A 53,795-nucleotide genomic window follows, 5' to 3' on the forward strand; every position below is an offset into this window, starting at 1 on the left:
TGGATGAGCTGCTCGACCTCGAGATGGCAAGACTCAATGCTGCCAAGGCCAGGGGCACCGCCAGCAAAGAAGAGGCCGACCTGATCCAGAAGAACATCGACCTCATCAAGAAGCAGCGTGAGCTGACCGAGCAGCAGAAATCGCAGCAGACAACCATCTATGGCGTATGGAAGCGAAGCCTCGAGGACATGAAGGACGGTATCAACGAGAAGCTCGGGGCGACATTCGAGGGAGTGTTTGACGCATTCGCGGCCGGCATTGTGGAGGGCAAGGACAGCTTCAAAGACATGATGGACTCGCTCACCAAAGACTTGGAAAAGTTCCTGGTCAAGATGGCGATGATGCAGATGTTCGAGTCCACTCTCGGCGGCTTCTTCGGTGGCGGCGGTGGTGGTAAGGGAGGCAAGGGCGGTGGAATTTTTAGCTTCGCCAATGGCGGGATCATGTCTGAGCTAGGCAGCGTCCCCCTGCGCAAGTACGCAAAAGGTGGTGTAGCAACCAGCCCGCAGCTGGCTCTGTTTGGCGAAGGCTCCATGAACGAGGCTTACGTCCCCCTGCCTGACGGCAGAACCATCCCAGTGACGATGACGGGGCCGCAGGCTGGTGCTGCACCCACCGTCCATTTCAACCTGATCAACCAGAGCGGCATGCCTGTCGAGGCCGAGAACAGAGGGCAGAAGTTCGACGGCGAGAAGTACATCATCGATGTCGTGCTGAACGCCATGTCTCGCCCGGGCAGGCTCAGAACAGCAATGCAAGGAGTTAAGTGATGCCTGTTTCATCCATCTTCCCACCAGAGGGGGTCCGAGAGGACTCCCGCTTCTTCAAGAAGAGCCTTAAGGACAATACCGTCGAGAACAAGACTGAGGGCGGGTACGCCTACACTCGCCCCCGAAGCGCCAGACCTCCAAGAAGGGTGTTCAAAACGGGCTTCTCCAACCTCGACCCTGCCCAGGAGAACTCCTTGATGCGCTTCTTCTCCGAAGTCGGCCGGCACACGATTTTTACCTATCGGGTCCCGACATCGGGCGAAATGGTTTCAGTCAGGCTGACCGGATCCCTCCCCTCATCGAATTACGTTGGCGTTGGCGGAACACATCGTTACGACATTACTGACGTGGAAATGACAGAGGTGTAAAATCAGTCAATATTTACTTATGGGGGCGCAATGAACAACCTGAGTATCGCAAGTGTCCTTGAGAAGAACCGGATCAGCTCTGAAAACGCCATGACGATGGCTCTGGACATCGAGCTGGTCGATCCGGTGTCTGGAAACTACGTGATGACGCTTCGAATCGCCAACTACGACACCGATTTGACCATCGACGGCAATCTTTACACCAAGATCGGGTTCGACCTGTCCCTGCAGGACGACACGAATGAGCTCCAGAACGTCAACCTGACCATCCAGGATCAGGTCGGCCTGATCCGCCCCTATCTGCAGACTTACAGAGGGGCGGTTGGCAGTCGAGTCACCATGATGATCGTCACCGTTGACCCGACAGATAAAACAACCCTGATCGACTTCTCTGAGATGTTCGAGATCGTCAGCAGTTCGTCCCCTGACTACGCCGTCAGCATCGAGCTGGGTGCAGAGAACCCCCTGATGAGGATGTTTCCTGGAAGAACGCAGATGCGCGACAGATGCAGCTTCCGGTACAAGTCCGCCTGTTGCGGGTATACCGGAGCACTTCCATCTTGCGACCTGACGCTTACTGGCGATAACGGGTGCCGAGCTCATCAGAACGAAAGCCGATTCGGTGGGGCTCCTTCTATCACGGTCGCGGTGCTGTCGTGATCTCTTGCGGAGACCTGATCGGCGTCCCCTTCAGGTATGGCGGCCGAGACCCTGGAGAGGCCCTCGACTGCTATGGATTGTTGATGGAGCTCTATCGCCGCGCTTACCAGATAGAGCTCCCCGATTACACCTCTCCGACAAGCGCGGCCGAGATCTCCGCGCTTATGCGTGGCCAACTTCATCTCTGGCAACCGGTAGACGATGTCGAGCCGGGGGTCGTTTTGTTTATGCGCCTTGGGCGCTTTACTCACGTCGCCATGTACCTCGGCGACGATGAGTTTATTCATACCAGCGAAATTACGGGTGGGGTCTGCAGAGAGCGCCTTTCGAATTGGATCAATCGCATCGAGGGGCTGTATCGCTATGCCGCACAATACTCCACAGACCATTCGGTTTGTGATCATCAGGAACCCGCTCGTCCCTGATGTAAAACACATTGAAGAGCGAGTGCTGAGCCCCGGCAAGCCGCTTTCCGAGTACATCGGAGAGCTGTCCGGGGTTTACGCATTTTCCGTGAACGGGCGAGTCGTTCCCCAGAGCGACCTATGCCTCGAAATCCCCCAAGCCGGTGATGTCATCGCTATCGCCCCCGTTCCGATGGGTGGTGGGGGCGGTGGCGGCAAGAGCATCGTGCGACTGGTCGCCGTTGTTGCGCTTACCTATTTCACCATGGGCACTGGCGCCTATACGCTCGGCGGACTGACAGGTCTTACCGCTGGTTCGGCTGGTATGGTGGCAGCGAGTGCGGCCGTAATGATCGGCGGCACCATGATGATCAACGCGCTGCTTCCGTACTCGAAAATGAATGCGCGTGGCGCACGAGACAGCGGTAGCGACTCTCGGACATACGGCGTCGATGGCGCCAAAAACACATCGGAAGAGGGACTCCCAATTCCGGTCGTGTACGGCCGGCACCGTCAGGCCGGTAACATCATTGGCAACTACACAACGCTGTCTGGCCAGACCCAGTATCTTCACCTGCTGATCAACGCGGGTGAGGGTGTCACAGCCGGCATCGCGCCTGGCAGTATCCAGCTGAACGATCAGCCGATCGACTCCCTCACCGACGTGGAGTACCGCTTCTTCCACGGCAACGACGGCCAGGAGACGACCGGCGTGTTTGATCGGCAAATCACCCCTAATCAGGTGACGATCAACCGCGAGATGAAGAAGTCCAATGTTTGGACGGAGTTCACCACTAGCGTCAACAAAGAGGTTGAAGGCGTCCGCCTGGACTTTCTCGCCAGCCTGTACCGGATGGACGACAGCGGGAATGAGCAGCCTCACAGCGTTGACGTCATCGCCGAGATCAAGCCTTTTGGAGCACCGGACACCGAGTTTCGCCCTCTAACTACTGGCGTTTCCCGCGCTCACTCTGCGCGTGGCTGGCAAATCGACATGGCTGGCGCTCGACTCATCAACGGCGAGATCAAAGAGGTCAAGAAGGGCTCCCAGTTCATCGATAAGACCCGGCCCAACATCTTCGACAAGGCCTCCGGTCTATACCGCAACCACTACGTCAAATCGGGTACCAAATTCGTACTGGTAGGTGAAGCGGTAACGCCGAACGGCGCCAAGAACACCACCTACTACGGCCGGCCATACGGTCACAGCCGCCCAGAGAACACCGTCGCCCCTAGAGAGCTGCCAAGCGCCTCTGGGTTGACCGAGTACGATTACGGCGAGCTGGTAAGCAACGGCAAGGTCATCGGCACCTATCACAAGTTCCATGCCGCCAACATCATGGTCAGTGGCTACAACGCCGACTCAGTCACTACCTACACCCAAAACGACGCCACGCTGCGCCTCACCGGTCGCGACGCGAGTGCCACAATGCGCTTCTCTTTCGAGTCTCCAAGGCTGCCGGAAGGGCGCTATGTTGTGCGGGCTCGAAGAACCACTGATGACTCGACTGACGAGAAGATCGGCGACACCGTGGTGCTCAATGAGGTGTCCGAGATCGTCTATTCGGACATCGCCTATAACCACACCGCGCTGCTGTATGTGAAGGTCAAGATCAGCGACCAGATCAGCTCTATCCCGAAAGTCACCTTCGAGAACCTTGGCCGTGTGATTCGCGTGTGGGATGAGACCCAGCGGAAGTGGGTGGCCAGTGCCGATTCTGGTTACTTCAAATTCCCGATCAGCAGCAAAGAGGCCGCTGACTTCCCGCCTCTCACCGCAGAGCAGCACAAGGAGACGTTGAAGCGACTGGGCACCATCACACCCAACGTCCGCGCCCTCTCAATGCCCGCTCACATGCTGCCAAAGGCATCGGCCGGCAAGTACGTTGGCGGCGTCTACGACCATGACAACCCGGCTTGGATCGCCTGGGACATGTTCACCGACACCCGATTCGGCGGAGGCATCGACCCCAGTCGCCTGGACTTCTGGGCGTTTAAGAAGTGGGCCGACTACTGCCGAGCCAAGGGCTTGCACTTCCGAGCCATTATCGACGGCAAGGAGACGCTGTGGGATGCCCTGGCATCGGTATTCCGAGTCGGTCGCGCCGTGCCCGTTCGGACCGGCACCAGATACACCGTCTCTATCGAGATGCCGAAGGAAAAAGTCATGTCCTTTGGCGTGGACAACATCGTTGAAGGGTCCTTCTCTATCAACTGGATGGGGGTGAATGACCGAGCCAACGAGATCGAGCTCACCTATTACGATGAGGAGTACGACTACAAGCAGCGCGTCATCAAGGTCTACGACAAGCAGGCTGCAGCGAGAGGAGCTAAGCCGGTCTCGACATCGACCAAGCTGGTTGGCGTAGTTACCAACGAGCAGGCGGTTCGTGAGGCCAACTTCATGCTGAACACGAACAAGCTGGTCGAGACAGTGACTTTTACCGCACCGGTAGAGGCGCTCGCTTGCACAATCGGCAGCGTGATCGAGGTTCAGCACAACATGATGACCTGGGGCGAAGCCGGTAAGTTGGCTGGCGTCAGCAAGGTCGCGGCTGGCGTTTATGACCTCGTCCTTGACCACGAGATCAGCTTCGAGAAGGGCAAGGCGTGGAAGATCAACCTTCAGACCAGCGTTGTTGATCGAGGCTCGTTCAAGGTTGAATCAGTCCTCGGCGGCTACGTGATCCTGACCGGCTTTGACCCGGACAAGGTTGGCCGCGTCTCAAGGGCCAAGGTCGCCAACGTCGAGACCCCCGTTTTCGACACCTTCGTCGATTCGAACGGCAAGAAAGGGATCGTGGTTCGCGACTTTGACGCATTTGCCGCTGGCGCATCGGTAAGGCTTTTCGATACCGATGTCATCGTCTCCGCCGCTGTTACGCCGCCTGTTTACGGATCACCGGTAGACCGAGTTCGCGTGTCCGGCCTGACCGTTGAGCCTCAGAAGTTCGATCACTTCATGGTTGGCTTCCCTGAGTTCCAGGCTCGGCTCTTCACCGTTCGCAGCATTGGTCTGACCGGCGATGACATGACTCGCCAAATCACCGCGCTGGAATATGACGAGCGCGTGTTTGATGACAGCGACACGGACTTCATCGTCACCGATAACGCCTACGAGCGGGCTCTGACAGCTGTTGAGAACGTGGAGATCACCGAGAGCGCGGTGTTCGATGGCGCAGGGATGAGTGTGCGGGCGACCATCACCTGGACTCATCCATCGACCAACTACAAAAACGCAGAGGTGTCAGTCACCGTCAACAACGGCCAGATCCAGCGACTTGGCCGCCAGACCACTCACGCATCTGTCTTGGTTAAGCCGGGCGACCGCATCGATGTAACCATCATCCCCTATGCGATCAGCGGCAAGGCTGGCGCAGTGCTCAAGACGGGAGTTGTGCTCACCGGTATCCCGCAAAACTCCAACGATATGCCCGTCACCGGAGGCGCGGTCGCCGCAACGAACGGCGGGCTGGTGCTGTCCGGCCTCCAGTTTGACCCCTACAGAGTCAAGCAGGTTGAGATCTGGGCTATCCGTCAGGGCACGGTAATTGGCGCAGGCTACGGCCAGGGTATCGTCGGCGACAAGACAAAGATCGAGGACTTGAAGGACCCCTCTGTCGTCACGGCGGAAGGCATTGAGCTGTTCGGCAAGCAGATCGGCTATGCCGATCAGTTCGGCCGGTTCAGCCACATCATCACTGACCGCAATGATGAAAAGGTTCGGTTCTTCTATTGGGCCAGAACGATCGACATGGTTGATGCCAAGGGCCCAATGGGGTTCGTCGGCAGTGGCAGAGCTATTCGCTCCGCAGCCTTCAACGATGTTTCTGTCTACACCTATGCCGTCAAGGCGCCGGCCAGGCCGACTGGCGGCAGCTATGACTCCCCTCGCCCTGTGGAGTCGATCTGGAAGCCGACCCCTGACAGAACCGGAGTCACCAACAAAGACGCCGCGCTGTTCATCTCTTCTCGCCGCTTCTGCAGCGTAGACGAGCTCAGCGACACTTCATGGTCCATGCCGGCCGCCATCTACGACCCGAAAGAGGCGGAGGCGGTTGAGCCGTCCATCAAGCCGACCGGTGTCAATGTGACCGCGGCTTTTGGCGCAATCCGCGTCTCCTGGGACAAGCCGGTCTATGAAGGGCATGGCAAGACTCAGGTGTTCGTCCAGCGAGTCCTTGTGAACGCCTCCGGCGCCCCCTTGTCAGCTGCCAAGCTCGATATGAATACGATGCTCGCCGCCGAGGAAACCTCCACGATGGTCAGCATCGCAGCGGCCGCAGGCTACGGGTACTACGTCTGGGTTCGCCACATCAACAAGGCTGGTATTGAGGGGCCGGTCCATACGGACGGCGGCGCTTTCGTTCTTGTGCGCCTGACCCCGGAGGAGATGAGCAAGCTGCTGGACAAGCAGATCAAGTTCGACTTCCTCGATACCGATGTCGCCGACACCCTGAAAAAGGCCGGTGAGGACGCAAAGAAGGCGTTCGACTCTCTTACCACCATCGACAAGAAGGCATCGGAGTCTCTGGCGCTTTCCCAAACCACGGCAGAGGTTGGCCTGCGCCTGTTGATGCAGCAAGAGACCAACGAGACCGAGCGCCGGATCGAGTGGTACGGCCCGGATGGCGTGAGAGGGATGGTCGATAAGCTGCGAGAGAACGTGCTCGGCAAGGGCGGCGCGATCGAGAAGGTCGAGCAGATGATCGGCGTTGTCCAGGGCGGTGCTGCTTCAGGCTTGAAAGAACTGAGCGAATCAGTCGCCTCTCTCGACTCCAGCATGGCCAACAAGGTCAGTGAGATCTACGCCAAGTTCCGCGATGTCGATGTCTCCTCCATGGCGAACATCAACGAGGTGAAGACCTCTATCGCTGACGCGAAAAAGGCGCTTTCTGACCTGACAACGACCGTTGCCGCGAACAAGAAGCTCGCCTCTGATCAGCTGACCTCTGAGGTCAACGCTCGCAAGCAGGCCATCACAGACGAGTCAGGCGCCCGGGCTGCCGACATCAACGGGGTGAAAGCCTCTCTGGACACGGTCGGCCAAAAGGTTGCCGCAGAGACCCTGGAGCGCTCGAACGCCATCACGACCCTCAACAAGTCGCTGGCCACCCTTGAGACAAAGCTAAGCGCCACAATCTCCACCCTGGACAAGGCTGTATCGACCGAGATCGCCGAGAGAAAGGCGTCGGTTGCCGACGTCAGCAAGGCTCTGTCAGAAACCGAAAGCCGTCTATCTGGGGCGGTATCTGGCGTGGATGGAAAGGTCGAAACCGAGATCACAGAGCGAAAATCGGCCGTTACTGCCCTGAACACCTCCATCACGGAGATGAACAGCAGGCTCACCGGCTCGCTCAACACGCTGACAGGCAAGATCAACACCGAGATCTCGGAGCGGAAGGCGGCAACCACGGCTACCGACAAGGCTTTGGCGGAGCAATCTACCGCTTTGCAGACAAAGATCGACGGCGTTGATGCAAAGGTCGCGACCGAAGTCTCCGACCGGAAAACCGCTGTCTCGACTGTGGCCAGCTCTGTCACGGCTCTGGATACCAAGCTGTCCGGGTCCATCTCCAGCGTGGACAAGAAGGTCGCTACCGAGATTGCCGACCGGAAGACCGCTGTTACAGGTGTCAACGAGTCCATCGCTGCGCTGGATAGCAAGCTGTCCGGCTCAATCACTGGGGTGGACAAGAAAGTCACTACAGAGATTGCAGATCGAAAGACGGCCATCACTAGCGTCAACGAGTCAATTGCCGCGATCGACACCAAGCTGTCAGGCGCCGTTGACGGTGTCAGCGGTAAGCTCAACGCCGAGATTGCAGAGCGGAAAGCGGCCGATGTCACCCTGACCAACTCAGTTACCGCTGTTGAGACTCGCCTTAGCGGCAGCATCGACTCTGTAGACAAGAAGGTCACGACAGAGATTTCCGACCGGAAGTCGGCCATCACCTCTGTCAACTCTGCGCTGACCAGCCTTGAGTCAACCCTGAAGTCGCTGATCTCCACAGAGGCCGGCAAGATCGCCACCGAGATCAGCGACCGCAAGGCCGCAATCGCCACCGAACAGAAGGCGAGAGCTGACCTGCAGACCTCGCTCACATCCTCAATCAACGGTGTTTCTGCCAGCGTATCGACCCTCAGCTCGACCGTGGCCGGCATCGATGGCAAGTACAACTCCCAGTGGGGTGTAAAGACCAAGGTTGGCGATTTGCAGGGCGGCATTGGCTTCTTCAATGACGGTAAAGAGACCAGTTTCCTCATCGAGGCTGACAACCTGGGGCTTATCTCCCGGGATGCCGCCGGCACCGTGCTTCGCACCTCGCCATTCAAGGTGGTAAACGGGAAGGCGTTCCTGTCCGATGCCTACATCGACAACGCCGTGATCGAAAATATCGTGGCGAAGAAGATCACGGCGGATTACATCAACGCCCTGAGCGTCGTGGCTCGCTCTATCGTGGCGGGCGCCTCACTCAGCGCTCCGGTGATCAGCGGCGGCCGCATCTCGATTGGCTCGCGGTTTAGCGTTGATGAAGGCGGGAACATGGTCGCAAACAACGCGAACATCAACGGCATCTTCAACGCATCGACATTCCGAGGTGGCAATATCGAAGGTGCGGTTATTCGAGGCGGCGCGATCCGAGGCACAAACATCCAAGCCTCTCGGTTCGTGGTTGACGCCGGCCTCCAGGTGCTCTCGTGGGCCAACCAGGAGACATACGGAACAATGGACCTGCCAACCATCGTTGGGGTTCACGGCCAGAATGCTCCGTTCGTTTGTAACCTGGACGGGGTGGCCGCAGATGTCTCCTCAAAAGTCTCTTTGGGGTGGGATCAGTTCTACCGTGGCGGCACCTACAGGGCGAACCTTTCATACCCGATCGTGAGCTACAACCACTCTGATCGCTCAAGGGCGTTCCGCTACTCAAGGAAGCTCATCTCCCCGAAGGTGACGGTAAGAGTGTGGGCGGACGGCAGTCAAAGAGCTATCGACGCCAACATGGCGCTGACCTTCATCATGTACGCGGGCGGCACCGCTATTTGGTCTTGGCAAGCCCCTGCAGTGTCACAAGACGGATCTGACGGCCAGCGCCCGGGCGGCGGTATCTCTTGGGCAATGCCGAACGGGACATGCACCTGCTCCTTCTCGGCTTATGACCCGCCAAACCCTAACCATTACTCTTGGGTGCCCGGGTCGTTCGGGTTCTATGAGTTTGTCCTGCAATTCAACGATCTGCCCTACTGGTCGGATGGCACTCTCGATGTAGGCATCACCGTTCGAGATCTGCATGACAGGTTCAACGACGGCACCAACGAGTTGACCTTCCGAATCGAAGATACGGCCAACAACGCAACCCAACCCAACGGCCCTGGCCCGGGCTAAGGAGAAGAAATGGCGAAAATCGTAGAGGTGCCCCTGGCGGGCGCCTCAATCACCGGAGACGTGGCTGTGGTCAGCTTGGATGACTTTGTCGGCTCGACTGACATGGCTTACTCGATTGCTCTGTCAGTGAGAAAGGCTGGTAAAAGGGTCGCTCTGCTGACGGAGGTGGACATCTCATATCTGCTCGACTGGCAGGATGACCCGGATCCGGAAGTTCGGGTCTATGACAACGCGACCAGTGTTTACGACAACATGACCGTGATCGTCATCAATAGCGGCCCTATCACGAGGGAAATGCTGAATATCCCGTCCGCGCAGGCCGTCATCGGAGTAACAGCCGATAGCCTCAAGCTGACTCTTGATGCCTTCCGTCTGGAGCAGAGCGACAGGATGTTGCTCGACGAGCTGGAGAAGCTGCTGCCGCCGGACTCGCAGGTCAGAAAGCTACGGGATGAACTACGCAGGAGGATCTACAAATGAAGCCAGTGGTTTTCTACTTTTCGGACGGTAACGACCGGGACTACCTCATCGCCTCCATTCGTTCGCTTCTTGAGAACGGAGAGGCCGGAGAACCTATCGTTTTCAGCTATGAACCTCTCGAGCTGCCAGTACCTCATCGCATGATCACCTTGCCTCCCCTGGAGCTCTGTGAGTTTCAGCTTGGCAAGTACCGTCGGGATGTGTGCATCTCTATGTGCATGAGGGTCGCCGCGATTGACTGGCTGGCTCAAGAAGGAGTTGAGAAGGCTATTTACCTGGATACCGACACCGTGGTTTTGCGACCCCTCACCGAGATCGTCAGGTTTTTGGACGGCGGAGGGGTTTTCGGCGGTGTTCTCGATGTCGATGAGGAAGACTCCGGCCAAAGCTCTGGCTGGGCTGGCCGCGCAGCGCCGGTCGTTGACGTTAACCCCTATGTGAACAGCGGAGTGCTCGCGCTCAACGTTCTGGCCCTGTGCAAGAGCGGTCCGCTGACTCCCAAGCTGCAGACGTTCTTCGAGCATCATCGGCGGGCTGTTTACCCAGACCAAGACTTTCTCAACTTCATCGCGCACGACTTGGGGGTCATGAGTGTTCTGCCCAAGAAGTTCAATGCGATGATGAGTAGGCTGGCGGCTATGACTGACACTGTCACCTATGCGAGGAGGATCGATTTTATTCTCAACGAGGCGGTTGTTGCTCATTACGCATGGTTGAAACCCGCAATGCGGCAAACGAAGTCGGCTCTTTTCTACCGGCTGATTCTGCCCTATCTGCCAGAGGGCAACCTGAAAAACAGCGTCCTGAAGAACCTGGATTTTCTCCACCCCCTAGCAAAATAGCGGTACGCAAGATCAGTAAACGCTTACTGATCTTGCATGGTTTAAATATAATGCCTCCAATGTTGAATTGGAGGCTTTATGACCACACCGACCATTACTGAGCTATATGCCCAGATCGGCGACATGATGGCGAATTGGCAGCGGTTCCTTGACCAGCAAATGAACTGGCAAGCTGGGCCTTCAGCTGCGAATGACCTTGCCCCGCCGGATAACAACCCTGAGAAAAAAGGCTATCGAGTCATGACTGATGCTGCCGGCAACAAGCGGCAAATCATGACTCCGGCGCAGATGGAGAAAATCGTTTCTGACGCCGTACAGCAGATTACCGACCTGAAGCCTGCAGAGCTCGCACCTCAAATGGCTGACGTTCGTCGCCAGCTGAATGAGGTTTCGGCCAAGATGACTTCTACCCGAGCCGAGCTGGTCGGGTTCAGAGACGCCGCCGCCTCGTCTCAGTCAGCTGCCGCCTCCTCTGCCTCCGCTGCAGATACCTCCAAAAAGAACGCCGCGACTAGCGAAGCCAACGCGCTGGCCAGCAAGAACGCTGCCGCCAGTAGCGCCTCTGACGCTCAAAAATGGGCATCCAACCCGGAGAACTCCGCCGTAACACCAGGAAAGTTCTCCTCGATGCACCATGCCATCAAGGCAGAGCAGTCAGCGTCCGTCTCATCGGCAAAATCCCAAGCCGCGACCGAATCTGCAGCGCTTGCATCGGCCAAAGCAGCTGACGCGAGTGCAGCCTCCGGCGTGGCCGCTGCGAAAGCCGGCGAGGCTTCAGCTTCCGCAAACATCTCTCAGACAAAGGCTGAAGAGGCTGCATCCAGCGCGAGCGTGGCTGTTGAGATGTCAAAGTCGGCAAAAGCCAGCTCTGACGCTGCATCTGCGAGCGCAGCCTCCGCCAAGACCAGCGAGACTACTGCAACCACGAGAGCGAATGCGGCATCCCAAAGCGCCACTACCGCTCAGAAGTGGGCCGCTAACCCAGTAGACACCGCTGTCTCTCCTGGGCAATTCTCCGCGTTGCACCACGCGACAAAGGCCGATGCCTCCGCTTCTGCGGCAGCTGCAAGCGCAGCGACCTCCACGCAGAAGGCCGAAGATGCAAGCAACAGCGCCACCGTCGCTTCTGACAAGGCCGCCCTGGCGACCACGAAAGCTACTGAAGCGGCAGCAAGCGCCAAGTCTGCGCTGGACAACAAGAACGCGGCGGGCACCTCCGCTTCGTCTGCGAGCGCCTCCGCGACCACGGCTACCCAGAAGGCCGGCGAGGCTAACCAGTCTGCGGCTGCTGCGGCCAAGTCTGCTTCCGATTCCGCAGCCTCGGCGGCTACATCCCGGGCTCAGGCTGATGCTGCTGCCGAGTCGGCTAAAATCGCTCAGGACGCCGCTGCAGTTGCAACTGGCGGCCTGGTCGAGGCTGGCGAAGTCAGCATGGCGTCCGGCGACTACCCTCCCCCGCTCAAGAGCAAGTCGGGCTCCAATATTGCCTGCTTCTGGAAAGTCACCACGGCAGGGATCTCTAAAGTCGGCGGGATCGACTATGAGGTCGGGGACACCCTCGTCTACTCCAGCGCGACAAACAGCTACTACAAGATCGACAACACTGATGCAGTCGCAAGCGTGAACAACAAGAAAGGCGCTGTTGTGCTCACTGCTGCTGACGTTGGGGCGCTTGCCGCGACTGCTGCTGCTGTCGCAGCTGCAAAACTCTCAACGGGTCGGTCAATCTCTATCTCTGGCCACGGATCCGGTTCTGTCACATTTGACGGCTCCGCAAACGTGGCCATCCCCTTGGTTGTGAAGGATGACAGCCATAAACACACCTTCGCCAACCTTAAGGACATCCCCTCTACCCTGGCGGGCTACGGCATCACAGACGCGGCCCCGCTGACTCACACTCACGCCGACTTGTTCTCAGCCTCGGGCGGCCCCATTACCGGTCAGACGCTCATCAACATCGCGAGCGGGCCTACCATCGGTGGCACAACGTTCGGCAACGGCTGGCTTCGGATTGGCAGCGCCAGCGGCGGAATCGCGTTTGATCCGAACGAGATTGCGATTGCCGGCAACGACCTCTCGTTCGGTACGCTCACAAACAACATTGTCAGCTTGGTAGTGAACAAAACTCGCATCGGCGAGATGAGAGCTGACGGTCTCTATTCCATGGGCTCCAAAGTGCTGACGGCTGCGGCCGGCGTAGCCGTGTCTGCCTCTAAGCTCGAATCCGCCCGCACTCTGTCCCTGTCTGGGGACGCAACAGGCTCGATGTCTTTTGACGGCTCAGCCAACGCATCGATGGCGGTGACACTGTCGAACAGTGGTGTCGCCGCTGGGACCTACACCAAAGTCACTGTGGACGCCAAAGGCCGTGTCACAGCTGCCTCTGGTCAAACCGCGGCCGACATTCCCAACCTGGACTGGGCGAAGATCACCTCCGGCAAGCCGACTAACCTGGCTGGCTACGGGGTGTCCAGCGCAACACTGCGGGCCATCGAGAGCCTGACTATGGCCGCTGATAGCGTCCCTTACTTCACTGCAGCCAATGCCGCTGCTTCGATGAAGGTTACGGCTGCCGCCAGATCGCTTCTGGATGATGCAGATGTTGCCGCCATGCGGGCGACGCTGGGTGTTCCAGACACCAGCGCCGCGTCTGCATCGCGAGCGGGTTTGATGACTGCAGAAGACAAGGCAAAGCTCGACTCGATCTCGGCTGGTGCCAACAAGTACGAGCATCCAGACGGGGACGGCAATCTTCATGTTCCAGAAACCGGCACCTCCAATGCCGGCAAGGTGCTGAAGGCCGGAGCCACTGCAGGGGCGATCATGTGGGCCTCGTTGGCCGCCGCTGACGTGGGTCTCGACAACCTCAAAAACTGGGAGGCTTCGGCCTCGATCACTGATCCTTCCGATCAGAAGTACGCGACAGCCGGGGCGGTCAAGCGAGCGGCTGACATTGCCAATGCGGCGCTGGCCAAGTCGGGCGGCAACCTGACCGGCAACGTCACCTTCACCAACGATTCGGTCATTCAGTGGAGCAGAAACACCGACTACGCCTCCATTGGCTTTAAAAACAGTGGAGACTCCGACACCGACTCGTTCATGTGGTTCAAGGTGGGCGATAACGTCAACGAGTATTTCAAATGGCAGATTGTCGGCGGCTCTACGACTACGGAGGTGATGAGCCTTAAGTCCGATAACCTTCGGGTGAAGGGGTTCCAGGTGTACCACCAGGGCTTCAAACCCACCAAGGCAGACATTGGCCTTGATCTACTCAACAACTGGGCCGCAACGTCCTCTCTCACGGACGGCAGTGAGACCAAGTTTGCTACGGCATCGGGCCTCAAGCAGGCGGCTACTCTGCTCAAAGGCACACGGAAGGAGTTTACGGTCAACGGCGACCCGAACACTTATTACATGGTTGTTGTTGCCCCGATGACCTCGGACTTTGGCGATACCCGGGTCATGATCAGCCGCGCCTATAACTGGCCGGCGCCGAATACCTGGAACAACGCCACTCATCGAGGCGGCTTGACGCTTTCTATCCGATGGAGCGGGGATAGTGCTTGGGGTGGCAACTCCAAGAACTGGATTGTGGATCACTTCTCCGAGACCTACTCGACCATGGTTGCTCGCGCTACGCTCCTCAAGAACGGCATGGCCTTCTGGCTCAGAGGAGGCGGAGCGAAGTATTGCTTGCAGAGTGACTACGGCGTCGATACGGCTTTCAGCGTCATCGAGGGCGACTACACAGACGCCGACAAGACTGTCTATACCCCAATGACAGCTATCGATCGTGGCGAGCTTATGAAGCGATACGGGCTGCGAGACGGGCAAGTATTTGACCTCGACAGTCGAGTCTACAGTCGCAACAACAAGCCGACCCCGAACGAGATTGGCGCGTTGGCCCTCGACGATCCCTACAAGAGCGCCGCTGATGTAGCCACCACCGCAAACCTGGCTGCCAACTATGCGAACGGATCTTCGGGGGTCGGGGCAACCTTGACCGCAACTGCCTCCGGCGCTCTGTCCATCGATGGGGTCAGCTGTGCGGTGGGATTCAGGGTGCTTGTGAAGAACCAGACAAGCTCGGCCCATAACGGCATCTACTCGGTTACAGATGCGGGCTCCGCTACCACCCCCTGGCTCATGACCCGGGTTTCCGACGCGGACACCACTGCCAGATTGGCCGGTGCCGTTGTGACAGTAGATCAGGGCACTGCCAACGGCTCCCTGCTGTTTACCAACGACTGGAAGAAAACCAGCGTGGTAGGCACGAACGGGATGAACTGGCGGGTGGTTGTGGACAGCGGCAACATCTCGTCCTATCACCATGGCTCGGGCGTTCCGGCTGGCACATATCGATCTGTCACCGTCAATACTCAGGGGCATGTCACTGGAGGCACCAACCCAACAACCCTGTCCGGTTACGGCATCACTGACGCCGCTCCAAGCTCACACGTTGGCGCGGGCGGTTCTGCTCACGCCGTAGCAACCGGATCTGCTGACGGCTTCATGAGTGCGGCCGACAAGAAGAAGCTGGACGGTATCGCAGCCGGCGCAAACAGCTATTCGCACCCGGGCGGCGATGGGAACCTGCATGTGCCCGCCACTGGCACCGGTAACAATGGCAAGTTCCTGATGGCCGGGGCCACTGCCGGCGCTCTCCAGTGGAAGGATATCGGTCCCGCCGATGTTGGAGCTCTGTCGATCGAGGGTGGCACCATCACTGGGGCATTGACGGTCAACAGCGAACTCCGCTCGTTGTCTGCCAACTCCATGCGAATGGTCCAGGGCAACTACGGGACGTTCTGGCGAAATGACGGCTCCAACTTGTACCTGATGTTTACCAACGCCAGCGATCAATACGGCAGCTACAACGGCCTTCGTCCGATGTACGCGAACCTCGCCACTGGCAACGTGAACTTCGGGCACAACGTCGATATTAACGGTCAGGCGTACATCAACACCGGCAGCACCTCTTGGATCGATATGCGGTCGTCCAACGCCATTCAGGGGCGCTCAGCCGTCTCTAACGCTGCCGCTTCCGCAATTGTCCGTCAGGAGCATGCTGACCGTCACTTTATCCTTGGCGGCCTCGGTAATTCGCAGTTCGGCATCTACATGATCAACAAGAGCCGGACCGCGAACGGCACAGATGCAGCGGCTTACCTGAGCGCCGACGGCACCTGGTACTGCAACGGCAACGCCTCGGTGAACGACGTCCAGATCCGTTCTGACATCCGGCTCAAGTCCGACTTCAAGGAGATCGCCGACCCTTGGGACTTCTGGAAGCTGCTGCGCATCTCCGAATACACCAAGGCGGGCGCCCGCGAGCTTGGTTTTGTGGCGCAGGACTTTGTCGAGAAGTTCTCGGCGGTAGTAACCGAGTCGCCAGATGACAAGCACCTGAGTCTTCGCCCGATGGGTGTGCTGGCGCTGGCCGGCAAGGTTATTCAGGAAATGCAGAAGCGCATCGAGCAACTGGAGGCCGCAAATGCCGGTACCAAATAAGCCGTTCTGGCTCTCTCAGGCAAACACGGAGTTTGGGGGCAATGGATGGGCCTCCAACATCTTGTCCAAGGCCGGCTTAGCTCTCCCCCGCATGGCGGGGGATCTCGCTGGCATGAGTGCTTTCGCCATCTTGAATGACCCAGGCTCGCCCTACGGAAACCCAGGGGACGGGGTGCTCCAATTCTGGCGGTCTGGGAATGACATCTGGAGCGGAGGGTCGAACATTCCCGACGTTCAACTAACCAAAGGCGTGTGCCAGATCAGGATCCGGCACACGGGAGGGGATGGCTCGGTCTATTTCTCTGGCGCGAGCAACAACGTCGCCTTTACCCCGGACGGGACCAGGAGAGGTGTGGCCTGTAGCTCCCCTGGCTTCCCAGGATACGAAACCATCACGGCAGCCATTGACTTCATTCTGAACGGAGCGGTCGTGAAGACCGTAAACGTCAGCTGTGAAGGCTCTACATTCCGATAGGAGAAACTATGAGTAATGCAGTAACCAGATATTTTTTCCGTGTGGCCATCTCTATCGACCAGCTGGGCAACACCCTGCTCGGCGGTCGGCCTGACGAGACCATCTCTGGCAATGTTGGGTACAACGCTATGCAGGGTAAGCGGTGGGCGCTGAGGCTGGAGAAGATCATCAACTTCATCATGATGAGCCCGACCCACTGCAGGGACAGCATTGAGTATGACGAGCGGAAAAAGCCACTCCGCAACTCCTGGTAAAAGGGGCCTTCGGGCCTCTTATTGTTCAGTGGATACTGAAAAAGAGGGTGGTTATAATCCTGAAAATTTCACCTTATAGGATAAGGATATGCCCAACTGGCTTAACGATGTCAACAAGGTGGTGACCGGATTGCTGACAACCTCAATTGTCGCTCTGGCCAGCTTTGTCTTTGATGCAAACACCCGAATCGCAGTCCTCGAGTCACACGCCGCTTCTCAGAATGCTGTTGCAAACGAGAACCGCGAAAACTTCCGCAAGCTGAACGAGTCCATTGCCCGCCTCAATACCGTTTTGACGGTGCTCAACGACCGGCTGGCCAGAGATGGCAAATCGGTCGCAATGCCAAGCTCGGTCGTCTCCGAGTAAGGCGCCGGCCCTGATCGATCAGGTGTACCGGTCAGGGCCTTTCCTTCCGACGCAAAATTCAAATTCCGCGGTGTTCCTATAATCACTTTTGATCGCTTCTTCTAATATAAGTAAACTCAAAAACAAGTAATTATTTATTGAATAGCGAGCCTAAAGTTATGATGCTGGATGATTTCGTCGGTTCCTCGCTGTCCGATCTTGAATGTGAGCTCATCGCCCTGGAGAGGATCAGCCTCTCGGTCTTAAAAGAGGAGTGCGAGCTCTACAAGACGGCATGGTTTGACTACCGAGCTATGCACCCTACCAAGCGCACATATCTGTTCGCGCATTACTACGAAGAGGCCTTCCGCCACATGATCCGGCTTCATGTCGATTATGAGCAGGTAGAGGGGCCATCCCCGAGATCTTATCTGCCGAGGAAAGACCCTCTTGGCAAACCAAGCAGTGTCATCGCCAAAGAGGCAAAGACGGGCAAGTCCTCTCCTTTCAGAAACACGACCTGTATCTGGAAGGCGCGTCAGAAAGCTGACCTGCTCGGTATTCCCTACGATGTGTTCTGTATGTCAGGGATGAAAGCTGCGATAGGGCGAATCTGGCAGCGTATACCAACGCCAGGGCAGCTCTACAGTGTCAACATACTTGAGCAGATCATCGATCGCTGGGAAGCGCTTCTGAGCGAGCGTATCTACGCTGCGGAATCCGACTTCTACACCCTCCCGAAGTGGCAAGGCCACCCATCTCAGCTGGAGCACTCTGCCTGGCTCTGCCGGTTGATTGCGTCAAGATCTAGGCCTGAGTTCTCGTTGATGGAGTACGGCTTCAAGCGCCACATGATCCACCCCCAAGATATGCGAGTGCATTTCTCTCCGGAGGTGATTTCTGCTGCTCGCTCGATAAGTAAAAGCTTACTGTAGATGACTTCTGAACACCTATGTATGATTGCCGCGTCAACTGTCTCGGAGGCTTTATGAAGAAGCATTTCACCGTCAAATTCACCGATGCTTACGGCATCCCCCACCCTGCAGCTGTGTTTGAGCTCAGCTATGCGCAGAAGACCGTCAACCGCGTTGAGCTGTTCGGCGCCGAACAACCTCAAGAGCAGTCCGTGTCTGTTATCTACCAGTTCAAATACTGGCACGATCGCGAAGCGCTAGAAGCCGGCAAGCCCCCGCTACTGCTGTCCAATAACGATGGGGCCACGATGTTCTCCAGGATCAAGCATGGCGAGGCGGAAGTGAGCGACCTTGAGGGGTTCTGCATTGAACACCTCTTCAGCGAGGTCATGCCGGCCATCGACCCTAGCTTTGAGGCGGTCAAAAAAGCCTGATCTCTGTCTGGGGCTGGTAGTAGTGTCAGCCCCATTATTAAGTAAGTGTTTACTGTAGAAAGTCCATTAGATAGCAAGTAAGATGCTTACATTAACGAATTGCTGAACAACATGGAGTAGCAAATGCACGAACAAAACCACCAAGCCCACCGTCGTTTCTCTGCCGACGCCGGTCGCCCGTCTCTTCGCCCGCGCCCGCGCCCCGAGACCCAAAACAAGAAGCCTGCCCGCCGTCAGCTGGACGCTCACGAGCATGTGCTGCTTAACAGCAAACGCAGCGCGTCTTCTGTGACCGTAACCCTGATGTCAGGCAAGGAAGTAGAGGGGGTCGTTATCGACTTCGACCGCTACTCCTTCTCGATCAAGCAGAGCGATGGCGTAGACCTGCACCTCTTCAAGCATGCCGTTGCGATGTTCAGCCCGGTCGCAAGCCGCGCTTGAGGTGAGCCATGACAGTCGTTGCTGAGATGGAAGTTGAGACTCCGGAAATCAAGTTCGTTGATTTTGACGAGTCGTTTCAGGAAAGACTGGTCGCCTTGCAGGTAAGGGATGAGACCTTCGCCAGAAGAACCGAGGGTCTTATCAAGCCTGAATACTTTGAGAGCCGCGCAGATGCGGCTCTCGTCAGTTTGGCGATCAGCTATTACGACCGCTACAAGAGGCCGCCCAAAGATGTGGCCAACGTAGTTGCCCTGCTGAAAGACGCCATTCGTCGAGGCGTTATCCGCTCGGACATGGTCGAGGAGATTAAAGACAAGATCCGAGTCATCTTCGATGCCGGCATGGATATTGTTTCCTGCCGTGATTTCGCTGTTGATCAGGTCGGCGAGTTCGCCCGCCACCAGGCTATTACCTCCGCAATGCTTGTCGCTTTTGATCAGCTTGAGAAGCACAACACGGTCAAGGTGCAGGAGATCCTGGAGAAGGCCTTCAAGGTAGGGCCACGCCCGAACTCTACCCCATACAGCTATTGGAAAGAGGCTGAAACCCGAACAGAGGTTCGCCGCGCAATGAAGATGGGGGAGATCAAGCCACGCGGCATCAGTACCGGTATCCCTGGCATCGACAAGCTGCTCTTTCACAAGGGCTTCGGCATCAAGGAGCTCACTGTCTTCATGGCCGGCGCCAAGAAGGGTAAGTCGTTCACGATCTGGGACTTTGCAAAGCTGATTTCACTGCAGGGTTACAACGTGCTTGGCATCACCCTCGAGGTGAGCACGGAGGTGCTTTCCACTCGTCTTGACGCATCCGTCTCGGATACCCCGATTGACGAGATTGAAGGGTCAATCTTTGCCGTGATGGAGGCCATCCGCGCCACCCGAGACCGCAAGCTGCCTGGCGAGCTCATTCTCCACGAATACCCGTCTGGCTCGTTCCGACCGATGGATTTGCAGGACTTGATCGACCGGTACAAAGCCGACGGCATCAAGTTCGACGCCATCGTCATCGACTACCTGGACATCATGGCCCCGAACCGCTGGGTGCAGAGCGAGACAGAGAACAGTCGGACCATCTGGGTTGATTGCCGAGGCATCGCGCAGACGGAGGAGGTCGCCATGATCTCCGCTACCCAGACCAACCGTGAAGGCCATAAGTCGGTGACGGCCAAGGCCGAGCATGCGGCAGAGGACTTCAACAAGATTCGGACTGCTGACTTGGTTATCTCCATCAACGCGACAGAGGAGGAGATGGCCAAGGGCGAGGCTCGAATGTTCTTCGCAGCGTCTCGTAACCAGAAGGGTGAGTTCGCGATCCGGATTAAGCGCGATCTGTCACGGGGTCACGCAATCAAAGAGGTGATTGGCTTTGAGTAAGGAGATGGGTATGCCCACAAATAAAGACCGTTCCGCCTGGGCTGAAACTGCCCTGGAGGCTTTCATGAGTCAGGTTTACATCGGCCCCGAGAAGAGTCTTGCTCGTCTCCACCCGGGCGATCGTCAAGACATGATTGGGGATTTGATTACCGACCTGCTCCATTACGCGGCCGAGCAAGGTTTCGACCCCCAAGAGATCTTGTCCGGCGCCAAGTCTCTCTATGAGCAGGAGCGCTTGGAAGATGAATAACCAGCACAAGATGATCCGTGGATACCGAGATCTGACCCAGTTCGAGATTGACCTGATGAACGAGATCAAGGCGATGGAGGTTCGGGCTATCCAGCTTCACCGCAAGATCTTGGCCCACATAGAGACTCAAGACCATCTCGAAGCCGCTGCAGCAGCAGCGAGAAAGAATGCCCTTGGAGGCGCGTTCCACATCGCTCCTGAGCCCTCTGGTGACGTTATTGCACGACATCGGGTAGCAGAGCCTCGTCGATGGGCTGCAATCGCGAAAACCGACCTGGAGACCGCCTTCATGGCCATGACCAGAGCGGTCGCGCAGCCGGCCCACCCCGAGCTCTTAGAGGGTTAGCCGGTGATGCTGGGTGACACTTTCAAGATCGTCGGCCAGCTGCTCTTAGTCCTGGCAGGGCTCGCCCTGCTGGGCCTATGGAAGCTGATCGAGCTGATCATCTGGCTGATAGACATTTTTTGACGGGGCATTCCCCTACTTTGCTGAACTGACACGCCATGAGACACAAGCCAGATACCGACCTGTCTGAAATTCTGGGGCATATCGACCCAGAGCTGTTCCTTGATTACGAAGGTGTCCGTTTCAAAAGGACGTTTGGTTCGTCCGGGCAGCAGTTGAATATCAAAACCTGCCCAAGGTGCGGAGGAAACGGATGGAAGGTCTATCTCAACGCCTCGAGCGGGCTAGGGAACTGCTTCCACGGTGATTGCGCTGGAGAGCCCGGGTTCAACCTGTTCTCCTTCTCTCGCCATCTCTGGGGCACCGATTCGTCAGAGACGATCCGCCGGCTCAAGGATTACGCTCGCGACCAAGGGTGGGTTGCCAAACGCTCGACCTCTGCCGAAGTCGAAGAGGTGACTGACTTTGACATGCCGGAGAGCATCGAGCTCCCACACGGCGGCCGAAATCTTCGATACCTCGAGGAGCGCGGTATAGACCGCGATCTCGCCCGATTCTTTCACCTTCGGTTCTGCCACAAGGGGCAGTACATCTATATCGACGGCGAAGGCCGCAGGATGTGGCAGAACTACGATAACAGGGTCTTGATACCCATTTACGACCTTGATGGTGTGCTTGTGACATTCCAGGGTCGCCACATCAGCAACGACGCGCCTCGTAAGTACCTATTCCCGCCAGGACTCCCGGGTTCCGGCCGCTTTCTCTATAACGGCCACAACGTCATTGGCTGCGAAGAGGTCGTCATTTGCGAGGGCGCTTTTGACGTCATGGCCACCAAGATCGCCATGGACTCGAAGGTCCATCTCCGCTCGGTCGGGCAGATTGGCACCTTCGGCAAACACCTCAGTCATGGCGACCATAACGGGCAGGACCAGCTCGGCGCGTTGATCCGGTTAAAGCAGCACGGCCTGAAGTCGGTTGTCTTTATGTGGGACGGCGAGGTCGAGGCCATCAAGGCCGCTATCGAGTCGGCCAAGCTTGTTCGCTCAGTCGGGTTGTCCGCCAAGGTCGCTCTCTTGCCCGAGGATAAAGACCCGAACGAGGTGCCGCCCTCCGTCGTTGTTGATGCCTATGAAAGGGCAATGTCTTGCTCCGACGTGCGGCTTCTCCGCGAGCTGATGCGCAGAGCTCGGCTAAGAGAGTCAAAGCCCGAGTGAGAGTATTTATCATGCTGATGTTGAATTTAGAGCTGAACGGAGAACGCTGTGAATCGCCTGCTGAAGGTTTATTACCTGCCGAACTATGACGAAACCAGTCACAACATCGCCCTGGCGGTAGGGGCTGACTGCGACGGTCATGAGCGCTGGCTCTGTATGTCAGCCAACGAGTCAACCTCGATCTCCGGCCGAGAGCCCGACTACCTGTTTGCCAAGGAGGTTGTCGGTAGTCAGGACGAGGCTGAGGCGTGGCTTGAGCGGTGGAGAGACGGTATTGCCGATATTTCCCGTCACTATGTCATGCAGTGCGAAACCACATTCTCTGTTGTGAAGGATGCTCAGGACTGGCTGACGTCGAGGACCAAGTTCTTCGGCCCTGTTGGCCTTTCCAAGCATATCGCCATGTTCTGTGTCTCCGCCTGTGCCGGCGATGCGCCTCTGTCTGAGCTTGCGCAAGAGGTTGTCGATCGCTCCTTCTTCAAGGAAGGGCGACTTGGGTCTCCAGCTCCCAGGCTTGTTCCTGCTTCTCCGGCAAATCTGGAGGTCGATGACAGCCTCGCCAAGATGCTGGCCATGATCGAGCGGGATGAGGATGAGGAGGAGCTTGAGCGAATTGTGGATGAAGAGTGTCGCCGCCTGGCCAATCCAGGATGGGGAATGTTTGAGTAAGGGGGTGTGTTGTGAAGAAAACAGTCCATGTGGTCGGCTCCATTCTGCGTGATGCCGACAACGAGCGGAAGAGAAACTACGTGAACCTGATTTTGACGCTGAAGGCCGATGGAGAGCCGCTTCGTCATTATCACCTGATCAACTACGCGGCCAATGCCAATAGCGTCAAGCACCTGTTGAAGATCAGCAGTTCGGAAAGCCGCGAAGAGATGGAGAAGCTCTACTCCGAAAAGAACGAGTCCAAGCTGGCCAGAAACCGGATCACCTATCAGACCATCGACAAGGAGTTCGACCTGGATAGCGACAAGGAGTTTGTGGACACCCTGTCCGGGGCTGAAATGAAGGTTGCGATCGCCAAAGCCAAGTCTTTCGCAGGAGGGCTTCGCTCTCGCGTGGATGAGGTGCTGGCCGAACGAGAGGCTCGCAAGTTTGACGAGCGAGAAGAGGATGAAGGGTTCCTTGGGCACCGAGAGATCGGCGCTGATGAGGAGTTGGCCCGCATATCCGACGACGAGCTTCTCGCCAAAGAGGCTTCAACCACATTCGGGAAGGCCACGTCAGAGACCAACAAAAACTGGGGCATGTTTTAAAGCCCGCCATGTCAGTAAATACTAACTGAGGCAATCATGAAACCTGTAACTGTAGAAGTGCTGCCGGTCGATGCCAGCCGTTCAGGCCGTAACACCGTCTATCACCACTGCGATCAGATTGAGCGCAGAACCTCCTATGCGGTGTGCCTTTTCACCCTTGCAGCGCACGAGAAAGGCAAGCTCCGGCCCGATTCGGAATGTTATCAGCACATCCAGCGAGGAGAGTGCAAAGCAGTAGGCTACCGCCAGCAGGAGATCGAGGCGGGCAGAGCTCTCTTCTATCAGGAGCGCCAAATCTCAACCGTGAAGGTTGAGGAGGAGCCACGTCAGGAAATCACCGGCCCTACAAAGCCTGATTCGGAAAGTTACATGAGAGGGTGGATGGCGGCCGGCCGCATTCTCTCTGGCGGCTCTGGCAAGTCCCCTGCCCGTCCGGCTGCAAGGCCAACCCCTCTTCGCTCAGCCCCGAAGCCGACCCCAACGGCCTCCGAACGCTTGTTCGGGGTGAAAGAGAGCACTCTCGCCGACGCGGTGTCCGATGCCGCGACGGAGGCGGTTATCGGCAAGAAGGAGCCAACCCCGCTTGTCCAGTATGTCGCGAAGCTGATCCGAAGCCGGGATCGCGATCTCTGGCGCCTCGAGATGGGCAAGATCATCAGCAAATTTCGTCTCGATAAAGACGCTCAGGCCCGTCTGGTGCTCGCCGCCAAGAATCTCGCAGCAACAACTCACCCCTTAGACAAAGCATCAATTCCCAACATGGAGCCAGCATGAAACACATCTATGAGTCATTCGAGCGTATCGCGGCCGTGAGCGGCAATGCCAAAAACGATCTGCTGATGGAAGAGCTGCAGGACGCCGACGTTCTTTGGGCGATGAAGCGAGCCCTGGATCCGATGCTGACATATGGCATCGGCAAGAAAACAATCAAGGCCGCCATCAAGAAGCTGTCCGGTTTTGGGGACAAGCACATGTCTGTCCAAGAGGCTGAGCTGATACTCGCCCAGCTGCAGGACCGAACCTTAAAGGGCGGTGCTGCCAAAGCAGAGTTGGCCAGACTCTACTCCACCTATTCAGAGGAGTCCTGGCACGTTCTTACCAGGATCATCACGAAGGATGTCCGAGCCGGGATGTCAGGGAAATCGGTAAACCGAGCCCTTGGCCGAGAAGAGATCATCATTTTTGAGGTCAATCTTGCTCACCCCTATTCAGCCAAGCGGGTCAAGAAGTGGCCGGTCAAGATCGAGATCAAGCACGATGGCGTGCGGACAATTTGCATCGCAGACCTCTCGGCCAAGACAGCTGTGTTCCTTTCCCGAACCGGCAAGGAGTTTCACGCATTCCGCTCCTTGTCTTCGGACGTGATCACCTTCCTGACCGCTGGCCTGAACGTCTCCAGCGGCCTTGTTGTGCTGGATGGGGAGGTCATCACCGGAGACTTCCTGAAGACTGTCAGCGAGGTCAGACGCAAAACTTTCGACGCCAAAGATGCCGAGTACCACGTATTCGAGTTTATGACCGAGCGCGAGTTTGTGAAGGGGTGTTCACTCCCTGAAGAGCGCCGTCGCGGCCGGCTTGAGCTGCTGTTCCGTCGCGCTGCTGAAACGCTGGGCGAAGCTGAGATGGACAATCTGGCCGTGAAGCTGATCGAGCAGGAGATTGCCGGCAATGACGAAGAGGTTCGCGCCAAGTTCAGAGAGAAATTCTCGATGGGTTTTGAGGGGGTCATCGTCAAGCAAACCCACACCTTCTACGAGCGGAGCCGGAACAACGGCTACCTCAAACTCAAGGATGAGGTCGAGACCGCTGGAGAGGTCGATCTGAAGGTCATCGGGGTCTATGAAGGGGAAGGCAAATACGAGGGAATGGCCGGCGGCATTATTGTCGATTTTAACGGGGTAGAGGTTCGTATCGGGGGTGGATTTACCGACAGACAGAGAGCCGAGATCTGGGCCGACTATACTGGCCGAGTAGTGACCTATACCAGCGTTTCATGGGAGGAAGAACTGGATGAAATGATCACCGTAACCCACACGGTAAAACCATCCGGACAAAGCATAATTGGACGCCTCGTTGAGGTTAAATATCACGAGATAACCAACTACGGCTCTATGCGCCACGGTCGATTCCATCGTTTCAGAGACATCTTGGAAAAAGGAAAATTGGTTTGATAGCTTCCAAGGAAAAAAGATTGCTTCCTTGGTAGTTGGGTAGCGACAAAGGAAGGCACTATTTTCGGTGCCTTCCTTTTTTCATTCATTTGGTTCATTCTATGCGTGTTCATCGCTGGAATTTGCCTAATGATTACGCTTGAAAATCTCTGCGGGAAGCGGAACTTCCCAGAGGAGCTGCATCAGTTCGCCATATGGGATATGGACGCTGACAACGTTGCTCCAATCCATCTCAGTGGGTTCTTTTACAGAGCCAAGTTTTTGGTTTCTCGCGAAGCCGCCAAGGCTGCCGCGGAGACCATTGCTCGTGACATCTCCAACGCCAATCATCAAGGATTCGTCCATAACGACCGGTTCGAAAACTACCGGATCGCCTCTACGCCAATGCTGTTGGGCGATCTCAGACAGGGGCTCGAAAAGCTGGATCTCGCTGACCGCCGCTGCGTCTTCTTCTCCCTCATCATGGGATGGAGCCTTGAGCGTGTGTCCGAGCTTACCTGGCCAGAGGTGAAATCTATCTCCAGTATCATCAGCGATGCCGCGTGGGACGTTCTTGAAAGTCTGCCGCGTCATCTCCGATCAGATCTTGTCTTTTGGCGCGACACCGGCAACGGCGTCGCTCAACTGGCCGACATTCGTTTTAGGGTCGAAATGGCCTTTGGGTGCGACTACGACAAGCTGAGAAGCAAGTTCGCCAGCATGGTGTTTATAGACCCAGAGCTGGCGGCCCAAGAGGTTAGACAGCACTTTGGAGTTCAAGAGATATGAGAAAAGGGAAGATAGTGACGCTGGCCACGCAGAAGGGCGGAACCGGTAAATCTACGATAGCGCTAAACATCGGTCACGCGCTCCATTGCAAGGGCGTTCGTGTGGCCATCGTTGATTCTGACGAGCAAGCCTCTGCGGTCAGTTTCTACGGTCAGAGAAGAATTACCGCCAATGAGTCAGAGCTGGTTGGTTTCGACATGGGCTTCCCGGAGGTAGCAAAAATCTCCTCTAACGCTCCGTACCGGAAACAGCTTGAGCGCATCACCGAGTTTTACGATGTGGTCATCGTGGATACCAAGGGCGAGTTTGACCAGTTCCAGCACGACCTTCTTCGGATGTCAGACTACGTTATCTCGCCGGTTCAGGCCTCCGAGTTCGACCTGGAGCCGACCAAGCTGGTTCGCGATGCTGTGGCTCACGAGAACACCCAGAGAGAGTCTGACGAGCAGCTGGGCCTTTCCTATGTGTTGAGCAAGGTAAACCCCTCTGCCAACTCCACGAAGCATGTGGCCCGACTCATTGGGGACATGGGGTGTCACCTTATGTCGCGTAGCATCCGGACTGCGGACGTTATATCTGCCGTCTCCGCGCTGGGGTTCACCATCCTCGATGCTGCCAAAAATACCTCAATGATTAACCAGGTGATCAACAAGCGACGCCATCCCAGTGAAAGGGCGTCCTTCGACAAAGACCAAGTTTTAGATATTGCTGAAAGCGTGAACCAGATCGCTGATGAACTGATGGAGAGATTGAAATGAACAACGAAGGCCGCACCCTTGATGACCTTTTGAAGAACGATGAGGTTGAAGTCGAACTCAACGCGCCACAGGTCAGCTCTGAAAAAATGGTGTCCTTAAATGCTCAAATTCCAGAGTCGATAATGCGCGATCTGCGAATGATCTCGGCCTACACGGACACCAACATCAAGGATTTAATTGCGAAGGAAATTGGCAGATTCACAAAGCGAGCTAAAAAGAAAATGCTCGAGCAGATGGCGAATAATTAGAGATTTAGCTCTAGTTTTGACTGATAAAAACTACCTCAACGATCAAATGAGTCTTTAACTGATCCGATCTTGATTCAGTCAATCTTTACTGTATTCTCTTAATAGCTTGTTGATTTTATTTTGCCACTGATGGTTTTCGCTGGAGTCTAAAAATGCACGATGTTCAAGCACAAGGGGGTCGAATCCCTGCTGATATTCCTTCCGTTCGAGAGTTGATTGAATTAGGTGTAGACCGCAATAATCCTGGCAAGAGTCAGTCAGAACTGGCTCGTGAAATCGGATTTGCTGCCAATCAAACCTCAATGTTGTCCATGATCAAAAAAGGCACCTCAAGATTAAAACTTGGCCGTGTCGCCAGAACTGCAAAAGCGCTAAAACTTGACCCTGTTATTCTGTTGGCTTCTGTTTTAAAGGAGCGCACCGAAGATGAGCCGGAGGCCTGGGAGCTGATCCACAAAGTCATCAACGGTACTCACGATGAATCCGAGGAAAAGATCCTGCAGGTTTTTCGAGCGGTAGAGCAAGAGCGAGGCGAACGTGTTGTGATGACTCCGGAGAAGGAAGCTCGCTTGATGGAGTTCGTCCGCACCCAACTTTTCGTAGATTAATCGCGGAATGTCGCTTTTAGCCCCTCACAGTGTTCGCTATCATTCAGTGAAAGCTGAACACTTTGAGGGGTTAAACATTAATGACTGCTTACACTGGACTGTTGACACCTGTCTCGGTCATCCGAAATTCGATCTCCGCTATCACGCAAATTCTCGCTGGCCGCAACATCGCGGTTTATCAGCGTGGGCTTGTAGCCTGTGTTTCCTATAGCGAAGCAACCGGCGAACCCGTATCTGTCACCCTCCCCTATCTTCCTGATGACGCCAGTGACGATCTGATCTTGGCGGTACAGGGCTTCCTCGACCACGAGGTCGGCCATCTGCTGTTCACCGACAACAAGGCTGTGCTTGAGATTGGCCATGACGCCGACTGGCTTCACATGCAGAACGTCCTTGAGGACCCGTTCGTTGAGAAGAATATGCAGAAGACCTTCCCAGGGTCGAAAGCCACAATCACTCGGCTGCATACCTTCTTCATCGACCGCATTGTCAACGCCAACTACCAAAAGCTGCTCGACAGAGGCTCCGTCAACCCTCTCGAATACTTTGGCGTTCTGCTGCCGTGTATCTCTCGTGCCTGGCACCAGTTCGTCACCTTCGACGAGTACATGAAGGACAAGTGGCACCATGTAGAGCCGATCATCAAGAAACTGCCGGCCGACATATCCGAGAGGGTGTGCGCTGCCACTAGCACCAGCGACAACATCGCTCTCGCCCGTTTCCTCATCGATGCCATCATGCGTGTGCCGGATGATGACGAGCATGATGACACCGGTATGGCCGACAGCGAGTCGTCGGAGCCGGGATCTGAGCCGTCTGGGAAGTCCAGTCCTGGAAGAGGCAAATCCCCCAAGCGCGATGTGCTGATCGACGAGGAGGGTGATTACGAAGAGCCGGAACACGAGCCTTCCGCTGACGACATGGATGACCTGGGCGAGCCTGCAGACGAGGTCCCAGACGACGAAGAGAGCGCTCCATCATCAGGGCCGGTCTCTGCCGATATTCCAGGGGATGGCGCGGGCGAGATTGATGGTTCTGACGATGATGAAGCCGCTGCTGACCTGGAAGGCGACGACCCTGTAGAGACCGACGAGGATGACTCGGAAGAAGACGCCACGCTTGGCTCTGACGAGTTCGACGACGAGGTTGATGAGGCTGCAAAAGGTGAAGGCTCTGACGAAGAGCTGGATTCAGATGCCAAGATGTCCTCAGCTGGCCGAGAGTCTGACGATGTGGATGAGGTTTCTCTCTCTGGCAAGGGCGGGCCTAAAAAGGCCAAAGGCGAAGACCCTGAAGAGGAGCCGGAAACGGAAGAGGACAAGGAACCCGTATGGACCCCGGGCGAGGGCGAGTCTCTCATGGACTACTCGGTAGGTGACATGGAGACGGCGCTCGAGGGGTCAATAGCGTCAATGGCCTCGGATGCCGCCAAGAAGTCTTCCTACGTCATCTACTCAACGGACAACGACACGATCGAGCCGTTCAAGGTTCACTCGATGAGTGCTCTTGCGGCGAAAGCACTGCCCAAGATCGAGTCGTTGACCAAGCATCAGGTTGGCGTCATGCAGAACAGCCTGCAGCGAGCGCTGGTGTCGAAGAACAAGTCGCACTGGCGAACGGCTCAGGAGAGCGGTCGGATAAACACAGCGGCGCTCTCACGTTTGTTTGTGGGGGATACCAGGGTGTTCCGTCGCAAAGTAGAGCACCGAAGTAAAAGCTTCGATGTCTCGCTGTTGATCGACTGCTCCGGCTCGATGGCCCACGGCACCGGCTCTTTGACGCGCTTCCAGACGGCGATGGTGGCCGCTTACGCGATGGCGGATACCCTTCACCGGATCGGCGTGAACTTTGAGATCCTGGGCTTCACCACAAAATCCCACACCTCCGAATGGAGCGAATCCTGTTACAGGGAGATGCACAAGCATGGGGTGAAGTTCGGCCGGATAGATTGGCTCTACATGCCGATATTCAAATCATTCGAAGAGCGGTGGGGCCCGAAAGCGATGGAGCGAATAGGCGCGGCATTCTCGACCGACAACTTTCTTCGAGAGAACGTTGATGGTGAGTGTGTTCAAATTGCCGCTCAAAGGCTGATTGCCCAGCGGTCAGAGGGGAAGATGTTGATTGTCCTATCGGACGGTGTACCGGCTTGCCACACCTACGACCACTCATCTTTGTCTCGCCACTTGTCCAAGTCGGTCAAGTCCGCCGAGAAGGCCGGCATCAAGGTGATAGGCGTGGGGATCGATACGGACTCTGTGTCGAGATTCTACGACGACCATATCGTTCTGCGGGATGTGACGAAACTGCCGACGGAGCTGGTTGAGCAGGTGCAGAGAGTGCTGCTCCGGTAATCATCGCAATCAGGGCGATTCGGTCGCGCCCAATGGTCAGTAAATATTGACTGTTTATCGCCCTGAGTTTCGCGTTTAGAATAACAGCGTTGTTTAAGCTAACACTTACTGAACAGAGGAAACCATGACTGATCTCACCGCTATTGCCAATCCAGAAGAAAAGATCTCCTGCGCCATCTGTCACGCGAAGGTCCACGCTATTCAGCTTCACCTGCGCGATCACCACCCGACAGTCACCATTGAGCAGTACAAGGCGGACTACCCAGACGCGCCCCTGTTGAGCGAGGCAGCTATCGCTCGTATCAACGCCCGCAACAAGACAAAAGAGGAGCTGACGGCTTCAGCGGAGCTCAGCGCGGCCAGCATGAAGATGGTCGAGACGAAGAACCTGCCTCTCTACGAGGTGTTCGAGCTCGGCAAGAAGTGTAAAGGGGCAATGAGAGCCGACGGCTCCCCTATCATGGTCGAGGTTGCCGGCTCGACAGAGTGGGACATGCAGATCCCGGATGTTGATGACCGCTATGTCTTCGATGTGGACGTCTTGAAGACGTTGCTGATGGGCATGGTCATGAAGATCCCGACTTATCTCTGGGGCCACGCCGGCACCGGCAAATCAACCATATTCGAGCAGATGTATGCTCGGCTCCATCGGCCGATTATCCGGATCCAGCACACTGGCTCGACCGAAGAGGCTCACATCCTCGGCCAGATGGCTGCCGACCCAGAGCGAGGCACCTTCTTCTCGCCCGGCCCCTTGCCTCTTGCGATGAAGTACGGCTGGGGATACCTCGCCGACGAGTACGACTTCTCGTTCCCCCAGGTGCTCGCCGTGTATCAGGCGGTACTCGAGGGCAAGCCGCTGATCATCAAAGATGCGCCTGCGGATTCGGAGTGGCGGGTTGTTCATCCTCACCCGAACTTCCACTTCATGGCGACCGGTAACACCAACGGATCTGGCGATGACAGCGGCCTGTACCTGGGCACCAATATCCAGAACGCGGCGAACTTCGAGCGCTTTGGCATCGTCCTCCAGATGAAGTACATGCCGGCCAAGCAAGAGGCGGCAGTCGTCTCTTCTCAGGGGAATATTGCGATGCCGGATGCAGAGCGGCTCGTCCGCTTTGCCAACCTTGTTCGCGAGGCCTTCGATGCCAAGAAGATTGGCGCCACTCTCGGCCCCCGCGTGTTGATCAATGCCGCACGAATTGGTGTGGCCAGAGCATCCTTCATGACCGGTCTGCAGCTGTCATTCTTGAACCGACTGACGCCTGTTGATAAGGAGACCTGCGCTCAAATCGCAGCGCGGGTTGTTGAAGGATGATCCCCTCCCCTCAGCCCTGGCACCACTGCCAGGGCCAAATTGTCTGCTTCTCTGCCAGCGCCAAGAGCTGCAAGGAGTGTCCTCAAAACAAGGAGTGTGCGTTGGAGGTGCGTTCTCGCCTCCACTCACTTCAAGAGCGGATTGATGTCTCCAAGCTTTTGCATGGCGTCCAGGCGTTCCTTGATCGCAAGGGCGTGTCACGCGGCGACATCAAGGTCGAGCTTGTCTCCGGGGCCAAGCCGCTGATTGGCAAAAGCAGAGAGAGATTTGAGAGCCGCCGCGACTTGTCGTCCCTCTCCATTCACGCAAGGCGTATTGCCACTGCCATTGAGAAGTCAGGCATCGATATGGTTGCCGACTCCAAGCAAGGCGTGAACTCGTTCAAGACGATGAAGATGCGACCCGGCTACCTCGCTGAAATCCAAGAACTGCTGAACAAGAGACGCCCGTTCTCCAGGCTCGAGTTGAAACTCGCCATTGGGCGAGCGGTGACGCTCTCTCCGTCCAGCATGAACAACACATCCTCCTTCGTTATCTCCGCACTGGAGGCGTTGGAGGTGATTACCCAAGTCGGAGATGGCTTATATGCACCTAACTAACGCTCGCTCCCACTTCTCGATGGGTCGAGCCGTGTCCTCGGTTGACGCGATCGTCAAGAAGGCTTTGGAGATGGGTTATCAAAGCGTCATCCTCACCGATGACGCGACAATATCCGGGATGACTGACCTGTTTAAGGCCATGCCCGAAGACTGCGGCGCCAAGGCGATTATAGGGACCTCCATCAAGGTGTTTGATGACCCTACTTATCGCCCGCCATCGAAGAAGAGCGGCCTTGAGGTAAAGCCGAATCACTTCTGGGAGGCAAAGCTTCTGGTCAAGAACGAGGAGGGCCTGAAGGCCCTGTTTTCTCTTCTGACCAAGGCCAGGTCTGAGGAGTATTTCTACTATGAGCCTCGCATCGGGGTTCTCGATCTGGTCAAAGCCTTGAGAAGTGACGGGCTGATCCTGACGACCGGTGATTTCTTTTCACTGTTTGCCCACTGCAAAGCAGACAAGATCTACTCTGCTCTGGTCAAGCATGTCCCAGCGCATCAGCGCGTCATAGAGCTCGTCCCGCTCAAGAGCGCATACTTTGATCGCGTCAATTCGATAGCGTCTCAGAAAGCGATTGAGAGCGATTCCCGCGTGATGCTTTCAAGGCCGATTCTGTACGTCGATAAGGGGCAGGATGACGCCCGCGATGTAATGAGTTACATCATTGGCCAGGGTAGCGCCGTCCACCCACTGCGGAACATCCCGTACAACCGCGACTTGCACATGCTGTCCCCGTCGGAGATGGAGACGGAGATATTGGAGTGGAGAAAGCGGACAGGCATTACTGCTCCCGACGACACTCAGGCCATCGTCGATGACTGCCAATATCGCTGGCAGAAGCAAGGCATGTGTCTCCCGCAGATGGCGGAGGATGAGTTTGCAGAGCTTACCAAGCTGTGCCTGGAGGGCTTCAAAAATCGCCTGACCAAGAAGGTGTTTGGCTACCAGCCTTCGCCCGAGAAGTTGCCCGAGTACCGCGCCCGCCTCAAGTATGAGCTTGGCGTGTTGCGCGACATGAAGTTCGACCGGTACTTCCTGTTGATCAGGGACATTATCATGTGGTCGAAGAGCAACGGCATTATGGTTGGCCCCGCCCGGGGTTCCGCGGGCGGCTCACTGGTGGCGTTTTTGATTGGCGTTACCGATGTTGACCCTATCCGCTTTGGCCTGATCTTCGAGCGCTTCCTTAACCCCGATCGTCTGGACTATCCCGACGTCGATACCGACTTTATGAGTAGCCGGCGCCATGAGGTGCTTGAGTACATCACGAATCGGTTCGGGCAGGATCATGTGGCTGGGATTAGTAACTACTCCACCCTGGCGGCCGCTTCTGCTATTCGGGATGTTGCCCGTATCCATGACCTCCCGCAGCAGGACTACAGCTGCACCAAGGTGATTGATCAGGGCATGAGTCTGTCTGAGGCCAAGGAGCTGCCGGAGATCAGCCGGTACGCCTCCGCTCACCCGAGAGAGTTTGCCATTTCTGAGACGCTCGAAGGGGCCATGCGCAGCCTAAGCCGTCACGCCGCGGGCGTTGTGGTGGCCGGTGAACCTCTCACCCGCCGTAGCGCGGTAGAGGTGCGGAATGGCGAGCAGACGGTCAACTGGGACAAGCAGGTCGTTGAGGACTTTGGGTTGATAAAGCTCGATATTCTGGGCCTGTCCACCCTGGACACACTCAACCTGGCCAGACAGAAAATCCAAGACCGCCACAAGGTTCAGCTCGATTTCACATCCATCCCTCTCGATGACGAGAAGGTGCTTAAGGCCTTCGCGGCAGGGGATACGGCCGGTGTATTCCAGTTCGTCTCCCACGGTATGCGGCAGCTGCTTAAAGACCTGTCCGAGGGAGGCAGGGACCTCTCGTTCGAGGACATCTATGCGGCAACGGCTTTGTTCCGCCCGGGCCCTCTCCAGTCGGGCATGACGGAAGAGTACGTCCGCATCAAGCAAGGCATGGTGAAGCCTCACTATGCCCACCACAAGATGGAGGATGCTCTGCGAGAAACTCGGGGGATTATCGTCTATCAGGAGCAGGTCATGCAGATCGCCCGAGACTTGTGCGGCTACACAATGGGCGAGTCGGACAAGCTCCGAAAGGTAATGGGTAAGAAGCTGCCGGAGGAGATGGAGAAGCAGCGCGAGAAGTTCGTGTCGGGCGCGGTGTCGTGCTCGGGCATGGATGAGCGCCAGGCTTCGGATCTGTTCGACCAGATTGCCGAGTTCGCCGGCTACGGCTTCAACAAATCCCACTCAGTCGCCTATACGCTGATCTCCTATCTGTGCATGTGGGTCAAGGTCCACTACCCCGCGGAGTTTTTTGCCGCCGCACTGTCGATTGCGAAAGAGGACGAGCTTCCCTCAATCGTCAAAGATGCCGAGAAGTCGGGGATCTATGTGGTCCCGCCCTGCATCAACACATCCACCGACGCCTTCGAGATAGGGTACGACATGCTGCGGGAGCAGCACATTCTCTATGCCCCGCTCCAAGCGGTTAAACAGGTGTCGGACAATGGCGTGAAGGCGATCCTCAAGGCGAGAGAGGCCCAGGGCGGCCGCTTTAAATCGAAGGCTCACTTTATCGAGTCGGTGGAGCGTCGATTGGTCAACAAGCGGGTTCAGGAGAACCTGGAGCTGGTAGGCGCCTTTTACGCGATAGAGCCTGGCAGTCTGGATCCGAGACACCCAGATCGTCTCCGTGATCAAAAGTCTCTGCTGCCAAACCTCATGCTGAGAAGTGTGAAGGCGAACCGTCCCATCCTGATCGATGCGTTTGTGGAGAGCCAGCTTGAGGTTCTGTTCGATGACATGCGGAAGATGGGACTGGACGATGAGGGCCTGACGGTAGGGCCTCAGCCGGTCATTCCAACTCACGGCAAGAAGCCGAAATTCATGTTCGTGACGGACTCTCCGGCCTACTCCGAGTGCGAGTCAAAGCGGTTTGCCGAGGGGAAGAGCTTCAACTACACGCTGAGCGCCCTCAAAGAGGCAGAGCTTAAAAAGTCAGACGGTTATTACACCGCTCTGGTGAAGACCAAGAAGGCGGATAAGCAGCTGACGACAGCGGAGATAAACACATGGTCGCACTTCCTCGATGCGGAGATCGAGCTCCTCAAGCCTCCCGTGATCATCGCTGCAGGGGGCGCAGTGGCTAGACACCTGTGCCCGGATGTCAAAGGCGGCTGGGAGGTGATTGCGGGGACTTCCGTTTACGACGTAAAGCGGGACTGCACCATCATCTTCGCCCCCAACCCGCAGATGGTTTACGCCAAGCCTGACGTCCAGACGGTGCTGGACAACATCATGTGCGATGTTGCCGAAATGATGCGATAAGCCCGTGGGGGCGATGTAGAGCCCCCACTCTCATTACGCGAAAATAAGCGTGAACTGAACAGAGAGAGGTCGCTATGACACCCTACAAATTGCTCAATGCCGAAAAGAAAGCGGCTAAATCCCCCAACACATTCAAGCTCCCAGATGCGGAGGCTCGAGCCTCTCTTGGGCCAGGTATCTATGCCAAGCTTGGCTTCGACCCTTGCATTGAAAATTGCCCGTCCGAGCGGATGTGGGTGCTTGTTCTGAACAAGCTAGAGGGCCAGCCATATCTGTACGAGGGGATACTGAAGAACAATCCGGAGTTCATCCCGCCGGAGATCTTGTCGTGTTATGACCTCGTTCATTTCTCGCCAGAGCACATTTTCGAAATTCTGAGGCCGTAGGATGAAGAGAAATACTCCTATATGCCCGTATTGCGGCGAGAGATCGGTTTTCACATCAAGTAGAGAGGTCTACAGCGGTCGAGACTTTGGCCCTATCTACCTCTGCAAATGCCTCCCTGGATGGGCCTATGTCGGCTGCCACCCGGGGACTGTTAAGCCTCTTGGCCGGCTCGCGGACAAAGAGTTGCGGTTTTGGAAGAAGCAGGCTCACGCCGCTTTCGACCCTCTATGGAAGGGAAAGCACATGAAGCGTGGACAGGCTTATGGCTGGTTGGCCGAGCAGCTCGGGATCGACAAGAGCGACTGCCATATCGGCATGTTCGACGTCAAAACCTGCGAGCGGGTGAAGTTTATTTGCCTTGCCAAGCAAAATGAAATTGCTTTGCGTGGTCAGCAAATGTTTACTGTTTAGGTGTTACAATGGCAAAAAATATTGAACAGGCTGTGGAACTGGCCCAGCAGGTTTCCTCTCCTTCTTTTCTGATGCCGGTCGTTGGCGCGTTGTGCGCTCACATGACCTATTCGTCCAATTGCAAGAATGACCGGTACGACGTTGGCAATGTGCCATGCGACATGGCCATTCATCAGCTTCTTAGCGACCTGCGCAAGGCTTGCAACGAGCTGGGTGTGAACTTCGAGGAGATGGTCAAGATTGCGGCCAGCGACAGCCCGTCATTCCATTTATTCCCCTCATTGCTGCATTAAGGAGTTGATCATGACCGCACTGCCTCTCGATGAAACAGATCTCCCTGTCGAGGAGACGAAGAAGACGGAGGCTTCACGCGAGCGCTTCTCTGCCGAGACATTGCGGCGTGACCTGGCGATCAATGATGCCGATCTGGACTCGGCTATGACTGAGCAGGCTGGCCTGTATGGGTTCTATTCCATGCAGTACGCAAAGGCACAGTTTGAAGCGGATCAGGCAAAAATTCGTGCGGAAGTTGCCAAGGCCCGGGCCTATAAGGACGTCCGGTCACGACTGATTAGCAAGGGTGCTAAGTTCTCCGAGGCCCTGCTAGAGGCGGAGGTGACTCTTCACCCCGAATATCAGGACGCCCTGGAACTGTCGGCCAAATACCGGATGCGAGCTGAAATGCTCCGTCAGTCCCTTGAGGCTTTGAAGCAGAGAAGGGACATGTTGGTTCAGAAGGGCAAGTCACGGCTTGAGGAGCTTCGTGGGGAAGTTTATCTGCGTGGCGAACTCTCTCTGGCTGACAAAAAAGCGCATGCCAAGCGCAAGATCGCAGAAGCTCAGGGCGCCATGGGCGACGAATAGGCAATGCGTTTTTGTGTGTTGTTGGTTCAGTAAACACTTACTATAATGCGCTAGAAGTTAAGAAAAACAGCTGCCAACAGTGTTGTTGTCAGCATATCGCTGAACCCCTTACCGCTGCGGCTCAGAGGGGTAGGCACCATAAACACAAGGAAAAAGTTATGAGTACAGCAGTCTCCACCGGTCTTTCCACCTCCCTGCGCGACCGCATTCTGGCTAAGAAGAAGGACATCAAGGCCAAGTCAGGTCTTCGCGCTGATGTTTTGAAGATCCCTGTTGGTAAGCACAAGTTCCGCATCCTGCCGGCTCACCCTGAGTTGGGCGCGGAAGCTGACTTCTGGGCCGACTTTGGTCAGCACTACATCAAGGACTTGGAGGACAAGACCAAGGCTGTATATGTGTGTACTGACAAGACTTTTGGCCGTCCCTGTGGCGTTTGCCAAGCTCTCGAGGCTGCCGGCCGTGGTGTTACTGACGATCAGGAGCTCAAGGCGATTACCGATAGTCAGTGCAAACGCGCTGAAATTCTGGTGAACGTTCTGCACCTGAACTCCAGCGACAAAGCCGGTATCCCGCAGATTTTGCAGATGACCCCGACCACCTTTGCGAAGGTTCTGGACCTGGTTGACGAGTACGGCGACATCACCAGCCTGACAGAGGGCACTGACTTGATCATCACTCGCGAAGGGGTCGGCCTGAATACTGAGTATTCCGTTCAGCCGGCTCGTACCTCTGCGAAGGTCGATCCGTCCGTTCTGAATGGCATGGTCAACCTGCAGGAGTTCATCAAGCAGGAGTCTGAGGAGGGCGCTCGCAAGGCTATCTCCCAGGTGAACGCCATCGTCGGCATCATCGAGCCTGCTGATTTCGCTCCACGCGCCATCGAGCGCAAGCCTGCCGCTAAGGCGCTGGCTGCCGCGACTATCGACATGGACGTTGCTCCGGCGAAGTCTGCTGTGGTCATGGACGAGGACGACGTTCCGTTCACTCCGTCCTCCTCCAAGAGCGCCGCGCTGTCTGACACCGAGCTCGATGAACTGATGTCCATCGACGAGGAGTTGGCCGCGACCGGTACTGACGGGGCGGCAGCGCCGAGCAAGACCTCTTCCTCTGCGAGTGTCGATGACCTCGATGCTCTGCTGGGTGAACTGGACAGCATCTAATTCGCGCTGAACAAAGGGCGGGCAAGTGCTCGCCCTTTTCTATTGGGGAACAACTATGCCATCCATCATCTTGATCGACGCCAACTCCGTCGGTTATGCAGGTCAACACGCCGCCGACCTTAAAACTGGCGACCAGCCTACCCAGGCGATTTACAACTCCCTCGTGGCGCTGCGGAATCAAAGAGCTCTCGATCCGACCGCTCGCATCTTCTATCTGTGGGACAGCCGAGCCCAATTCCGCTTCGACATTCTGCCCTCGTACAAGGGCAAGCGCAGCGACACTCCCGAGAAGGTGAAGGCCAAGGAGGAGTACCACTCTCAACAGCCGTTCATTGAGAAGATGGTCGGGCTGCTCGGTATCGATCAAATCCGGATAGACGGGTTTGAGGCGGACGACGTGGCCTATCAGATGACCAAGCGCTTTGTGGCCAAGGGGTACAAGGTGAAGCTGGTCAGCTCTGACAAAGACTGGCTGCAAATGCTGTTGTCGCCAGATGTCTCCTGGTACGACCCTCGCCTCGACCGCTCCTGCAACCTGAACTTCTTCGACGACTTCACCGGCTACGACCGGATCGACCACTTCGTTGCGGCCAAGTGCATAGAGGGTGACACCTCGGACAACATCGATGGGGTCCCCGGGCTTGGCGAGAAGGCATGCAAGCTGATCTTCTCTCGCTGGGACAGTATCTCGGAGATGGTGAAGGAGTATCGCGCCACAGGTGGGTTCACAAAGGAGCTGCTCGGCCCTGACTTCAGTCGCCACCTCAAGAAGCTCAATGCCTTCTGTGCGAACGAAGGCGGCGCGATGGAGATTTACATCCGAAATCAGCGCCTCATCAATCTGGCCCGTGCGCCGGAGATCCCCAACATCCAATTCATCCAGGGAAAGCCAGACGAGCTCGGCTTCTTCGATGCTTGCGGGGAGCTCGCCTTCCTGTCGATTACTGGCAAGCCAGCCCCTTGGATTAACGCATTTTTCGCGAGGTAACAATGAGCTCTGCAGGCAGATCAAAACGTCGTGAAAACGACTTTTACCCGAGTCCTGAATGGACTGTAAAGGTGCTGCTGAAACGCCTAAAGCTGAGGCCAGACGATGTGTTTCTGGAGCCGGCTAGAGGTGATTCAGCAATATACGATCTGGTTGCGCTGGAATCGAAAAAGTGGGCCGAGTTGTCGATGGGGGTGGACTATCTAAACAATGACCTCGACCTCTCTGCTGACGTCATCATCACCAACCCTCCCTACCTGTTATTGGAGGAGTTCATCAAGACCGCTATAGACCGAGACCTCAAGCCTCGTGGGACGGTTGCGATGCTGTTGCGGTTGAATGCCCTTGGCGCCCACATCCGTTATGAATTTTGGAGCCTGTACCCTCCAACCCACACGCTGACGCTGACCCCAAGACCGACATTTACCGGCGGAGGCACCGACTCCTCTGAATATGCCTGGTTTATCTGGGACTACGGCGGCAGATACCTCGACCGACCGATTGCCGTCGCCTCGAGAACAGAGGTGGATCCAACCTACAAACCAAGGAAAGTTGTAAAAAAGGTTCCAACCTTTAAAGCAACCTCCGAAGCAGTCGTTTAAAAAAGGAATCAAGGTAATGAGCAAAACAGCAAGCATTGCATCTGCCATCGAAGAAATCTTCGGAGGTGAGCCTGATACCGTTGGTGTTCGTCATTGGCTCGATACCGGCTACGCTCCGCTCAACATGGCCCTGACCGGTCGCCCGCTCGAGGGGCTGCCGTCCGGCCGTATCGTCCAGATGTACGGAGACAGCTCTTCCGGCAAGACGGTCATTTCCGTTGACCTGATGATTGCGGCACAGAAGGCGGGCGGTCTGGCGCTCTTTATGGACCACGAGCGTACCTTCATGAAAGACCTTGCCGAGGCGCGAGGCCTGAATATGGAGCGTGGCCGCTTCTCGCTGCAGTACCCGCGCACCTTCGAAGAGAGCATCACAAAGGCGGTGAAGTGGGCTCGATACATTCGTGACAACGAGCTGGTGCCTGAGTCCGCCCCCTTGATTGTCGTGTTCGACTCCCTGAACTCCATGGTGCCGCAGAGCAAGATGGAGAAGGAGCTGGACGAGCTCAAGATGAATGACAAGTTGGCCCTAGCGGCATCGTGCAGCTCGGTGTTCCCCGCGCTCACTGTGCTGGCCGAAGAGACCGACTGCCTGATGTTATTCCTCGACCAGATCCGACAAGACCCAGGCGTCATGTTCGGCGACAACACCAAGACATCCGGCGGCAAAGCGCCCGGCTTTTACTCGACCATCCGCATCGCTCTCAGTCGCAAGGTGATCAAGAAAGACGGGGCAGAGCTGGGTCAGTCCATCGTGGCCAAGATCGTCAAGAACAAGGTCGGTCGGCCGTTCCTTACCGCAGAGTGGGACTTCCTGTTCGATGAGGATGGCTCCGGCTTCCTCGACCGCATCGGCGGCATGGTCGATTACCTGGTCAATCGGGGCATCATCGCCAAAGCCGGTGCGTACCTGGAGTTCAAGGGCAAGAAAGTGCATCGCGGCCCGCTGGTTGAGGCTCTGCGCAATGCCGACGCCTACACCGAGTTGCTGCAAATGCTGATCGACTTCGAGAAGGCTAACGCAGAGGTCGAATAGCGAAAATCGAGGAATTGCAGGGGCGTGTATAGACGCGCCTCTGCAGTCACTTTAATATGTAAGCGTTTACTGAAAACAATCAATCAACTGAGGATATAGTAATGTTTGGACTGAAAAGACTGCTGGGCGGGAAAGCTAACGAACTGAAAGTTGTCTCCAAGAAGATCGAGAACCGCAATCTGATGGAAGCGATTGTAGGTGGCCAGCTGCTCATTGCCTACTCCGAAGACCGCAACCTGGACGACAGCGAGCGCACCAAGATCGAAGGTCTTCTGCGCACCAACCCGAACCTGAGCTCCTTCGGTAACGAGCTGACCGATTACTTCAACCAGACCAACAATGCCTTGAAGGCCGGCTATATCACCGCCCGCCTGCGCATTCTGCGCGAGATCGAGGAGATCAAGAACAACCCCAATGAGGCCCAGGACGTCATGGGCAACCTGCTGGAGGTGGCGCTGGCCGACGGCAACATCAGCGAAGCGGAAGAGAAAGAGCTGAAGGCTATCGCAAGCAAGCTTAACCAGAACTTGGATGACTTCCTGCAGTGAGAGCCTGGTTCTACAAGAACGGCGCCTACGCCTTCATGGGTCTGAGCGTGTTTGTGGATTTCGCCAATCAGCTGATGTCCACCCTTGCCGATGGCCTGTTAATCGCTGCAGCAGCCTGTTTGATGCGGGCCTCGGCCCTGAAGAAAACCGAGTCTTAACGAGTGGCCCTGCGGGGCCACAACTGAAAAACGGCCTCCCCTCGATGTTTGTGCGTGAGGGTGATTGGGCAATCACGAGGCCGTTTTTCAGTTGTTAAACCGTGGAGATAGAAATGCGTAAGTTGCTATGGGCGTTGCTGCCAGTGAGTCTGATGCTGGCCGGATGTGGTGATGACCCGGAGGAGAAGGCCCAAGAGATCGCTCAGTCCAAGATTGAGCTGATGCAGAAGGAGCTGGAGCTCAAGCAGAAGGAGCTGGAGCTCAAGGAGAGATCGCTGTCGGAGGTTAGTGCCCCGGCCGCCCCGGCCTCGCCAGTTGTCGTGAACTCCGGTTCCGATAGTGGCCTGTCCGATGTGATCCTGGGAGCTGCCGTGGGCGGTCTTGTCGCCAACGCAATGAACTCCCCCTCTCACAGCGCCAGCCACGCCCCCGTCATTGTCCACAAGACGGTCGTGAAAAAGACGGTCTACAAAAAGCCAAAGCCCTACAAGGCATATAAGCCCTACAAGCCGAAACCCTACAAGCTCCCCCAGAGCTCCACTTTCAGCAAGCCAAAGCGCTACTGATCGTACCGCATGAGGCTCTTCCCCGAGCCTCATTCAGTGCGACCAGCACGACAACAGCAACAAACTCTGGAGGTAACGATGAACAAGAACGATCTGATCCGCGCTATCGCAGAAGACACCGGTTTTACCGTGGCCGCATCCGAGAAGTTTCTGAATGCCTTGGTTTCACGCATTCAGATCGCCGCGAAGAACAGCGAGGAGGTCGCCATTCACGGGTTTGGCAAGTTTGCCCCCGTCACTCGCGCCGCTCGTACCGGCCGCAACCCGCAAACCGGTCAAGAGATTCAGATCCCCGCTCGCACCGACCTGACCTTCAAGTCCGGTAAGCAGCTGAAGGATTTGCTGAATGGCTAAACCGTTCAATCTGCGCGACCTGCTGCGGAAAGTCTTCTCTCGCCGCAAGCGAGCGACATTTGTCCGTGCAGAGCGTCCAGTGAAGAAGCCGCGCTTCCATAGCTCAATTGCTGCGGAGAAGGCAGTCATGGAGCATCAGCGCAAAGCGAATGGTGGCATTCAAGGCTGCTCAATGCCTTACGTAATCTTCGATGAGGCGGAAAGGTCCCCCTCTGTCCGTTGTGAGGATGAGCGTCGCTCGCATCGAGACACGGATAGTCAGGCGGCGGTCTTCGCCAGCAGCTGTTATGACCATGGAAGTCGAGATACTGGGTACAGCAGTGGTGACAGCTATAGCAGCGGTGACAGCTGCAGCGGAAGCAGCAGCGCAGGCTGCGACTAACTCAAGGCCGGTTTCCGGCCTTTTTCAATTCTGGGTTTTGACGGGGGACGTATGACTGCCGCAATCGCACTGTCGATGGAAGACCGGAAGGCGCTTGTTCTGCAGAGGGCAATCGCTCAATACGAGGCGCTGCGAGAGAAATGGCTGAGCGAGAGGACGCCGGAACAGCTTGCCCTCATTGAGGAGAACCTGCGAAAGCCTCGACCTCTTCACCACGCATTGTCCATCGAGAAGGAGAGGAGCGGAGTTGTCACGCGCAGTTTGTACCCGTATCCGGGGTTGAAGGTTTTGAAGTGGTAATTGTCAGTTTGAACAAGCAAGGAGTCTCTATGCACGATTATTTCAGCCCGAGCGGTTCCCCGATTGTCGGCACCAAAGAGCTGCTCACCGGCACCGCTTATTTGCTCTCCATATCTGACGAAGGCGTCCCCGAATACGAGGGCTCTACCGATGTTAACTGGAACGAGCAGAAGACCGCCCGCAACGACAAAGGCGAGATGATTTTCGTGGCTGAGGATGGTTCTGAGTGGGCGTTTGGCGATCTGGTCAGGGGGCGTTAATGAGCGAGACGGTTGAGGCTTTGGCCGAGCTGCAGGCTCGCTTGGCAGATGCCGAGCTTGCGCTGAGAAAGATGGTGTCGGCTCACGATTCGATTTTCTCCCAGTGCTGCTCCAACCCCATCTACAACGCCTGGGGCCGACAGGTTGATGTTTCCGAGTTCAATGAGGCCTATCTGATGGCCAGCCATTTCTTGAAAGGAGAGGACGCCCATGACCTTTGACCCATCTGTAAAGATCTCCGCCGACGAGCGCATCACCGCGACTGTTTCGCCGGCCACGCTGAAAACGCATCCGGATGGCCGGATCACCTTTAAAAACAAGGCGAGACTCCGCCTGTGCCTGGACAGGTTCCTTCTGCAATCAGCCGGATACCCAGAGGACACTCGCCTCTCGCTGTTGGGTGCCGTCCGGACTGGCGAGTCCATCTTTGTTCGGTTCAAGCTCGGGAAGGAGGGCAAGGCGCTGTCAAACATCAAGGTCCGGTCCGGCAAGTCGGAGCTTGCTATCCACGGCTCAGTCATTGGCGACAAGCTGCCGGCCGTTCGCCGAGCCAAGTGCAATTTCTGGATCAACAAGGATGAGGATTCAATCACGATCTCGATCCCAACTGGCGTCAAGGCGCGTTGATTGAGTGATCAGTGCGTGTTTACTATTCTTGTTTTGTAACAGCAACAAAGTGGAGCTGATTATGAGCAACCTTTTCCAGGCGATGACCACCGACAACTTGAGGAAGTTAAGAGCGAGACTTGAGCAGGCGATCAGCCTCTCACGCTCTTGCTCGATAGACCTTTTGGAGCGGTTCGAGGCGGTAGAAAAGGCGCTGGCCGCAAGGAAGTGATTTTTTTTGATGCTGTTTGTAAGTAAATATTGACTGAATGCCGAGGTTTTGATGAACGCACAGATTTCGACTTTTACCGTGATAGGCGTTTACGAGAGCAACGGACAGTTGTTCGCGACCCACTCACACGGAACAAGCGGAGAGCATGCCATGCAGTTGGTCGCCAGAAAACTGGACGACGAGGGCATTGTTGCTGACTTCGTGGTTGCCATCAAAGGGGCGCACTTCGAAGGGCAAAGCTTGTTCTTCCCAGGTGAGGGCTTGGTAAGTGGCGATGCTCTTCTTGAGCTGCAGGAGGAAGGCGATGAATGACCCGATTTTAGAAAGCGGACACTGGTTTACAGACGGTTCCCGCCTGTTCATAGTCCCACCCGGCGTCGAAGAGATCATCGGCCCGGATGCGCCAGTCGTTGAGGAGCTGAACAGCATTTACCGCAACGGCCAGTTCGAACAGATCAGCCCTGAACAGGTTGCCGCCCAGTGCGGTTTGGAAATCATCCCCTCAATGCTGCGCCGCAAGTTCGGCCAGCGCTATTTCTCTGCTTAAGGTGAGCTTATGGCGTACACACTGATAGACAAAATGGCCATTGGAATGGCTATGAGTTGCCTCTTTTGCGGCCTAGATGACTTCAACGATGCCTTTGACGCCTACATCAAGCTCAAAGACTCGGATGGCGAGAACTTTGACGAGCTGACCCTGTGGGAGCCGGTTGAAGGCAAGAGCTTCGAGCAGGTCATCGACATCGTTGAGGACATGGCCTTCTCCAACAACCAAACGCTCCGGCAGCTGGCCGACGCAATCAAAGCCGGCCTGATCGCCAAAGCGATCGACTGCACCCTGGATTCGGATTTCAACAATCTGGACATGGTGGCCATTGCAGAGGAGGGGTATCAAGCTGAGTCTTAACCTCTGCACAGGTCAAAACCCGCGCTATTGCTCACTTTTTTGAGGTTTTGATGTTCAGTGCCCGCTGACTGTATGTAAAAATCAGTTATCGCTTAACAGAGAGCTGACCATGAAACATGACGAAGTTATTGTCCGAGCGATCGCTCAGGCCACCAGTAACGGAGAGCCGAACAAGGGTATCGGCGCAGTTGGCGCAACGAATCGCATGGCGAAGAACTACTGGGACCGCAAGCTCGGTATGAAAGAGGTCTGCATCTTGCTGAATATCACAGTGAGCGCCCTCAAGGTTGGCATTGCTACCGGCACCTTGCCTGATGGCCGCCCCTGTCCGAAGGTAGTCGCAGTGACCGGCAGCCGGGCGATCTTCTTCGATGGAATTGAGGTTAAAGCCGCGATGTACGGGATGCGGGTTGAAGATCTGATAGAGGACATGAAGCTGGACGGGCTTCTATGAAGAAAGAAGTCACTCTGGTCGTTGATGTCGGCCTGAAGGAAGCAAGCAGAGCGCTTGGGCGCTTCTCTGACGCTGCCGAACGAATCGAGCAAGCAGAGCGCTTGCCAGACTCAAAGGCTCGCACATTGACGCTTGGAGAGTTGATTGTCATCGCCCTTAACGGGCGTAAAGAGTAGTTCTTTTTTTTGTCTTGCCATAAAAGTAAACACTTACTGATGGAGTGAATATGGAAAGTAACATCGAAAAAATGGCCGATCGCTATGCTGACGAAGTGATCGACGGAAACCCCGCGCTGTTCGACTGCATTGAGATCCAGGGTGTCTCCAATGTGGACGGAGAAGGTCCGAGCGGCATCTGCGAAGTGGACAATGACGATCCCGACTTCTTCAGTGTTTACCTGCACCTGGTAGAGGGCCGCGTTGCATGTGTCGGCGACTTCTCCGAGCTTGCTCATGCAGAGGCCTATGCCGACGAGCTCAGTGCCAAGTACGGTTGGGACGTCCAGAACTTCGCAGCCAAGAAATAGAGGTTGGCATGAGCACTCACGACATTCGAATCGACTACGAAGGGGAAACCGGCGAGGATTGCACAAAAGTGCTGGTTTCTGCAGTGCCTCATGCAGATGCGCTGGCCATGCTTGGCCAGCGTTGGGATGAAAACAGTTTGGTCTCGGCGCTCTATGACTTCATCTGCGATGAGGTCGGTCAGGCCGACATCTATATCTGCGAAACCAGTGAGCCTATGGAGGCAACATGCTGATACTGAGTACCGGCCAGGACTCGACTCTTGGCAACTATCGCAAGATGACCGCTGCAATTTTCGGAGAGGACTCCAAGGCGGTTGAGTTCCTGGACAAAAAGATCGCCGAGTCTCCGAACGGCGAGAACGAGGAGGTCATTGTTGAGGAGAGCCAGGCGGTCCTTATGCTCTCGACCATCCACAATCGCGGCGTTGAAGGGGCTTGAGCATGTTGAAGGATTACATCAACTCCAATGCGATGCTCGATTTGAACAATAACCCGAAGCCGCTGCCGTGCATCCTGATTAACTCCGCGGGCAGTCACTCGGCGACTTTTACCGACGCCAGAGGGCATGACCCTGTCAGTGTCCAGCAGGCCATCTCAACCGTCATGGCCATGAATGCGTCCATCGGCAAGATGACGGAGGCTCGTGACAACCTGCTCTCGCTCATCGAAGAGACGGTCAAAGAGGAAAAGGGTGATGGCCATAGTCTTTGACCCGATGGCTCAAGCCGGCATCAACCGCGCTGCGGCCCAGATGCGAGATAGGGCCAGAGAGCGCTTCATGGAGGAACTGAACGAGCTGATCGTCGCCCACATGCGCCGCTACGGTGCTGATGATGAAGTGACATGGTTCGGCATGACAGAGCGCCCTGTCTTCCGCTACGAAGAGCCCACGATCTGACACTACCGACCAACTGCCTAACTCGCTGACTGACCCCACTGAAAAGTCTCCTGTAATCTGTCTCAAACAGAACAGGAGACTTCAATGCAAACCTTCCTCAACATCAAGACAAACGCGCTCAGACGCTACCCCGACAATCACTTCACGCTGACATGCGCAAGCAACGGGAACGCGCTCTGTGACGCTTGTGCTGCGTCTAGCGAGTGCCCCATGCGCTATCAGAAGAAGCGTTGCGATCAGTTCGTGCCGGTGCTCCGGTTCGCTGTGAATGCAAATCTCGATCTCCCTCTCTACAACACCATCCGGATTGGGAAGGCCTGGAGCGATCGCCTGCCGGTCGGTGCCCGGGTCGGTGTGTGGGATGACGTAAAGCGAGAGCTCTCGTTTGCAGAAGTGAAGGGGAACTACTGGGGCAAAGAGAAGGACTTGGTGCTTGCCGAACACGCCGGCCGCAACCACATCGGCATGACACTGGCTGCTCCGGCTATCGAGTTGGCCGGGGTGTTGGCCAACTGCTACGGCAAGGGGTTCTACGCCAAGTCCTTTGGACTATCTGTGCTCTACCTGAGTCCAATCTGACAGGCACAAATCAGCGTTAGGGGATCCCCTAACGCTTCTCTTCCCGCTCGCACATGTCACAGATCTCTTGATCCAGCCAAATCGTCTTAACCTCCCCGCCCTGCTCGTAAACCTTATCCTCCTCCTCTGTGAGGTGGTGTAGGTCAATTCGAACGGTGCAGTAGCACTTCCGGCACTGATGATGGTGTATTGGCATTGGCGGTTCCTATAGCTTTAAGGCAGTGCGTTTATTTGTATCGAGGCGTGTGCGATGTTGAAGGCGATGGCTTCAATGCACGGCCTGAATCTGTCCGAGAAGCCTTCATGGCCTCTTATCCGTTCGAGAAACTCTCTCGCGTGTTCCAGCGCTTTTCTCCAATTTTCCGCGCTCGCGTGGCCAGAGATGGCTATAGGTGCCAGGTTGTCCGGCACCTCGCCGCTGGTTTTCGGGGAGAAGCACATCGGCAGCACGTCGTAAGCCGGTGACAGGCTGTACGGCCGTCCCCCGCTGGTCACGAATGACAGGTTTCCGTTGTGCATGTCGGTATTGCCTATCAGCCTCCCGAACGCCCACCGAACCTCGGTTTCGTCACAGGCCTCCGCATTGACATGTCCATCCATCACAAGCCTTCTGACCAGTGGCGGCCAATACCCGGGCGGCGCACCGACAAACTCCAGGTTCAATGCCTCAAGAGAGATCATGCCCACCCTCCCTCTCTCACCTACTCGGTCGAACCGTGGGACTTCGAGGAACCTCTGGTCGCCAAAATCGAACACATAGGTCGGCACCCCGAGAACGCCAAGAGCAATGTGCTCGGCCAGCAATAGGTCGGCCCATCTCTCACTGATCTGATTGCCGGCCGCGATGGTGAACTTCACTATCACATGGCCATGGTCGGTGTAGGTGCAGAACTTAGGCTGCTCCCCGCCAGCGGAAGACCCCGGGATCTCGCCATCGCTTGCCGCTCTGGCCATTGCCGGATAATCCTGCTGCCGGTTGACGGGGACAGGGCGAGCCATGTTCCTGAAGTCCTCGCATGCCCTCTCACCAATGAGCAGGTTTCCGGTTGCATCATGTCCGTGCAGAGCCAGAGCCTTGATGACATCTTTTTCGCTCCAAAACTTAGGATCTGCAGGCAGATTTAATTCTTCCGCGTATGCGGAGGCGTATGCCCTCCCCAAGTAGCCTTGAGGGCGCATGTCGTACAACCACCAAGGGAGGCCATCAAAGAGCTCTTTTCCGTGCTCGTCGGACCCCATGACGAACCCATCCGGGCAAATTGGCGTCAGAGTGCCTATGGGCGTCACTTCCCCATTGGTTTCGACCCTGTAGATATGCTCCGGCCTTGCGCCATCGAAGGTGTCTCGCATGGCGTACTGAATGGATCTTCCATTCCCGATCTTGATGATCTCGTCGCGGATTTGATTCAGGGTGCGAGAGAGTGTCGGCTGGCTAATGCGAAATAACATGCGAAGTTCCGCGGGGTTACGCACTCCAGCTGAGAGGAATTGTCTTATCTGAAAGAGACGGCGTTCCATGGTTTTTCATCTTCGCGTGAATGGATTAGAGAACCCACAAGATAACACATAGGCCGTCTTTAAGGTCTTCATCTTTGCCCCTGAACGCTCTCCTTTTCGTCCTCATTTTCATAGGGCAAATAGATTTCGGATCAGTAAATGCTTACTATAATGCGCTTGTAACTGAGCTGAACTATGGAGTAGTTATGACGACCAACAACGTGATTCAAGACCAAGGCACCTGTGAGTGCATTCTTGAGCCCAGTGGCAAAGGCGGCCTGGAGGGCTATGTCAGCGGCGAGAAGTATCGGTACATGCACATGTCCCACGACAAGCACGGCAAGCCCTACTATCGGGTGTTCCCGTCCGATCTCTGGCCCGACTATTACGAGACCTGTGACGAGTCTCTTTTCCGCGCCCATTTCACCATCACCGAGAAGGAGATGGCCAAGTGAGCATCGAAGGCATCATTTCTGACACCCACAACCACAACTGGTCGGTCTTTTCTCACCAGTTGTCGAACGGCGTGAACAGCCGGCTGCAGCACATCCTCGACGAGACATGGCGAGCGGCCGAGATGATCAAGGAAAAGGGCGGAGACACGCTCATTCATGCCGGCGACATTTTCCATGTTCGCGGCAGCGTAGCCCCGTCCGTTCTGAACCCGACAGTGGAGCTCTACAGCCGGATTTACAACGACCTCGGTCTGAACGTGTATCTTCTGGCCGGCAACCACGACCTGGAGGGTAACAACTCGTCCACCCTCGGGAATGCGGGTGAGGCTCTGACCGGTGCCGGCGTCTGGGTTATCTCCAACGTCTTCGCTGACGAGAAGAACAAGCGCCTCTTCATCCCTTACTTCGACAGTTGCGACAAGGTGCGCGAGCACATCGAGAAGTTCATCCGTGACAAGGGCAGTGATGCCGGAGAGATCGCTCAATGGAGCCTCTACATGCACGCACCTCTCAACGGCGTCTTGTCCGGTATCCCAGATCACGGCTTCTCACCGGAAGAGCTGCAGGCCTACGGCTTCAAGCGTGTGTTCTGTGGCCATTACCACAACCACAAGGACTTCGGCGTTGTCGTGTCGGTTGGCGCTTTGACTCACCAGACATTCAGCGATGTCGGCAGCAAGGCCGGCTTTGTGCTCCACGAGCGCGAAACCGGCCTGCTGACTCATTACACCTCCAACGCCCCGCGATTTGTGGATTTCGACCCTGAATGGGACGAGATGGAGACCTTCGAGCAGGTCAATGGCCACTTCGTTCGTGTTCGCCTGGAGTCGGCCACCAATGAAGAGGTTGAGGAGGTCCGCAAGTTCCTGAACGAGCAGGGCGCTGCGTCTGTCCAGGTGATCCATGTTCCGAAGGTGGAGGTCTCTCGCGAGGGCGGAAGCAGCATCGAAGCCGGTGCCTCTATTCGCGTCAGTTTGCATGACTGGTGCCGTGCGCGTGGGTTCGACGAAGTGGTTGGTATCGAGTCACAGAAAATCATGGATGAAGTGGAGGCGAAGGTATGAGGCTGAGCGATCTTCCCGAGTCCTGCTATCAGCTCGGGCGAGAGTACAAGGCGCTGATTAATGGGGGTGCGCACTTTGCCATCGGCACCGTGTTCCGCCTGTACGAGCGTGAGGATTATGCGGCTGTGGTTCGTGCTGTCGTGAAGAGCTCGACGGTCCCCAATCACTACATCCTGCAGGGGCTTGGCGACACGCCGGAGCTGCGAGCTTTAGTTGAGCAGCACCATGCCTTTACAGCACACGAAGTCCGGTTTTCCGAGGGAGCGAAGGTATGAAGCTCACCGAGCTACCGCCTGGCGTAATCAAAGCCGGCTCTCTCTACCAGCTTCTCGTTAGCCGACCTGCTTCCAAGGATGAGATCGTGCGAATCCCTGGGGTTTACGACCTGTTCGGTGTTGTCGTTACTCCCGCTCTCGACGGAGCCTCAGCCGCCCTCATTCGCGGCATCGGTAAATCCACTGCCCTTATCAGAGCTATCGGTTCGGCTGATTTGCCCGGCTGCATAGCGGAGCCTATCAAATGAAGATTAACCGCTTAGAAATCGACGCCTTCATGGCCATTGGCCAAATCACTGTTGACCTGGACAGCAAGGGGCTTGTCCTGATTCAGGGCGAGAACGACGACGACACCTCTCAAAACAGCAACGGCGCGGGTAAATCCACTGTAGCGGAGGCGCTGTGCTGGGCTCTCTACAACGAGACCGCCCGCGGCGATTCTGGAGACGAGATCGTCAACCGGAAGCTCAAGAAAGGCACCCGGGTGATGGTTCAGTTGGTAGACGGGCCTCGCACGTACAACGTCATCCGTCATCGCAAGCATCCCGTCCACAAGAACCGAGTGCTGCTGATCGATGTTACCGACCCTGCAGATCCTATCGACCTGACCCAGGGCACCGACAAGGCCACTCAAGAGGTGATCACCAAACTTGTCGGCTGCACGAGCGACGTGTTCCGCGCGGCCATCTACTCCGGGCAGGAGGCTCATATTGATCTGCCTAGCCTCACCGACAAGAACCTGAAGATGATCGTGGAGGAGGCGGCCGGCATCGACAAGATGCAGGAGGCCCACGTTATCGCCAAGAACCGGATGGTGGAGAAGAAATCCGCCGTCACATCCTTGGAGAACTCTGTAAATACCCACCAGGCTGCCCTGGACGCCTGTCTTAGCGGCATCAAAGAGCTCATTGAAGGGCGAGACAATTATGAGGTCAGTCGCTCTTCCAAGTCCTCTGCGGAGCGAGCGGCAATGGCTGAATCGGTCGCCAAGGCCAAGGTTATTCAGGCAGAGATAAGCAGTCTGGATGAAGCCGGTATTGCCTCTGAACGCGCCGCCGTCTCAGCCAGGATCGCCGCGGTAGATGGAGAGCGTGTCGAACTCGGCCGGCTGATCTCGGCTCATGGCGAGGCAAAGCTTCGGGTTTCGACAGTCCAAAAGCGCCTGAATGATGAAAAGGCACAGGCCACCCGCTGCAAAGAGATCATGGCCAACGTAGAAGCCGAGATCGGGACCAAGTGCGAGAGCTGCGGGCATGTTCTGGAAGCGTCCGATGTAGCCGGCAGGATGGATAGCGTAAAGAGCAAGGCCGTAAGCCATGTTCATAGCGCGAAGAACGCCGCGGCCGAGCTTGCCGAAGCCGAGGCTGCCTTCGCTGCGGCCACCTCCGAGCTTGAAGCTTTCAAGTCATCCATGACCGACCTGACTGCGGAGACCGAGCGCCTGGCTGAGCTTGATGCTCTTCAGGTCAAACTGAACAACCTCAAGATGTCCATGCAGTCTCTTGTCGATTCTGCAAAGGGCAATCGGGCAAGAGCGGAAAGCATCGATTCCGAGGTCAACCCGTACATCAGCAGCATCGAGAAGGCGGAGCTGAAGGCCCAGGAGATCGAGGAATCGATCGTTGCGCTTAAAGCCTCTCTGGAGACGGCTCGTGAAGAGCTCTCTGTCGCCGAGAAGGTTGTAGAGGTGTTCAGCCCTGCCGGTATCCGCGCTCACATCCTCGATACGGTCACGCCGTTCCTCAACGATCGAACCTCTCGCTACCTGGGCATCCTGTCCGACGGCAACATCCGGGCGACCTGGAACACCATCAGCACTACAGCAAAAGGGGAGCTGCGCGAGAAGTTCGAGATCAGTGTCACCAGCGCGACGGGCGGCTCCAACTACCGCTCCCTGTCCGGTGGTGAGAAGCGAAAGGTGCGCCTGGCTACCGCTCTGGCCCTGCAGGACTTGGTGAGCTCCCGGGCTGCCAAGCCAATTCGACTGTGGATTGGCGACGAGATTGACGATGCGGTCGATGATGCCGGCCTTGAGCGCTTGATGACCGTTCTCGAGGAGAAGGCGAAGGAGAAAGGAACCGTGCTGATCATCAGTCACAACCCCATTCGTGACTGGGTTCGTCAGCATGTAATTGTCCGCAAGCGCGGCGGGCTTTCCGAGATGGAAGGCGTTCTTTGTGTCGAGCGAGACACGGTAGGCGAGTAATAAACCGGCCCCTTCGGGGGCTTTCTATGGAGACATCTATGGCTGTAACAACAACGAGGGGCGGGGGCGGAAGAAAAACCCCTGCAGCGAGTTCAGTAAAGATCGGGCATGACGTTCTGCAAATCCTCGCCGAG

General features: G+C 56.3%; 64 protein-coding genes (1 of these 64 only partly in view). 63 read left to right on the forward strand and 1 reads right to left on the reverse strand.

What is annotated here, in order from left to right:
* The 58 genes from OKC42_RS14660 to OKC42_RS14945 form a co-directional block, all read left to right on the forward strand.
* A protein-coding gene (locus OKC42_RS14660) for a tape measure protein (RefSeq protein ID WP_270820159.1) crosses the window boundary here: on the forward strand, positions 1-770 show its 3' end. Its footprint begins 2,866 nt before the window's first position; 770 of the gene's 3,636 nt are visible here — the last part of the coding sequence; the start codon falls outside the window, past its left edge; its stop codon occupies positions 768-770.
* Positions 770-1,138 carry a hypothetical protein gene (locus tag OKC42_RS14665; RefSeq protein ID WP_107961274.1) on the forward strand — a complete coding sequence of 123 codons (369 nt, stop codon included), beginning with the start codon at positions 770-772 and terminating at the stop codon, positions 1,136-1,138. Before OKC42_RS14660 ends, OKC42_RS14665 begins: the two co-directional genes overlap by 1 nt.
* Positions 1,139-1,168: 30 nt before the next feature.
* Positions 1,169-1,798 carry a hypothetical protein gene (locus OKC42_RS14670; RefSeq protein WP_107961275.1) on the forward strand — a complete coding sequence of 210 codons (630 nt, stop codon included), beginning with the start codon at positions 1,169-1,171 and terminating at the stop codon, positions 1,796-1,798.
* Positions 1,795-2,223: a C40 family peptidase gene (locus OKC42_RS14675; RefSeq protein ID WP_172438567.1), complete on the forward strand. Its 429-nt coding sequence runs from the start codon at positions 1,795-1,797 to the stop codon at positions 2,221-2,223. The genes OKC42_RS14670 and OKC42_RS14675 overlap by 4 nt, the downstream gene beginning before the upstream one ends.
* A complete protein-coding gene (locus tag OKC42_RS14680) occupies positions 2,162-9,589 on the forward strand; it encodes a phage tail protein (protein WP_270820161.1) in 7,428 nt (2,475 codons plus the stop codon). The genes OKC42_RS14675 and OKC42_RS14680 overlap by 62 nt, the downstream gene beginning before the upstream one ends.
* Before the next feature lie 9 nt (positions 9,590-9,598).
* Positions 9,599-10,069, forward strand: coding sequence for a hypothetical protein (locus OKC42_RS14685; RefSeq protein ID WP_213390118.1), 471 nt, complete (start codon positions 9,599-9,601; stop codon positions 10,067-10,069).
* Entirely contained in the window at positions 10,066-10,911 is an 846-nt protein-coding gene (locus OKC42_RS14690) for a glycosyltransferase (RefSeq protein ID WP_270820162.1), read from the forward strand. Before OKC42_RS14685 ends, OKC42_RS14690 begins: the two co-directional genes overlap by 4 nt.
* Positions 10,912-10,989: 78 nt before the next feature.
* On the forward strand, positions 10,990-16,422 hold the full coding sequence (locus OKC42_RS14695; RefSeq protein ID WP_270820165.1) for a phage tail fiber protein: 5,433 nt from the start codon (positions 10,990-10,992) through the stop codon (positions 16,420-16,422).
* 483 nt (positions 16,423-16,905) lie between these two features.
* Positions 16,906-17,151: a hypothetical protein gene (locus OKC42_RS14700; RefSeq protein WP_107961282.1), complete on the forward strand. Its 246-nt coding sequence runs from the start codon at positions 16,906-16,908 to the stop codon at positions 17,149-17,151.
* Between the two features lie 88 nt (positions 17,152-17,239).
* Positions 17,240-17,518 (forward strand): hypothetical protein, encoded by a 279-nt coding sequence (locus tag OKC42_RS14705; protein ID WP_107961283.1) that lies wholly within the window; start codon positions 17,240-17,242, stop codon positions 17,516-17,518.
* Positions 17,519-17,676: 158 nt separating this feature from the next.
* Complete coding sequence (locus OKC42_RS14710) at positions 17,677-18,432, forward strand: hypothetical protein (protein WP_107961284.1); 756 nt, start codon at positions 17,677-17,679, stop codon at positions 18,430-18,432.
* A 53-nt stretch (positions 18,433-18,485) separates the two neighbouring features.
* Positions 18,486-18,845, forward strand: coding sequence for a hypothetical protein (locus OKC42_RS14715; protein ID WP_107961285.1), 360 nt, complete (start codon positions 18,486-18,488; stop codon positions 18,843-18,845).
* Positions 18,846-18,968: 123 nt separating this feature from the next.
* The gene (locus tag OKC42_RS14720; protein WP_107961286.1) at positions 18,969-19,286 is read left to right on the forward strand and encodes an RNA chaperone Hfq; all 318 of its coding nucleotides are present in this window, start codon (positions 18,969-18,971) and stop codon (positions 19,284-19,286) included.
* A gap of 8 nt (positions 19,287-19,294) precedes the next feature.
* Positions 19,295-20,659: a DnaB-like helicase C-terminal domain-containing protein gene (locus tag OKC42_RS14725; RefSeq protein ID WP_107961287.1), complete on the forward strand. Its 1,365-nt coding sequence runs from the start codon at positions 19,295-19,297 to the stop codon at positions 20,657-20,659.
* 10 nt (positions 20,660-20,669) lie between these two features.
* Positions 20,670-20,909 (forward strand): hypothetical protein, encoded by a 240-nt coding sequence (locus OKC42_RS14730; protein WP_236269319.1) that lies wholly within the window; start codon positions 20,670-20,672, stop codon positions 20,907-20,909.
* A complete protein-coding gene (locus OKC42_RS14735; protein ID WP_202211996.1) occupies positions 20,902-21,255 on the forward strand; it encodes an Acb2/Tad1 domain-containing protein in 354 nt (117 codons plus the stop codon). Before OKC42_RS14730 ends, OKC42_RS14735 begins: the two co-directional genes overlap by 8 nt.
* Before the next feature lie 158 nt (positions 21,256-21,413).
* The gene (locus OKC42_RS14740) at positions 21,414-22,532 is read left to right on the forward strand and encodes a toprim domain-containing protein (protein ID WP_107961290.1); all 1,119 of its coding nucleotides are present in this window, start codon (positions 21,414-21,416) and stop codon (positions 22,530-22,532) included.
* A gap of 48 nt (positions 22,533-22,580) precedes the next feature.
* Positions 22,581-23,201: a hypothetical protein gene (locus tag OKC42_RS14745; protein WP_213390112.1), complete on the forward strand. Its 621-nt coding sequence runs from the start codon at positions 22,581-22,583 to the stop codon at positions 23,199-23,201.
* A gap of 11 nt (positions 23,202-23,212) precedes the next feature.
* Positions 23,213-23,791 (forward strand): hypothetical protein, encoded by a 579-nt coding sequence (locus tag OKC42_RS14750; RefSeq protein ID WP_202211993.1) that lies wholly within the window; start codon positions 23,213-23,215, stop codon positions 23,789-23,791.
* Positions 23,792-23,827: 36 nt separating this feature from the next.
* On the forward strand, positions 23,828-24,565 hold the full coding sequence (locus OKC42_RS14755) for a hypothetical protein (protein ID WP_107961293.1): 738 nt from the start codon (positions 23,828-23,830) through the stop codon (positions 24,563-24,565).
* Positions 24,562-25,962, forward strand: a complete 1,401-nt coding sequence (locus OKC42_RS14760) for an ATP-dependent DNA ligase (protein WP_107961294.1) — start codon at positions 24,562-24,564, stop codon at positions 25,960-25,962. The genes OKC42_RS14755 and OKC42_RS14760 overlap by 4 nt, the downstream gene beginning before the upstream one ends.
* Positions 25,963-26,091: 129 nt before the next feature.
* Positions 26,092-26,730 (forward strand): hypothetical protein, encoded by a 639-nt coding sequence (locus tag OKC42_RS14765; RefSeq protein ID WP_270820167.1) that lies wholly within the window; start codon positions 26,092-26,094, stop codon positions 26,728-26,730.
* A complete protein-coding gene (locus tag OKC42_RS14770) occupies positions 26,727-27,488 on the forward strand; it encodes a ParA family protein (RefSeq protein WP_107961296.1) in 762 nt (253 codons plus the stop codon). Before OKC42_RS14765 ends, OKC42_RS14770 begins: the two co-directional genes overlap by 4 nt.
* Positions 27,485-27,736, forward strand: coding sequence for a hypothetical protein (locus OKC42_RS14775; RefSeq protein ID WP_107961297.1), 252 nt, complete (start codon positions 27,485-27,487; stop codon positions 27,734-27,736). Before OKC42_RS14770 ends, OKC42_RS14775 begins: the two co-directional genes overlap by 4 nt.
* A gap of 152 nt (positions 27,737-27,888) precedes the next feature.
* Positions 27,889-28,344 (forward strand): helix-turn-helix domain-containing protein, encoded by a 456-nt coding sequence (locus OKC42_RS14780; protein WP_107961298.1) that lies wholly within the window; start codon positions 27,889-27,891, stop codon positions 28,342-28,344.
* Between the two features lie 80 nt (positions 28,345-28,424).
* Positions 28,425-30,698 (forward strand): cobaltochelatase CobT-related protein, encoded by a 2,274-nt coding sequence (locus tag OKC42_RS14785; protein ID WP_270820169.1) that lies wholly within the window; start codon positions 28,425-28,427, stop codon positions 30,696-30,698.
* Between the two features lie 124 nt (positions 30,699-30,822).
* Positions 30,823-32,019 carry an AAA family ATPase gene (locus OKC42_RS14790; RefSeq protein WP_107961300.1) on the forward strand — a complete coding sequence of 399 codons (1,197 nt, stop codon included), beginning with the start codon at positions 30,823-30,825 and terminating at the stop codon, positions 32,017-32,019.
* Positions 32,020-32,120: 101 nt separating this feature from the next.
* Positions 32,121-32,618 carry a hypothetical protein gene (locus OKC42_RS14795; RefSeq protein ID WP_172438570.1) on the forward strand — a complete coding sequence of 166 codons (498 nt, stop codon included), beginning with the start codon at positions 32,121-32,123 and terminating at the stop codon, positions 32,616-32,618.
* Entirely contained in the window at positions 32,605-35,946 is a 3,342-nt protein-coding gene (dnaE, locus tag OKC42_RS14800) for a DNA polymerase III subunit alpha (RefSeq protein ID WP_270820173.1), read from the forward strand. Before OKC42_RS14795 ends, dnaE begins: the two co-directional genes overlap by 14 nt.
* A gap of 74 nt (positions 35,947-36,020) precedes the next feature.
* Positions 36,021-36,332, forward strand: coding sequence for a hypothetical protein (locus OKC42_RS14805; protein WP_270820175.1), 312 nt, complete (start codon positions 36,021-36,023; stop codon positions 36,330-36,332).
* A gap of 1 nt (position 36,333) precedes the next feature.
* On the forward strand, positions 36,334-36,744 hold the full coding sequence (locus tag OKC42_RS14810) for a zinc-finger-containing protein (RefSeq protein WP_107961306.1): 411 nt from the start codon (positions 36,334-36,336) through the stop codon (positions 36,742-36,744).
* Positions 36,745-36,752: 8 nt separating this feature from the next.
* Positions 36,753-37,037 (forward strand): hypothetical protein, encoded by a 285-nt coding sequence (locus tag OKC42_RS14815; protein WP_107961307.1) that lies wholly within the window; start codon positions 36,753-36,755, stop codon positions 37,035-37,037.
* Between the two features lie 10 nt (positions 37,038-37,047).
* Positions 37,048-37,608, forward strand: a complete 561-nt coding sequence (locus OKC42_RS14820; protein ID WP_107961308.1) for a hypothetical protein — start codon at positions 37,048-37,050, stop codon at positions 37,606-37,608.
* 158 nt (positions 37,609-37,766) lie between these two features.
* Entirely contained in the window at positions 37,767-38,768 is a 1,002-nt protein-coding gene (locus tag OKC42_RS14825; RefSeq protein WP_107961309.1) for a hypothetical protein, read from the forward strand.
* Between the two features lie 55 nt (positions 38,769-38,823).
* Positions 38,824-39,756, forward strand: coding sequence for a hypothetical protein (locus OKC42_RS14830; protein WP_107961310.1), 933 nt, complete (start codon positions 38,824-38,826; stop codon positions 39,754-39,756).
* A gap of 2 nt (positions 39,757-39,758) precedes the next feature.
* Complete coding sequence (locus OKC42_RS14835) at positions 39,759-40,358, forward strand: DNA methyltransferase (RefSeq protein ID WP_213390104.1); 600 nt, start codon at positions 39,759-39,761, stop codon at positions 40,356-40,358.
* Between the two features lie 16 nt (positions 40,359-40,374).
* A complete protein-coding gene (locus OKC42_RS14840; protein ID WP_270820177.1) occupies positions 40,375-41,394 on the forward strand; it encodes a hypothetical protein in 1,020 nt (339 codons plus the stop codon).
* 101 nt (positions 41,395-41,495) lie between these two features.
* The gene (locus OKC42_RS14845) at positions 41,496-41,942 is read left to right on the forward strand and encodes a tellurite resistance TerB family protein (RefSeq protein ID WP_107961312.1); all 447 of its coding nucleotides are present in this window, start codon (positions 41,496-41,498) and stop codon (positions 41,940-41,942) included.
* Positions 41,939-42,100, forward strand: coding sequence for a DUF3927 family protein (locus tag OKC42_RS14850; protein WP_213390102.1), 162 nt, complete (start codon positions 41,939-41,941; stop codon positions 42,098-42,100). The genes OKC42_RS14845 and OKC42_RS14850 overlap by 4 nt, the downstream gene beginning before the upstream one ends.
* Positions 42,101-42,213: 113 nt before the next feature.
* Entirely contained in the window at positions 42,214-42,666 is a 453-nt protein-coding gene (locus OKC42_RS14855; RefSeq protein WP_107961313.1) for a hypothetical protein, read from the forward strand.
* 78 nt (positions 42,667-42,744) lie between these two features.
* The gene (locus OKC42_RS14860; protein WP_107961314.1) at positions 42,745-43,020 is read left to right on the forward strand and encodes an HU family DNA-binding protein; all 276 of its coding nucleotides are present in this window, start codon (positions 42,745-42,747) and stop codon (positions 43,018-43,020) included.
* Complete coding sequence (locus OKC42_RS14865) at positions 43,013-43,402, forward strand: hypothetical protein (protein WP_270820179.1); 390 nt, start codon at positions 43,013-43,015, stop codon at positions 43,400-43,402. Before OKC42_RS14860 ends, OKC42_RS14865 begins: the two co-directional genes overlap by 8 nt.
* A gap of 51 nt (positions 43,403-43,453) precedes the next feature.
* Positions 43,454-43,702 (forward strand): hypothetical protein, encoded by a 249-nt coding sequence (locus OKC42_RS14870; protein ID WP_107961316.1) that lies wholly within the window; start codon positions 43,454-43,456, stop codon positions 43,700-43,702.
* A 29-nt stretch (positions 43,703-43,731) separates the two neighbouring features.
* The gene (locus OKC42_RS14875) at positions 43,732-43,962 is read left to right on the forward strand and encodes a hypothetical protein (protein ID WP_270818105.1); all 231 of its coding nucleotides are present in this window, start codon (positions 43,732-43,734) and stop codon (positions 43,960-43,962) included.
* Complete coding sequence (locus tag OKC42_RS14880) at positions 43,962-44,183, forward strand: hypothetical protein (RefSeq protein WP_107961318.1); 222 nt, start codon at positions 43,962-43,964, stop codon at positions 44,181-44,183. Before OKC42_RS14875 ends, OKC42_RS14880 begins: the two co-directional genes overlap by 1 nt.
* A complete protein-coding gene (locus OKC42_RS14885) occupies positions 44,173-44,589 on the forward strand; it encodes a hypothetical protein (protein ID WP_107961319.1) in 417 nt (138 codons plus the stop codon). The genes OKC42_RS14880 and OKC42_RS14885 overlap by 11 nt, the downstream gene beginning before the upstream one ends.
* Positions 44,590-44,650: 61 nt before the next feature.
* Positions 44,651-44,800, forward strand: a complete 150-nt coding sequence (locus OKC42_RS14890; RefSeq protein WP_172438573.1) for a hypothetical protein — start codon at positions 44,651-44,653, stop codon at positions 44,798-44,800.
* Positions 44,801-44,851: 51 nt separating this feature from the next.
* Positions 44,852-45,112 carry a hypothetical protein gene (locus tag OKC42_RS14895; protein ID WP_146156482.1) on the forward strand — a complete coding sequence of 87 codons (261 nt, stop codon included), beginning with the start codon at positions 44,852-44,854 and terminating at the stop codon, positions 45,110-45,112.
* The gene (locus tag OKC42_RS14900) at positions 45,105-45,347 is read left to right on the forward strand and encodes a hypothetical protein (protein WP_107961320.1); all 243 of its coding nucleotides are present in this window, start codon (positions 45,105-45,107) and stop codon (positions 45,345-45,347) included. The genes OKC42_RS14895 and OKC42_RS14900 overlap by 8 nt, the downstream gene beginning before the upstream one ends.
* A 51-nt stretch (positions 45,348-45,398) precedes the next feature.
* A complete protein-coding gene (locus OKC42_RS14905) occupies positions 45,399-45,707 on the forward strand; it encodes a hypothetical protein (RefSeq protein ID WP_270820183.1) in 309 nt (102 codons plus the stop codon).
* Positions 45,708-45,816: 109 nt separating this feature from the next.
* A complete protein-coding gene (locus tag OKC42_RS14910; RefSeq protein ID WP_107961322.1) occupies positions 45,817-46,161 on the forward strand; it encodes a hypothetical protein in 345 nt (114 codons plus the stop codon).
* On the forward strand, positions 46,158-46,337 hold the full coding sequence (locus OKC42_RS14915; RefSeq protein WP_107961323.1) for a hypothetical protein: 180 nt from the start codon (positions 46,158-46,160) through the stop codon (positions 46,335-46,337). The genes OKC42_RS14910 and OKC42_RS14915 overlap by 4 nt, the downstream gene beginning before the upstream one ends.
* Before the next feature lie 50 nt (positions 46,338-46,387).
* Positions 46,388-46,687: a hypothetical protein gene (locus tag OKC42_RS14920; protein ID WP_270820185.1), complete on the forward strand. Its 300-nt coding sequence runs from the start codon at positions 46,388-46,390 to the stop codon at positions 46,685-46,687.
* Positions 46,688-46,695: 8 nt separating this feature from the next.
* A complete protein-coding gene (locus tag OKC42_RS14925) occupies positions 46,696-46,920 on the forward strand; it encodes a hypothetical protein (protein ID WP_107961325.1) in 225 nt (74 codons plus the stop codon).
* Positions 46,914-47,126, forward strand: coding sequence for a hypothetical protein (locus tag OKC42_RS14930; protein ID WP_107961326.1), 213 nt, complete (start codon positions 46,914-46,916; stop codon positions 47,124-47,126). Before OKC42_RS14925 ends, OKC42_RS14930 begins: the two co-directional genes overlap by 7 nt.
* A gap of 2 nt (positions 47,127-47,128) precedes the next feature.
* Positions 47,129-47,398 carry a hypothetical protein gene (locus OKC42_RS14935; protein WP_107961327.1) on the forward strand — a complete coding sequence of 90 codons (270 nt, stop codon included), beginning with the start codon at positions 47,129-47,131 and terminating at the stop codon, positions 47,396-47,398.
* On the forward strand, positions 47,382-47,585 hold the full coding sequence (locus tag OKC42_RS14940; RefSeq protein WP_107961328.1) for a hypothetical protein: 204 nt from the start codon (positions 47,382-47,384) through the stop codon (positions 47,583-47,585). The genes OKC42_RS14935 and OKC42_RS14940 overlap by 17 nt, the downstream gene beginning before the upstream one ends.
* A gap of 210 nt (positions 47,586-47,795) precedes the next feature.
* Complete coding sequence (locus tag OKC42_RS14945) at positions 47,796-48,164, forward strand: hypothetical protein (RefSeq protein ID WP_213390092.1); 369 nt, start codon at positions 47,796-47,798, stop codon at positions 48,162-48,164.
* Between the two features lie 213 nt (positions 48,165-48,377).
* Here OKC42_RS14945 and yjjJ read toward each other — a convergent pair whose 3' ends face one another.
* Entirely contained in the window at positions 48,378-49,682 is a 1,305-nt protein-coding gene (gene yjjJ / locus OKC42_RS14950; protein ID WP_270820188.1) for a type II toxin-antitoxin system HipA family toxin YjjJ, read from the reverse strand.
* 185 nt (positions 49,683-49,867) lie between these two features.
* Between yjjJ and OKC42_RS14955 the strand changes: the two genes are divergently transcribed.
* From OKC42_RS14955 to OKC42_RS14975, 5 genes are read left to right on the forward strand one after another with little or no spacing between them, the layout of a single operon-like run.
* Positions 49,868-50,116 (forward strand): hypothetical protein, encoded by a 249-nt coding sequence (locus OKC42_RS14955; protein ID WP_107961331.1) that lies wholly within the window; start codon positions 49,868-49,870, stop codon positions 50,114-50,116.
* On the forward strand, positions 50,113-51,180 hold the full coding sequence (locus OKC42_RS14960; RefSeq protein ID WP_270820189.1) for a metallophosphoesterase: 1,068 nt from the start codon (positions 50,113-50,115) through the stop codon (positions 51,178-51,180). Before OKC42_RS14955 ends, OKC42_RS14960 begins: the two co-directional genes overlap by 4 nt.
* On the forward strand, positions 51,177-51,455 hold the full coding sequence (locus tag OKC42_RS14965) for a hypothetical protein (RefSeq protein WP_202211974.1): 279 nt from the start codon (positions 51,177-51,179) through the stop codon (positions 51,453-51,455). Before OKC42_RS14960 ends, OKC42_RS14965 begins: the two co-directional genes overlap by 4 nt.
* Positions 51,452-51,703 carry a hypothetical protein gene (locus OKC42_RS14970; protein WP_202211973.1) on the forward strand — a complete coding sequence of 84 codons (252 nt, stop codon included), beginning with the start codon at positions 51,452-51,454 and terminating at the stop codon, positions 51,701-51,703. The genes OKC42_RS14965 and OKC42_RS14970 overlap by 4 nt, the downstream gene beginning before the upstream one ends.
* Positions 51,700-53,661: an AAA family ATPase gene (locus tag OKC42_RS14975; RefSeq protein ID WP_270820190.1), complete on the forward strand. Its 1,962-nt coding sequence runs from the start codon at positions 51,700-51,702 to the stop codon at positions 53,659-53,661. Before OKC42_RS14970 ends, OKC42_RS14975 begins: the two co-directional genes overlap by 4 nt.
* Positions 53,662-53,795: the final 134 nt, after the last annotated feature.

This window comes from Aeromonas sp. Y311-2 (genome assembly GCF_027706025.1).
GTDB lineage: Bacteria > Pseudomonadota > Gammaproteobacteria > Enterobacterales > Aeromonadaceae > Aeromonas > Aeromonas veronii.

What these genes read in the sequence shown, in the direction of transcription:
- OKC42_RS14780 (WP_107961298.1), top strand. Translation starts at nt 27,889, where the DNA reads ATGCACGATGTTCAAGCACAAGGGGGTCGAATCCCTGCTGATATTCCT.
- OKC42_RS14790 (WP_107961300.1), top strand. Translation starts at nt 30,823, where the DNA reads ATGACTGATCTCACCGCTATTGCCAATCCAGAAGAAAAGATCTCCTGC.
- OKC42_RS14765 (WP_270820167.1), top strand. Translation starts at nt 26,092, where the DNA reads ATGATTACGCTTGAAAATCTCTGCGGGAAGCGGAACTTCCCAGAGGAG.
- OKC42_RS14875 (WP_270818105.1), top strand. Translation starts at nt 43,732, where the DNA reads ATGCACGATTATTTCAGCCCGAGCGGTTCCCCGATTGTCGGCACCAAA.
- OKC42_RS14710 (WP_107961284.1), top strand. Translation starts at nt 17,677, where the DNA reads ATGATGCTGGATGATTTCGTCGGTTCCTCGCTGTCCGATCTTGAATGT.
- OKC42_RS14855 (WP_107961313.1), top strand. Translation starts at nt 42,214, where the DNA reads ATGCGTAAGTTGCTATGGGCGTTGCTGCCAGTGAGTCTGATGCTGGCC.
- yjjJ (WP_270820188.1), bottom strand. Translation starts at nt 49,682, where the DNA reads ATGGAACGCCGTCTCTTTCAGATAAGACAATTCCTCTCAGCTGGAGTG.
- OKC42_RS14845 (WP_107961312.1), top strand. Translation starts at nt 41,496, where the DNA reads ATGTTTGGACTGAAAAGACTGCTGGGCGGGAAAGCTAACGAACTGAAA.
- OKC42_RS14725 (WP_107961287.1), top strand. Translation starts at nt 19,295, where the DNA reads ATGACAGTCGTTGCTGAGATGGAAGTTGAGACTCCGGAAATCAAGTTC.
- OKC42_RS14860 (WP_107961314.1), top strand. Translation starts at nt 42,745, where the DNA reads ATGAACAAGAACGATCTGATCCGCGCTATCGCAGAAGACACCGGTTTT.
- OKC42_RS14760 (WP_107961294.1), top strand. Translation starts at nt 24,562, where the DNA reads ATGAAACACATCTATGAGTCATTCGAGCGTATCGCGGCCGTGAGCGGC.
- OKC42_RS14705 (WP_107961283.1), top strand. Translation starts at nt 17,240, where the DNA reads ATGCCCAACTGGCTTAACGATGTCAACAAGGTGGTGACCGGATTGCTG.
- OKC42_RS14955 (WP_107961331.1), top strand. Translation starts at nt 49,868, where the DNA reads ATGACGACCAACAACGTGATTCAAGACCAAGGCACCTGTGAGTGCATT.
- OKC42_RS14925 (WP_107961325.1), top strand. Translation starts at nt 46,696, where the DNA reads ATGAGCACTCACGACATTCGAATCGACTACGAAGGGGAAACCGGCGAG.
- OKC42_RS14690 (WP_270820162.1), top strand. Translation starts at nt 10,066, where the DNA reads ATGAAGCCAGTGGTTTTCTACTTTTCGGACGGTAACGACCGGGACTAC.
- OKC42_RS14820 (WP_107961308.1), top strand. Translation starts at nt 37,048, where the DNA reads ATGACCGCACTGCCTCTCGATGAAACAGATCTCCCTGTCGAGGAGACG.
- dnaE (WP_270820173.1), top strand. Translation starts at nt 32,605, where the DNA reads ATGCACCTAACTAACGCTCGCTCCCACTTCTCGATGGGTCGAGCCGTG.
- OKC42_RS14825 (WP_107961309.1), top strand. Translation starts at nt 37,767, where the DNA reads ATGAGTACAGCAGTCTCCACCGGTCTTTCCACCTCCCTGCGCGACCGC.
- OKC42_RS14730 (WP_236269319.1), top strand. Translation starts at nt 20,670, where the DNA reads ATGCCCACAAATAAAGACCGTTCCGCCTGGGCTGAAACTGCCCTGGAG.
- OKC42_RS14870 (WP_107961316.1), top strand. Translation starts at nt 43,454, where the DNA reads ATGACTGCCGCAATCGCACTGTCGATGGAAGACCGGAAGGCGCTTGTT.
- OKC42_RS14970 (WP_202211973.1), top strand. Translation starts at nt 51,452, where the DNA reads ATGAAGCTCACCGAGCTACCGCCTGGCGTAATCAAAGCCGGCTCTCTC.
- OKC42_RS14720 (WP_107961286.1), top strand. Translation starts at nt 18,969, where the DNA reads ATGCACGAACAAAACCACCAAGCCCACCGTCGTTTCTCTGCCGACGCC.
- OKC42_RS14920 (WP_270820185.1), top strand. Translation starts at nt 46,388, where the DNA reads ATGGAAAGTAACATCGAAAAAATGGCCGATCGCTATGCTGACGAAGTG.
- OKC42_RS14805 (WP_270820175.1), top strand. Translation starts at nt 36,021, where the DNA reads ATGACACCCTACAAATTGCTCAATGCCGAAAAGAAAGCGGCTAAATCC.
- OKC42_RS14695 (WP_270820165.1), top strand. Translation starts at nt 10,990, where the DNA reads ATGACCACACCGACCATTACTGAGCTATATGCCCAGATCGGCGACATG.
- OKC42_RS14915 (WP_107961323.1), top strand. Translation starts at nt 46,158, where the DNA reads ATGAAGAAAGAAGTCACTCTGGTCGTTGATGTCGGCCTGAAGGAAGCA.
- OKC42_RS14740 (WP_107961290.1), top strand. Translation starts at nt 21,414, where the DNA reads ATGAGACACAAGCCAGATACCGACCTGTCTGAAATTCTGGGGCATATC.
- OKC42_RS14935 (WP_107961327.1), top strand. Translation starts at nt 47,129, where the DNA reads ATGTTGAAGGATTACATCAACTCCAATGCGATGCTCGATTTGAACAAT.
- OKC42_RS14680 (WP_270820161.1), top strand. Translation starts at nt 2,162, where the DNA reads ATGCCGCACAATACTCCACAGACCATTCGGTTTGTGATCATCAGGAAC.
- OKC42_RS14965 (WP_202211974.1), top strand. Translation starts at nt 51,177, where the DNA reads ATGAGGCTGAGCGATCTTCCCGAGTCCTGCTATCAGCTCGGGCGAGAG.
- OKC42_RS14835 (WP_213390104.1), top strand. Translation starts at nt 39,759, where the DNA reads ATGAGCTCTGCAGGCAGATCAAAACGTCGTGAAAACGACTTTTACCCG.
- OKC42_RS14945 (WP_213390092.1), top strand. Translation starts at nt 47,796, where the DNA reads ATGCGCTATCAGAAGAAGCGTTGCGATCAGTTCGTGCCGGTGCTCCGG.
- OKC42_RS14975 (WP_270820190.1), top strand. Translation starts at nt 51,700, where the DNA reads ATGAAGATTAACCGCTTAGAAATCGACGCCTTCATGGCCATTGGCCAA.
- OKC42_RS14905 (WP_270820183.1), top strand. Translation starts at nt 45,399, where the DNA reads ATGAGTTGCCTCTTTTGCGGCCTAGATGACTTCAACGATGCCTTTGAC.
- OKC42_RS14810 (WP_107961306.1), top strand. Translation starts at nt 36,334, where the DNA reads ATGAAGAGAAATACTCCTATATGCCCGTATTGCGGCGAGAGATCGGTT.
- OKC42_RS14910 (WP_107961322.1), top strand. Translation starts at nt 45,817, where the DNA reads ATGAAACATGACGAAGTTATTGTCCGAGCGATCGCTCAGGCCACCAGT.
- OKC42_RS14775 (WP_107961297.1), top strand. Translation starts at nt 27,485, where the DNA reads ATGAACAACGAAGGCCGCACCCTTGATGACCTTTTGAAGAACGATGAG.
- OKC42_RS14885 (WP_107961319.1), top strand. Translation starts at nt 44,173, where the DNA reads ATGACCTTTGACCCATCTGTAAAGATCTCCGCCGACGAGCGCATCACC.
- OKC42_RS14840 (WP_270820177.1), top strand. Translation starts at nt 40,375, where the DNA reads ATGAGCAAAACAGCAAGCATTGCATCTGCCATCGAAGAAATCTTCGGA.
- OKC42_RS14865 (WP_270820179.1), top strand. Translation starts at nt 43,013, where the DNA reads ATGGCTAAACCGTTCAATCTGCGCGACCTGCTGCGGAAAGTCTTCTCT.
- OKC42_RS14770 (WP_107961296.1), top strand. Translation starts at nt 26,727, where the DNA reads ATGAGAAAAGGGAAGATAGTGACGCTGGCCACGCAGAAGGGCGGAACC.
- OKC42_RS14900 (WP_107961320.1), top strand. Translation starts at nt 45,105, where the DNA reads ATGAATGACCCGATTTTAGAAAGCGGACACTGGTTTACAGACGGTTCC.
- OKC42_RS14785 (WP_270820169.1), top strand. Translation starts at nt 28,425, where the DNA reads ATGACTGCTTACACTGGACTGTTGACACCTGTCTCGGTCATCCGAAAT.
- OKC42_RS14755 (WP_107961293.1), top strand. Translation starts at nt 23,828, where the DNA reads ATGAAACCTGTAACTGTAGAAGTGCTGCCGGTCGATGCCAGCCGTTCA.
- OKC42_RS14880 (WP_107961318.1), top strand. Translation starts at nt 43,962, where the DNA reads ATGAGCGAGACGGTTGAGGCTTTGGCCGAGCTGCAGGCTCGCTTGGCA.
- OKC42_RS14685 (WP_213390118.1), top strand. Translation starts at nt 9,599, where the DNA reads ATGGCGAAAATCGTAGAGGTGCCCCTGGCGGGCGCCTCAATCACCGGA.
- OKC42_RS14890 (WP_172438573.1), top strand. Translation starts at nt 44,651, where the DNA reads ATGAGCAACCTTTTCCAGGCGATGACCACCGACAACTTGAGGAAGTTA.
- OKC42_RS14815 (WP_107961307.1), top strand. Translation starts at nt 36,753, where the DNA reads ATGGCAAAAAATATTGAACAGGCTGTGGAACTGGCCCAGCAGGTTTCC.
- OKC42_RS14715 (WP_107961285.1), top strand. Translation starts at nt 18,486, where the DNA reads ATGAAGAAGCATTTCACCGTCAAATTCACCGATGCTTACGGCATCCCC.
- OKC42_RS14940 (WP_107961328.1), top strand. Translation starts at nt 47,382, where the DNA reads ATGGCCATAGTCTTTGACCCGATGGCTCAAGCCGGCATCAACCGCGCT.
- OKC42_RS14830 (WP_107961310.1), top strand. Translation starts at nt 38,824, where the DNA reads ATGCCATCCATCATCTTGATCGACGCCAACTCCGTCGGTTATGCAGGT.
- OKC42_RS14735 (WP_202211996.1), top strand. Translation starts at nt 20,902, where the DNA reads ATGAATAACCAGCACAAGATGATCCGTGGATACCGAGATCTGACCCAG.
- OKC42_RS14670 (WP_107961275.1), top strand. Translation starts at nt 1,169, where the DNA reads ATGAACAACCTGAGTATCGCAAGTGTCCTTGAGAAGAACCGGATCAGC.
- OKC42_RS14665 (WP_107961274.1), top strand. Translation starts at nt 770, where the DNA reads ATGCCTGTTTCATCCATCTTCCCACCAGAGGGGGTCCGAGAGGACTCC.
- OKC42_RS14895 (WP_146156482.1), top strand. Translation starts at nt 44,852, where the DNA reads ATGAACGCACAGATTTCGACTTTTACCGTGATAGGCGTTTACGAGAGC.
- OKC42_RS14700 (WP_107961282.1), top strand. Translation starts at nt 16,906, where the DNA reads ATGAGTAATGCAGTAACCAGATATTTTTTCCGTGTGGCCATCTCTATC.
- OKC42_RS14930 (WP_107961326.1), top strand. Translation starts at nt 46,914, where the DNA reads ATGCTGATACTGAGTACCGGCCAGGACTCGACTCTTGGCAACTATCGC.